General features: G+C 72.0%; 49 protein-coding genes and 3 pseudogenes (2 of these 52 only partly in view). 23 read left to right on the top strand and 29 right to left on the bottom strand.

From position 1 onward, the window contains the following. Positions 1 to 217, bottom strand: partial view of a bifunctional phosphoribosylaminoimidazolecarboxamide formyltransferase/IMP cyclohydrolase gene (gene purH, locus GA0070618_RS14775; RefSeq protein ID WP_197701789.1) — the start only. Its footprint begins 1355 nt before the window's first position; only the first 217 of its 1572 coding nucleotides appear in the window; the start codon lies at positions 215 to 217; its stop codon lies off the left edge, out of view. Next, positions 218 to 835 (bottom strand): annotated as a pseudogene (purN, locus tag GA0070618_RS34265) (phosphoribosylglycinamide formyltransferase); the annotation flags it as partial. 206 nt (positions 836 to 1041) lie between these two features. On the opposite strand from purN, the gene GA0070618_RS14770 reads away from it, so the two are divergent. Continuing rightward, positions 1042 to 1335 (top strand): CD225/dispanin family protein, encoded by a 294-nt coding sequence (locus GA0070618_RS14770; protein ID WP_088982147.1) that lies wholly within the window; start codon positions 1042 to 1044, stop codon positions 1333 to 1335. Positions 1336 to 1369: 34 nt separating this feature from the next. Continuing rightward, a complete protein-coding gene (locus GA0070618_RS14765) occupies positions 1370 to 2047 on the top strand; it encodes a DUF4190 domain-containing protein (protein WP_088982146.1) in 678 nt (225 codons plus the stop codon). A 112-nt stretch (positions 2048 to 2159) separates the two neighbouring features. Here the strand turns inward: GA0070618_RS14765 and GA0070618_RS14760 are convergent, their stop codons facing one another. Further along, positions 2160 to 3473 carry a cell division protein PerM gene (locus GA0070618_RS14760; RefSeq protein WP_088982145.1) on the bottom strand — a complete coding sequence of 438 codons (1314 nt, stop codon included), beginning with the start codon at positions 3471 to 3473 and terminating at the stop codon, positions 2160 to 2162. Positions 3474 to 3633: 160 nt separating this feature from the next. Between GA0070618_RS14760 and GA0070618_RS14755 the strand changes: the two genes are divergently transcribed. Then, positions 3634 to 3894: a hypothetical protein gene (locus GA0070618_RS14755; protein WP_088982144.1), complete on the top strand. Its 261-nt coding sequence runs from the start codon at positions 3634 to 3636 to the stop codon at positions 3892 to 3894. 121 nt (positions 3895 to 4015) lie between these two features. On the opposite strand, the gene sucD is transcribed toward GA0070618_RS14755, so the two are convergent. The 3 genes from sucD to GA0070618_RS14740 all read right to left on the bottom strand — a co-directional run bounded on the left by sucD (position 4016) and on the right by GA0070618_RS14740 (position 7003). Then, a complete protein-coding gene (gene sucD, locus GA0070618_RS14750; protein WP_088982143.1) occupies positions 4016 to 4903 on the bottom strand; it encodes a succinate--CoA ligase subunit alpha in 888 nt (295 codons plus the stop codon). Positions 4904 to 4905: 2 nt separating this feature from the next. After that, entirely contained in the window at positions 4906 to 6084 is a 1179-nt protein-coding gene (gene sucC, locus GA0070618_RS14745; protein ID WP_088982142.1) for an ADP-forming succinate--CoA ligase subunit beta, read from the bottom strand. Between the two features lie 514 nt (positions 6085 to 6598). Then, positions 6599 to 7003 (bottom strand): cobalamin B12-binding domain-containing protein, encoded by a 405-nt coding sequence (locus GA0070618_RS14740; protein WP_088982141.1) that lies wholly within the window; start codon positions 7001 to 7003, stop codon positions 6599 to 6601. A gap of 405 nt (positions 7004 to 7408) precedes the next feature. On the opposite strand from GA0070618_RS14740, the gene GA0070618_RS14735 reads away from it, so the two are divergent. Both GA0070618_RS14735 and GA0070618_RS14730 read left to right on the top strand, forming a co-directional pair. Then, positions 7409 to 8125, top strand: a complete 717-nt coding sequence (locus GA0070618_RS14735) for a M23 family metallopeptidase (RefSeq protein WP_088982140.1) — start codon at positions 7409 to 7411, stop codon at positions 8123 to 8125. Between the two features lie 358 nt (positions 8126 to 8483). After that, positions 8484 to 9197: a M23 family metallopeptidase gene (locus GA0070618_RS14730; protein WP_231931899.1), complete on the top strand. Its 714-nt coding sequence runs from the start codon at positions 8484 to 8486 to the stop codon at positions 9195 to 9197. A gap of 325 nt (positions 9198 to 9522) precedes the next feature. Here GA0070618_RS14730 and pcrA read toward each other — a convergent pair whose 3' ends face one another. Then, positions 9523 to 11940, bottom strand: a complete 2418-nt coding sequence (pcrA, locus tag GA0070618_RS14725; RefSeq protein ID WP_088982139.1) for a DNA helicase PcrA — start codon at positions 11938 to 11940, stop codon at positions 9523 to 9525. Positions 11941 to 12322: 382 nt separating this feature from the next. Between pcrA and GA0070618_RS14720 the strand changes: the two genes are divergently transcribed. Continuing rightward, positions 12323 to 12670 carry a chorismate mutase gene (locus GA0070618_RS14720; protein WP_088982138.1) on the top strand — a complete coding sequence of 116 codons (348 nt, stop codon included), beginning with the start codon at positions 12323 to 12325 and terminating at the stop codon, positions 12668 to 12670. 201 nt (positions 12671 to 12871) lie between these two features. Here the strand turns inward: GA0070618_RS14720 and GA0070618_RS14715 are convergent, their stop codons facing one another. The 7 genes from GA0070618_RS14715 to GA0070618_RS14685 all read right to left on the bottom strand — a co-directional run bounded on the left by GA0070618_RS14715 (position 12872) and on the right by GA0070618_RS14685 (position 21067). Further along, a complete protein-coding gene (locus GA0070618_RS14715; RefSeq protein ID WP_088982137.1) occupies positions 12872 to 13882 on the bottom strand; it encodes an ABC transporter ATP-binding protein in 1011 nt (336 codons plus the stop codon). Further along, the gene (locus tag GA0070618_RS14710) at positions 13875 to 14912 is read right to left on the bottom strand and encodes an ABC transporter ATP-binding protein (RefSeq protein WP_088985534.1); all 1038 of its coding nucleotides are present in this window, start codon (positions 14910 to 14912) and stop codon (positions 13875 to 13877) included. Before GA0070618_RS14710 ends, GA0070618_RS14715 begins: the two co-directional genes overlap by 8 nt. A gap of 5 nt (positions 14913 to 14917) precedes the next feature. Beyond that, positions 14918 to 15862, bottom strand: coding sequence for an ABC transporter permease (locus GA0070618_RS14705; RefSeq protein ID WP_172900296.1), 945 nt, complete (start codon positions 15860 to 15862; stop codon positions 14918 to 14920). A 71-nt stretch (positions 15863 to 15933) separates the two neighbouring features. Beyond that, complete coding sequence (locus GA0070618_RS14700) at positions 15934 to 16995, bottom strand: ABC transporter permease (RefSeq protein WP_088982136.1); 1062 nt, start codon at positions 16993 to 16995, stop codon at positions 15934 to 15936. Positions 16996 to 17097: 102 nt separating this feature from the next. Further along, positions 17098 to 18732 (bottom strand): peptide ABC transporter substrate-binding protein, encoded by a 1635-nt coding sequence (locus tag GA0070618_RS14695; protein ID WP_088982135.1) that lies wholly within the window; start codon positions 18730 to 18732, stop codon positions 17098 to 17100. 458 nt (positions 18733 to 19190) lie between these two features. After that, positions 19191 to 19865, bottom strand: a complete 675-nt coding sequence (locus tag GA0070618_RS14690; RefSeq protein WP_088982134.1) for a response regulator — start codon at positions 19863 to 19865, stop codon at positions 19191 to 19193. A gap of 2 nt (positions 19866 to 19867) precedes the next feature. Next, positions 19868 to 21067, bottom strand: coding sequence for an ATP-binding protein (locus GA0070618_RS14685; protein WP_231931741.1), 1200 nt, complete (start codon positions 21065 to 21067; stop codon positions 19868 to 19870). A gap of 238 nt (positions 21068 to 21305) precedes the next feature. On the opposite strand from GA0070618_RS14685, the pseudogene GA0070618_RS14680 reads away from it, so the two are divergent. The 3 genes and pseudogenes from GA0070618_RS14680 (at position 21306) to GA0070618_RS14670 (ending at position 24753) form a co-directional block, all read left to right on the top strand. Further along, a pseudogene (locus tag GA0070618_RS14680) lies at positions 21306 to 22837 on the top strand (PspC domain-containing protein). Beyond that, a pseudogene (locus tag GA0070618_RS35355) lies at positions 22834 to 23049 on the top strand (hypothetical protein); the annotation flags it as partial. The pseudogenes GA0070618_RS14680 and GA0070618_RS35355, both read left to right, overlap by 4 nt. Before the next feature lie 450 nt (positions 23050 to 23499). Beyond that, a complete protein-coding gene (locus GA0070618_RS14670; protein ID WP_088982132.1) occupies positions 23500 to 24753 on the top strand; it encodes a phosphatidylserine decarboxylase in 1254 nt (417 codons plus the stop codon). Positions 24754 to 24806: 53 nt separating this feature from the next. Here the strand turns inward: GA0070618_RS14670 and pssA are convergent, their stop codons facing one another. The 3 genes from pssA to GA0070618_RS14655 all read right to left on the bottom strand — a co-directional run bounded on the left by pssA (position 24807) and on the right by GA0070618_RS14655 (position 28050). Continuing rightward, positions 24807 to 25727: a CDP-diacylglycerol--serine O-phosphatidyltransferase gene (gene pssA / locus GA0070618_RS14665; RefSeq protein ID WP_088985532.1), complete on the bottom strand. Its 921-nt coding sequence runs from the start codon at positions 25725 to 25727 to the stop codon at positions 24807 to 24809. A gap of 345 nt (positions 25728 to 26072) precedes the next feature. Then, positions 26073 to 26984 carry an NUDIX hydrolase gene (locus GA0070618_RS14660; protein ID WP_088985531.1) on the bottom strand — a complete coding sequence of 304 codons (912 nt, stop codon included), beginning with the start codon at positions 26982 to 26984 and terminating at the stop codon, positions 26073 to 26075. A 118-nt stretch (positions 26985 to 27102) separates the two neighbouring features. Further along, positions 27103 to 28050 (bottom strand): NUDIX hydrolase, encoded by a 948-nt coding sequence (locus tag GA0070618_RS14655; RefSeq protein WP_088982131.1) that lies wholly within the window; start codon positions 28048 to 28050, stop codon positions 27103 to 27105. A 144-nt stretch (positions 28051 to 28194) separates the two neighbouring features. Here GA0070618_RS14655 and GA0070618_RS14650 point away from each other — a divergent pair, with 144 nt between their 5' ends. Then, on the top strand, positions 28195 to 28464 hold the full coding sequence (locus GA0070618_RS14650) for a PspC domain-containing protein (protein ID WP_088982130.1): 270 nt from the start codon (positions 28195 to 28197) through the stop codon (positions 28462 to 28464). A 66-nt stretch (positions 28465 to 28530) separates the two neighbouring features. Here the strand turns inward: GA0070618_RS14650 and guaA are convergent, their stop codons facing one another. After that, positions 28531 to 30084 (bottom strand): glutamine-hydrolyzing GMP synthase, encoded by a 1554-nt coding sequence (gene guaA / locus GA0070618_RS14645; protein ID WP_088982129.1) that lies wholly within the window; start codon positions 30082 to 30084, stop codon positions 28531 to 28533. 267 nt (positions 30085 to 30351) lie between these two features. On the opposite strand from guaA, the gene GA0070618_RS14640 reads away from it, so the two are divergent. Beyond that, positions 30352 to 31050: a bacteriorhodopsin gene (locus tag GA0070618_RS14640; RefSeq protein ID WP_088982128.1), complete on the top strand. Its 699-nt coding sequence runs from the start codon at positions 30352 to 30354 to the stop codon at positions 31048 to 31050. Positions 31051 to 31147: 97 nt separating this feature from the next. Beyond that, the gene (locus GA0070618_RS14635; RefSeq protein WP_088982127.1) at positions 31148 to 32116 is read left to right on the top strand and encodes a Brp/Blh family beta-carotene 15,15'-dioxygenase; all 969 of its coding nucleotides are present in this window, start codon (positions 31148 to 31150) and stop codon (positions 32114 to 32116) included. 27 nt (positions 32117 to 32143) lie between these two features. Here the strand turns inward: GA0070618_RS14635 and GA0070618_RS14630 are convergent, their stop codons facing one another. From GA0070618_RS14630 to guaB, 5 genes are all read right to left on the bottom strand, one after another. Further along, positions 32144 to 33841: an FAD-dependent oxidoreductase gene (locus GA0070618_RS14630; protein ID WP_088982126.1), complete on the bottom strand. Its 1698-nt coding sequence runs from the start codon at positions 33839 to 33841 to the stop codon at positions 32144 to 32146. Between the two features lie 83 nt (positions 33842 to 33924). After that, positions 33925 to 35379, bottom strand: coding sequence for a M1 family metallopeptidase (locus tag GA0070618_RS14625; RefSeq protein WP_088985530.1), 1455 nt, complete (start codon positions 35377 to 35379; stop codon positions 33925 to 33927). A 120-nt stretch (positions 35380 to 35499) separates the two neighbouring features. Then, positions 35500 to 36909, bottom strand: a complete 1410-nt coding sequence (locus GA0070618_RS14620) for a M1 family metallopeptidase (protein WP_231931739.1) — start codon at positions 36907 to 36909, stop codon at positions 35500 to 35502. A 108-nt stretch (positions 36910 to 37017) separates the two neighbouring features. Next, a complete protein-coding gene (locus GA0070618_RS14615; protein WP_088982124.1) occupies positions 37018 to 38136 on the bottom strand; it encodes a GuaB3 family IMP dehydrogenase-related protein in 1119 nt (372 codons plus the stop codon). A 28-nt stretch (positions 38137 to 38164) separates the two neighbouring features. After that, positions 38165 to 39727: an IMP dehydrogenase gene (gene guaB / locus GA0070618_RS14610; protein ID WP_088982123.1), complete on the bottom strand. Its 1563-nt coding sequence runs from the start codon at positions 39725 to 39727 to the stop codon at positions 38165 to 38167. A gap of 184 nt (positions 39728 to 39911) precedes the next feature. On the opposite strand from guaB, the gene GA0070618_RS14605 reads away from it, so the two are divergent. Then, positions 39912 to 40325: a DUF5319 domain-containing protein gene (locus GA0070618_RS14605; protein ID WP_088982122.1), complete on the top strand. Its 414-nt coding sequence runs from the start codon at positions 39912 to 39914 to the stop codon at positions 40323 to 40325. A gap of 31 nt (positions 40326 to 40356) precedes the next feature. On the opposite strand, the gene GA0070618_RS14600 is transcribed toward GA0070618_RS14605, so the two are convergent. After that, entirely contained in the window at positions 40357 to 41172 is an 816-nt protein-coding gene (locus GA0070618_RS14600) for a helix-turn-helix transcriptional regulator (RefSeq protein ID WP_088982121.1), read from the bottom strand. Positions 41173 to 41428: 256 nt separating this feature from the next. Between GA0070618_RS14600 and GA0070618_RS14595 the strand changes: the two genes are divergently transcribed. Continuing rightward, a complete protein-coding gene (locus GA0070618_RS14595) occupies positions 41429 to 41812 on the top strand; it encodes a WhiB family transcriptional regulator (protein ID WP_088985529.1) in 384 nt (127 codons plus the stop codon). Between the two features lie 323 nt (positions 41813 to 42135). On the opposite strand, the gene groL is transcribed toward GA0070618_RS14595, so the two are convergent. Both groL and groES read right to left on the bottom strand, forming a co-directional pair. Beyond that, positions 42136 to 43785 carry a chaperonin GroEL gene (gene groL / locus GA0070618_RS14590; protein WP_088982120.1) on the bottom strand — a complete coding sequence of 550 codons (1650 nt, stop codon included), beginning with the start codon at positions 43783 to 43785 and terminating at the stop codon, positions 42136 to 42138. 70 nt (positions 43786 to 43855) lie between these two features. Further along, positions 43856 to 44170 carry a co-chaperone GroES gene (gene groES, locus GA0070618_RS14585; protein WP_088976050.1) on the bottom strand — a complete coding sequence of 105 codons (315 nt, stop codon included), beginning with the start codon at positions 44168 to 44170 and terminating at the stop codon, positions 43856 to 43858. 436 nt (positions 44171 to 44606) lie between these two features. Here groES and GA0070618_RS14580 point away from each other — a divergent pair, with 436 nt between their 5' ends. From GA0070618_RS14580 to GA0070618_RS14545, 8 genes are all read left to right on the top strand, one after another. Then, the gene (locus tag GA0070618_RS14580; protein WP_088982119.1) at positions 44607 to 46118 is read left to right on the top strand and encodes a chitinase; all 1512 of its coding nucleotides are present in this window, start codon (positions 44607 to 44609) and stop codon (positions 46116 to 46118) included. A gap of 159 nt (positions 46119 to 46277) precedes the next feature. Further along, on the top strand, positions 46278 to 47462 hold the full coding sequence (locus tag GA0070618_RS14575) for a class I SAM-dependent methyltransferase (protein WP_088985528.1): 1185 nt from the start codon (positions 46278 to 46280) through the stop codon (positions 47460 to 47462). A 9-nt stretch (positions 47463 to 47471) separates the two neighbouring features. Further along, a complete protein-coding gene (gene ybaK, locus GA0070618_RS14570; RefSeq protein WP_088982118.1) occupies positions 47472 to 47951 on the top strand; it encodes a Cys-tRNA(Pro) deacylase in 480 nt (159 codons plus the stop codon). Positions 47952 to 48206: 255 nt separating this feature from the next. Further along, positions 48207 to 49304, top strand: a complete 1098-nt coding sequence (locus tag GA0070618_RS14565) for a sugar ABC transporter substrate-binding protein (RefSeq protein WP_088982117.1) — start codon at positions 48207 to 48209, stop codon at positions 49302 to 49304. Between the two features lie 104 nt (positions 49305 to 49408). After that, positions 49409 to 50230, top strand: coding sequence for an ATP-binding cassette domain-containing protein (locus tag GA0070618_RS14560; protein WP_088982116.1), 822 nt, complete (start codon positions 49409 to 49411; stop codon positions 50228 to 50230). Continuing rightward, entirely contained in the window at positions 50227 to 51486 is a 1260-nt protein-coding gene (locus GA0070618_RS14555) for a sugar ABC transporter permease (RefSeq protein ID WP_088982115.1), read from the top strand. The genes GA0070618_RS14560 and GA0070618_RS14555 overlap by 4 nt, the downstream gene beginning before the upstream one ends. Before the next feature lie 29 nt (positions 51487 to 51515). Further along, a complete protein-coding gene (locus tag GA0070618_RS14550; RefSeq protein WP_088982114.1) occupies positions 51516 to 52694 on the top strand; it encodes an ROK family protein in 1179 nt (392 codons plus the stop codon). Between the two features lie 217 nt (positions 52695 to 52911). Continuing rightward, the gene (locus tag GA0070618_RS14545) at positions 52912 to 53289 is read left to right on the top strand and encodes a hypothetical protein (RefSeq protein ID WP_143740247.1); all 378 of its coding nucleotides are present in this window, start codon (positions 52912 to 52914) and stop codon (positions 53287 to 53289) included. Positions 53290 to 53434: 145 nt separating this feature from the next. Here GA0070618_RS14545 and GA0070618_RS14540 read toward each other — a convergent pair whose 3' ends face one another. Next, positions 53435 to 54055 carry a CGNR zinc finger domain-containing protein gene (locus GA0070618_RS14540; protein WP_088982112.1) on the bottom strand — a complete coding sequence of 207 codons (621 nt, stop codon included), beginning with the start codon at positions 54053 to 54055 and terminating at the stop codon, positions 53435 to 53437. Positions 54056 to 54144: 89 nt separating this feature from the next. Between GA0070618_RS14540 and GA0070618_RS14535 the strand changes: the two genes are divergently transcribed. Next, positions 54145 to 54699, top strand: coding sequence for a hypothetical protein (locus GA0070618_RS14535; protein ID WP_143740246.1), 555 nt, complete (start codon positions 54145 to 54147; stop codon positions 54697 to 54699). 65 nt (positions 54700 to 54764) lie between these two features. Here GA0070618_RS14535 and GA0070618_RS14530 read toward each other — a convergent pair whose 3' ends face one another. Both GA0070618_RS14530 and GA0070618_RS14525 read right to left on the bottom strand, forming a co-directional pair. After that, on the bottom strand, positions 54765 to 56642 hold the full coding sequence (locus tag GA0070618_RS14530) for an ABC transporter ATP-binding protein (RefSeq protein WP_088982110.1): 1878 nt from the start codon (positions 56640 to 56642) through the stop codon (positions 54765 to 54767). Next, on the bottom strand, positions 56642 to 57329 hold the 3' end of the coding sequence (locus GA0070618_RS14525) for an ABC transporter transmembrane domain-containing protein (RefSeq protein ID WP_088982109.1). Its footprint extends 1016 nt past the window's final position; only the last 688 of its 1704 coding nucleotides appear in the window; its start codon lies off the right edge, out of view; it ends in the stop codon at positions 56642 to 56644. Before GA0070618_RS14525 ends, GA0070618_RS14530 begins: the two co-directional genes overlap by 1 nt.

The following is a 57329-nucleotide window of genomic DNA, read 5'->3' as shown; positions in this document are numbered from 1 at the left end:
TGACCCGGCCGTCGAGGATCTCCGGGAACCCGGTCACCGACTCGACGGCGGTCACCGGCACCCCGGAACCGGCGATCGTCGACGCGGTGCTGCCGGTCGAGACGATCTCGACCCCGGCGTCGTGCAGGGCCCGGGCCAGCTCGACCAGCCCGCTCTTGTCGTAGACGCTGACCAGCGCCCGCCGGATCGGCCGGCGCCCGTCGGAGGGGGTACTCACGCCAACGGTGACCTTTCTTTCGGTGATCGTCCAACCTTCGCGGACCAGGCGGCCGACCTGCTCGACGAGCTGCCGCCGCTCGGCCACCTTGATGCGCTCGGTGAGCGTCTCCTCGTCGTCGTCGTCGCGCACCGGCACCGCGACCTGGGCGACGATCGGACCGGTGTCCATGCCCGCGTCGACGAAGAAGAGGGTCGCGCCGGTGACCTTCACGCCGTAGGCGAGGGCGTCCCGGGGCCCGTGGATGCCGGGGAAGGCCGGCAGCAGGGTGTTGTGGGTGTTCAGGTAGCGGCCGGCGAAGGCGGCCAGGAAGCGCGGGCCGACGAGCTTCAGGAAACCGGCGGAGACGACCAGGTCGGGGCGGTGCGCGGCGACCTGGGCGGTGAGCGCGACGTCCCAGTCCACACGGGTCGGATGGTCCTTCAACCGCTCCACGAAGGTCGGCACCCCGGCGGCGGTGGCCCGGTCCAGCCCGGCGATGCCGTCCCGGTCGGCGCCGACCGCGACCACCCGGGCCCCGTACGCCGGGTCGGCGCAGGCATCCAGCAGGGCCTGGAGATTACTGCCGGAACCGGAGACGAGGACGACGATGCGGGCGGTGGACGCGGGCTCGGTCACCCGGTCACCCTATCGGGCCGGCGACGGCCCCGTTCCGCTGGCCAGACCCTCCGTCAGCCGGTCCTCACCGTGGGACCGCGCCCCGCCGGTCACCCCGGACGTCACCCCGAGCAGGTACTCTGCCCCCGCTCGATATTCGACACGCGAGCGGCCCGCCCCACCTGCGGGCGGCCCGGCTCGCGGTCACCGATCAAGGAGTTCACCCCATGCAGCCCGGATACCCCCAGCAGCCGCCGCAGCAGATCGACAACAACATGACCATGTCGATCGTGGCCATCTTCCTCTTCTGGCCGCTCGCCATCCCCGCGTTGATCAACGCCTCCAAGGTCAACCCGCTGGTGCAGCAGGGTAACTACGCGGCGGCCCAGGCCGCTGCGGCGGAGAGCAAGAAGTGGTCGAAGTGGGCCCTCATCGTCGGCCTCTCCTGGTACGTCATCGTCCTGATCTGCTGCCTGCTGGGTGGCCTCGGGTCGCTGATGGGCACCGACACAACCGTCTGACCCTCCCAACGCCGCACAGCAAGGAGCGCAGCCCGTGCAGCCCGACAACCCCGGCCAGGACCCGTACGGCCAGCAGCCGCCCTCGGATCCCACCTCGCCGCAGTACTCCGACCCGTACGGTCAGCCGGCGCAGCCGTCCTACGGCCAGCCGTCGCACGACCCGTACGGTCAGCAGCCGCAGGATCCGTACGGTCAGCCGCCGACCTCGGGCCAGCCGTACGGTCAGCCGGCCTCCGGGCAGCCGTACGGTCAGCCGCCGACCTCGGGCGGGCCGTACGGGCAGCCGATCTCGGGGCAGCCGTACGGGCAGCCGCCGACCTCGGGCGGGCCGTACGGCCAACCCGCCTCCGGTCAGCCGTACGGGGACCCGTACGCGCAGCAGCAGCCCTACGGCGCGGCGCCGGGCTACCCGGCCGGGCAGTACGGCCAGTACGGTGTGACGCCGCAGAACAACAACCTCGGCCTGATCGGGATGATCCTCGGCATCACCTCGATCGTCTTCGCGATCTGCTGCGCCTTCCTCGGCATCATCCTCGGCATCGCCGGTGTGGTGCTGGGCGTGATGGGCCAGAAGAAGGCGGAGCAGGGGCTGGCCGACAACAAGGGCCAGGCGACGACCGCCCTGATCACCGGCGCGGTGGGCATCGTCCTCGGTCTGGCCAACGCGATCCTCGGTGCCGCGCTGAACCTGAACTCGCTGAACCTGTCCTGACCAGCGATGTGTGGCCCACAGGCGGGGTGTCCGGAAGTCCTCCGGGCGCCCCGCCGCCGTCTGACCGCCCGATCCGGGTTCACCGCGGGGCTGGCTGGCCCTGGACCCGGGATCAGGGACGGGGGGCGGGCTGGCGGGTGAAGGCACGGGTGGCGGCGGCTCCGAGCAGCGCGCCGACCGCCACGACCGCGGTGGTCACGGCGGTCACCTGCCAGGCGACCGGACCCACCTCGGCGAGCCGGCCGCCGCCGAGCGGGCCACCGGAGACCGCCGCCGCCGCGCCCACCAGCAGACCGGCCACCGGCCCGGCGAGGGCCGCCGTGCCGAGCAGCGGCCCCCAGTGAAGCGGCGTCCGGTCGTCGGCCGCCGACCGGAGCAGGCGGCGGGCGAGCAGCCAGCCGGCCGCCATCCCGATCAGGACCGGCACCGCGAGCAGCAACGCGCCGAGCCCGTCGACCGGCCCGCGCGGCAGGCCGGCGAGCAGCGGTACGGCCGGCAGCGCGCCGACGGAGACCTCGCTGGTGCGTACCGCCGTGTCGGTGCCCACGGCGAACCCGGGGCCGAGCAGGTAGCTGGTCGCCCAGATCGCGGCGTTCGGCGCGTAGGCGAGACTGACCAGGGTGATCCCGGCCTGCCCGGCCACCCCGGTCCGGTAGGCGCCGATCATGTCGGCGGCGTCGCCACCACCGGTAGCGATGGCCAGTCCGGCGGCCCCCGCGCCCGCCCCGGCCAACAGCAGTCCGGCGACCAGGCCGGTGCGGACCCCGTCGTGCAGCGCGGTGGGCACCCGCCGGAGCAGCCGGTCGGGAGCACCGGTCGTCCGCAGCGCGCCCACCAGGGCGGCGGCCACACCGACGAGCCCCAGGTTCACCCCGGCCCGCAGCGGGGAGAGGCTCGTCCCGGCGGTGTCGGCGCCGAGTGCGGCGAGCACGCCGAGCAGCGCGTACCCGAGACCGACCGCGCCCGCCGCGACGAACGCCGGACGGACCTCCCCGACGCCCCGCGCGCCCAGCGCCCGGGTGGTGTGCACCCCGGCCCGGGTCAACCGCCAGACGACCAGCGCGGTCAGGGCCAGCGGGGCGAGGCCGAGCGGGCCGGCGCCGGTGTCGAGTGGCACCCCGTGGCCGAGCAGCCAGCCGGCCAGGCCGGCGCGGAGCGCGCCGACCACCGACGCGGCGTCCTCGCTGAGCTGCATCAACCCGAGCACCACGGCTACCGGAAGGTACGAGGTGAGGGCGGCCCAGCCGGCGGCCACCACGGCGGCGACGGCGAGCGGGGCGCGCCGACGACGGGGGGCGTCCGCCCGGTCGGCCCCTCCGGGACGCCGGGGACGCGGCCGGGGAACCGGGCCGGCACGACCACCCGGCCGGTCGTCGGAATCGACGCCAGCGGGACGGCGAGGCTGATCAGGGGTGACGGAGGACATCGGGTTCCACTCTGGCACGCCGGACGAGCGGGGGCAGTCCGATAACCCGGCCGATCACCGATGAGTTCGGTGATCCTTCCGCCCGGGACGCTACACCCGGTCTAACCTCGGCGCAGGCGCGGCCTTCCGCGGTCGCGGCCCCGACCGTCCGGAGGAAGTCGTGTCCGCTCCCTACGCACCGCCCCCGCCGTCCGCAGCCGGCAAGGACCGGACCACCCTCTGGGGCGTGCTCGGCATCGTCCTCGGCCTGCTGTGCTGCGGCATCCTGGGGGTCATCTTCGGGTACCTGTCGATCCGGGACGCCCGGCGGTACGGACAGTCACAGGTGCTGGGCTGGCTGGCCATCGCCTTCGGCGTGATCAACATCATCGGCAGCGCGGTCCTGCGGGCTACCGGGAACTACCCGATCGGCAACGACTGACGACCGGGACGCCGTCCTCGGCGCCACACCGGCCGCCGGCAGGGAGCGGTGCCGCCGGGAGGACCGCGACGCGGAGGGGGACGACCGTGCGGTCGTCCCCCTCCGTCGGTGCGCTCTCGGCTCAGCTGGCCGACATGATCTCCCGCATGAGCTTGGCGGTCTCGGTCGGCGTCTTGCCGACCTTGACGCCGACCGCCTCCAGCGCCTCCTTCTTCGCCTCGGCGGTGCCCGCCGAGCCGGAGATGATGGCGCCGGCGTGTCCCATGGTCTTGCCGGGCGGGGCGGTGAAGCCGGCGATGTAGCCGACCACCGGCTTGGTCACGTTCGCCTTGATGAACTCGGCGGCCCGCTCCTCGGCGTCACCGCCGATCTCACCGATCATCACGATGGCGTCGGTGTCCGGGTCGGCCTCGAAGGCGGCCAGCGCGTCGATGTGGGTGGTGCCGATGATCGGGTCGCCACCGATGCCGACGCAGGTCGAGAAGCCGATGTCACGCAGCTCGTACATCATCTGGTAGGTCAGCGTGCCGCTCTTGCTGACCAGGCCGATCCGGCCGGAGCCGGTGATGTCGGCCGGGATGATGCCGGCGTTGGACGCCCCCGGCGAGGCGATGCCCGGGCAGTTCGGCCCGATGATCCGGGTGCGCTCCCCTTGGGCGGTGTTGTACGCCCAGAAGGCGGCGGTGTCGTGCACCGGGACGCCCTCGGTGATGACCACGGCCAGCGGGATGCCGGCGTCGATCGCCTCGACCACCGCGCCCTTGGTGAACTGCGGCGGTACGAAGATCACCGTGACGTCCGCCCCGGTCTCCTTCATGGCGTCCGCCACGTTGGCGAAGACCGGCAGCTCGGTGCCGTCGAAGTCGACGCTCTGCCCGGCCTTGCGCGGGTTGACGCCACCGACCACGTTGGTGCCGGCGGCGAGCATCCGCCGGGTGTGCTTGGAACCCTCGGAACCGGTCATCCCCTGGACGATGACCTTCGAGTCCTTGGTCAGCCAGATAGCCATTGTCAGACCCCCGCAGCCGCCAGCTCGGCGGCCCGCTCGGCCGCACCGTCCATGGTGTCGACCCGCTCGACGAGCGGGTTCTTCGCGCCGTCGAGGATCGCCCGACCGGCCTCCGCGTTGTTGCCGTCGAGGCGGACCACGAGCGGCTTGGTGACCTTCTCGCCACGCTGCTCCAGCAGGGCGAGGGCCTGGATGATGCCGTTGGCGACCTCGTCGCAGGCGGTGATGCCGCCGAAGACGTTCACGAAGACGCTCTTGACCGACGGGTCGGACAGGACGATCTCCAGTCCGTTCGCCATCACCGCGGCACTCGCGCCGCCGCCGATGTCGAGGAAGTTCGCCGGCTTGACGTCGCCGTGCCGCTCACCGGCGTAGGCGACCACGTCGAGGGTCGACATGACCAGACCCGCGCCGTTGCCGATGATGCCGACCTCGCCGTCGAGCTTGACGTAGTTGAGGTCCTTCTCCTTGGCGCGCTGCTCCAGCGGGTCCACCGTCGCCTGGTCGACCAGGGCCTCGTGGTCCGGGTGCCGGAACGCGGCGTTCTCGTCGAGGGTGATCTTGGCGTCGAGCAGCAGCACGTTGCCGTCGGCCGTACGGGCGAGCGGGTTCACCTCGACCAGGGTGGCGTCCTCGGCGACGAACGCCTGCCAGAGCTGGACCGCGATCGCGACCACCTGGTCGGCGACGTCGGCCGGGAACCCGGCGGCCTCGACGATCTCCCGCGCCTTGGCCTCGTCCACACCGGTGTTGGCGTCGATCGGGGTCTTGACGACCTTGTCCGGGGTCTCGGCGGCGACCTGCTCAATGTCCATGCCGCCGGCCACGCTGGCGATGCACAGGAAGGTGCGGTTCGCGCGGTCGAGCAGGTACGAGAAGTAGTACTCCTCGGCGATGTCCGCGGTCACCGTGATCATGACCTTGTGGACCGTGTGACCCTTGATGTCCATGCCGAGGATGTCGGTGGCCCGGGCCACCGTCTCGTCCGTCCCCTCGGCCAACTTGACGCCGCCGGCCTTGCCTCGGCCACCGACCTTCACCTGGGCCTTGACGACCACCCGGCCGCCAAGGCGCTCGGCGATCGCGCGTGCCTCCTCCGGGGTCGTGGCGACGCCGCCGGCGAGCACGGGCAGTCCGTGCCGCTCGAACAGGTCCCGCCCCTGGTACTCGTACAGGTCCACGATTGCGCGTCCCGTCCCGTCTCCGCGGCGCGCCGTCGCGCCGCCACCAGCGTTGGAAAAAGCTTGACGCCTGCCGTCACAGAAGACAGGCCGTTTGCGGCAGCCTAACGAGAAGGCCACCGCCGGCAACCGAGCGGGTGCGTGGTGTGCGGAAACGCACAGCGATGTGCGGAACGCCGGACTCCGCCGGTGGGGGCGGGTAAGCGGCGAAAAGTTGCCGCGACGGGGCGTAACCGCTGGTGTGTGGGGTCGTTGAGAGAAGTGTCGGAGCGCTGGTCAGCGCGATGACGGGAGACGGCCGATGCCCTGTCGGTCGAGGGGTGGCGGCGGGGCATCGTGCATAGAGGGGCCGGACGTGTGAGGGGTGCGTCCGGTCCCTCCCCCCGTCTGCCGATCGTTCGCCCCGGTGCGGTTTCCGCCCGGGACGCTCACCGGTGGGGTTCTCCCACCGGTCGGGCCTTTCCGGCCTCCCGCCAGCGTTCCGCGCAGGGCCGCTTGTTCCTCGCCCGGGTTGTCAGCCGACCGGCTGGGCGACGTTGCCCCGGACCCACTCGACGATCGCCTGGGTCGTGGCTCCCGGAGTGAAGATCTTGGCCACGCCGAGCTTCTCCAGCTCGGGGATGTCGGCCTCGGGGATGATCCCCCCGCCGAAGACGACGACGTCCCGGGCGTCCCGCTCGCCGAGCAGTTCCAACACCCGGCGGAAGAGGGTCATGTGCGCGCCGGAGAGGACGGAGAGCCCGACCGCGTCGGCGTCCTCCTGGAGCGCCGTCTCCACGATCTGCTCCGGCGTCTGGTGCAGTCCGGTGTAGATGACCTCCATGCCGGCGTCGCGCAGGGCCCGTGCGACCACCTTGGCGCCCCGGTCGTGCCCGTCCAGCCCCGGCTTGGCGACGACGACCCGAATTCGAGAGCTCATCAGCGCACACCTCTCACAGGCTCAGCGGTTCCACAGGCTCGGCGGCAGATCACCTGAACGAACGGTAACCGACGGATCGCGGCCGGGAAATCCGGCCGACGATCCATCGACGGGTGGCATGCCTCACGCCAGCCGGACATGCGCAGCGTAGTGATGACGGAGAGCAACGAAAGGGCAGTAACGAGGGCGAATAGCAAAGGTAACGAATCCCCCTAATGCGTCACTCAACCGGACAAAAGAAAACTTTAAGTTGGCGCTCCGGCTTGTGGGGCGTCCGGGGGTTGGCTACCGTGTCCACGGTTGTCATCAGGTCCACGGACGGGTGACGACGCGGCCAGCCGGAGTTCATCTCAGCGTCACGAACCCGACCAGGTCGCATCGGAAACCCGACAACGGAGGGTGTGCGTGCGCCAGCAGCTGTTGGATGAGCCCGATAGATATCGCGGCCGCCGCCGCGTACCCACCCCGCCCCGCAGCCGCTACGCCGCCGTCGTCACCACTGCCTTCGTCGGCGCGGGCGTCGTCGCCCTCGGCGCCAGCGCGATGCCCGACGCCAAGGGCGTCAGCCCCTCGGTCCTCGACGAGCTGCGGCAGGCATCGGTCACCAGCCAGGAATTCGCCGACCGGGCCAGCGCCGACGACCGCGCCAGCCGCGACACCACCCGCCTGGCCGCCGACGAGGCCGCCGAGCCCGAGGTCTGGTTGCTGCCCCTCCAGGGCTACGAGTTCACCACCCCGTACGGCATGCGCGGGGGCGAGCTGCACACCGGCGTCGACCTGGTCGCCCCGGAGGGCACCCCGTACGTCTCCATCCACGACGGCACGGTCACCAAGGCCGGCTGGTACGGCGGATACGGCTACACGGTGATCGTCCGGCACGCCGACGGCAGCGAGGCGATCTACGGCCACTCCTCCCAGCTCAGCGTCAAGGAGGGGCAGCAGGTCAAGGCGGGCGACCAGCTCGGCCTGGTCGGCAACACCGGCCACTCCTACGGCTCCCACCTGCATGTCGAGGTCCACGTCAAGGGCGAGCCGCTCGACCCGGTGCCGTGGCTCCAGGACCGCGGAGTGGACATCAAGCTACAAGTCGAGGCAATCTACAGCGACGTGACTGCGTCCTGACGTACTGCAACGACCGATCACCGCCCGGATCACCAGATCCGGGCGGTTTTCTGTGCCCGCGCGACGCGGAAAGTGTGCTGCGTCACTCAGTGAGGTGTGACCGGCCCCACTCCACAGCATGATCATTTTTCGGTACGTACGGCATGGTATCGGGACATAGTCGGGCACGGACGCTGTTCGCTCCCGGGGTCACGGCCGAACCCCGGACCACCCCCGTCGGCGGGTCGGTTGAGGATTTCCGGGTCCCGTAGCCCTCTCGACTGTGAAGGTCACCGTGCAGGAGAACAGCTTCAGCCAGAACCAGAACACCCGTGACGAGGCCACGGAACCCGGTGTCGGACGCCCCTGGCGGCACCGGATCCGGACCCGTTACCTCGTGGCGGGTGCGGCGGCCCTGGTCGGTCTCGGCCTCACCGGCGCCACCGTGATCGCCACCGGCTCCGACGACTCCCCCGCCCCCGCCCCGGTCGCCCTGGACGCGCAGGACCGCGCCGAGGCCGCCGCCCGGGCCGACCGCGCCGAACGCCCACCGGTCACCCCCGCGGCCACCCCGGCCACCCCGACACCCGCCCCGACCTCGGCCAGTCCCAGCCCCAGCGCGACCCCGAAGCCCACCAGGAAGGCCACCAGCGCCCCGAAGCCCACCCGGACGGCCACCGCCAAGCCCAAGGCATCCTGGGTCAACCCGATGCCCGGCGCGGCGGTCACGTCCTGCTACGGGCCGCGTTGGGGCACCCTGCACGCCGGCATCGACCTGGCCCTCCCGGCCGGCACGCCGGTCCGGGCCGTCGCCGCCGGCACGGTGACCAAGGCCGGCGACGCCGGTGACGGATACGGCATCTCGGTCTTCGTCGACCACGGCAACGGCTACCTGACCCACTACGCCCACCTGAACTCGACGGCGGTCTCCGTCGGGACGAAGGTCAGCGCCGGCACCACCATCGGCCGGGAGGGCTCCACCGGCGATTCCACCGGTCCGCACCTGCACTTCGAGGTGCACCAGGGCGGCATGTGGAACCAGATCGACCCGGCACCGTTCATGCGGGCGCGCGGCGTCGACCTGGGCTGCTGACCCAGGGCCGAGGGCCCGGCGGCGAACTGCTGCCTTTCGACGACGTGCCGCCCGAGCGGGGACGGGTCACGCGCCGTCAGGGCGGGCCGGGCAGCACACGGTGCGGACCCGGACGACCCGTGCCGCCCGGCCCCGGCTCGGCACGACAGCGTGCGGAGCCGGGGCCGGGGCCGCGCCGGGAGATCCTGGTCGGCTGGCTGAGGCCGAATCACTCCGCCGGATCACGCAGGCTGGATCACTCAGGCTGGACCACTCAGGCTGGATCACTCAGGCCGCCGGAACGGGCTTCGCCCGGCCCGGCGCCGGCGAGCCCACCCCGCGCCGGTCAGAGCTTCTCGATCGGGGCGTGCCGGAGCACCAGCCACAGTTTCTGGTCGCCGAAGTCGATCTGCGCCCGCGCGCCCGGCCCGTGCCCCTCGACCGCGGTCACCCGACCCAGCCCGTAGCGCTGGTGGTTGATCCGGTCGCCGACCGCCACCTTCGGGGCCTGGGGCAGCTCGCTGGCGGTGGCGAGGCGACTGCCGTCCACGCCGAGCCGCTTGGCGAGCTGCGTCGCGCGCGGCGTACCGCCGGTGAAACCGCCGCCCCGGCCGGCGCCGGACCGGTCGCCGCCGCCCGCCCGGCCGCCGACACCGCCGCCCCCGCCGGCCCAGGAGGTGTACGAGCCCTCGGTCCGCTCCCAGCGGACCAGTTCGGTCGGCAGCTCCTCGACGAAGCGCGACGGCGGGTTGTAGGCCGGCTGTCCCCACGCGGTGCGGGTGACCGCCCGGGAGAGGTAGAGACGCTGCCGGGCCCGGGTGATGCCGACGTACGCGAGCCGCCGCTCCTCCTCCAGCTCCCGGGTGTCGCCGAGCGAACGCAGGTGCGGGAAGACGCCGTCCTCCAGACCGGTGAGGAAGACCGCCGGGAATTCCAGGCCCTTGGCGGTGTGCAGGGTCATCAGGGTGACCACGCCCTGGTGGTCGGGGTCGTCGGTGGGGATCTGGTCGGCGTCGGCGACCAGGGCGACCTGTTCCAGGAAACCGGCCACGGTGGCCCGTTCCCCCTCGGCGCCGAGCGCCTCGACCCGTTCGGTGTACTCCCGGGCGACACTGACCAGTTCCTGGAGGTTGTCCACCCGGCCGGCGTCCTGCGGGTCCAGACTCTCCTCCAGCTCGGCCAGGTAGCCCGAACGGGTCAGCAGGGCCTCCAGCGCCTCCTCGGGGGTGCCGGTGGCGGCCAGCTCGCGCACTCCGTCGAGGAGGGCGACGAACTCGGTGATCGCGTTCGCCGCCCGGGTGGAGATGCCGGGGGCGTCCTTCGCCCGGCGCAGGGCGGCGCCGAAGGAGATCCGGTCCCGGCCGGCCAGCGCCTCCAGGCACGCCTCGGCCCGGTCCCCGATGCCCCGGCGCGGGGTGTTCAGGATCCGGCGGACGCTGACCGTGTCGTCGGCGTTCACCACCGCGCGCAGGTAGGCCAGTGCGTCGCGGACCTCCTTGCGCTCGTAGAAGCGCACCCCGCCGACGACCTTGTACGGCAGGCCGACCCGGATGAAGACCTCCTCGAAGACCCGGGACTGGGCGTTGGTGCGGTAGAAGACCGCCACGTCGCCGGGGCGGGTCTCGCCCGCGTCGACCAGCCGGTCGATCTCACGGGCCACCCAGTCCGCCTCGGCGTGCTCGGTGTCGGCGACGTACCCGACGATCTGCTCGCCGGCCCCGGCGTCGCTCCAGAGCCGCTTCGGCTTGCGGGAGGTGTTCCGGTCGATGACCGCGTTGGCCGCGCTGAGGATGGTCTGGGTGGAGCGGTAGTTCTGCTCCAGCAGGATCGTCTGGGCGTCGGTGAAGTCCCGCTCGAACTCCAGGATGTTGCGGATCGTCGCGCCCCGGAACGCGTAGATCGACTGGTCGGCGTCACCGACCACGCAGAGCTCGGCCGGTTCGATCCCCTCGGTGCCGGAGACGAGTTCCTTGATCAGCACGTACTGGGCGTGGTTGGTGTCCTGGTACTCGTCGACCAGCACGTGCCGGAACCGGCGGCGGTAGCTCTCCGCGACGTGCGGGTGCGACTGGAGCAGGTGCACCGTCGTCATGATCAGGTCGTCGAAGTCCAGCGCGTGCGCCTCGCGCAGCCGCCGCTGGTAGAGCGTGTACGCCTCGGCGAGCGCCCGCTCGTTGGGCCCCTTGGCCCGGTCGGCGAACGCCTCCGGGTCGACCAGCTCGTTCTTGAGGTTGGAGACCTGGGCGGCCAGCCCCCGGGCCGGGTAACGCTTCGGGTCGAGGTCCAGCTCGCGGGCGACCAGCTGCATCAGCCGGCGGGAGTCGTCGGCGTCGTAGATGGAAAAGGTCGACTTGAGCCCGGCGTGCTCGTGCTCGGCCCGCAGGATCCGCACGCAGGCGGAGTGGAACGTCGACACCCACATCAGCCGGGCACGCGGGCCGACCAGGGCGGTCACCCGCTCCTTCATCTCGCCGGCGGCCTTGTTGGTGAAGGTGATCGCGATGATCTCGCCAGGATGCACGTCCCGCGCGGCGAGCAGGTAGGCGATCCGGTTGGTCAGCACCCGGGTCTTGCCCGAGCCGGCGCCGGCCACGATCAGCAGCGGTGACCCGGCGTGGGTGACCGCATCCCGCTGCGGGCCGTTCAACCCGGCGAGCAGGCTCTCCGGATCGGACCGGGCCGGTCCGGAGCCCGCGCGGGAGGGCACGGCGGACGGGGAGGCCGGCGCGGACTGGGACGGCGGGATTTCGAAGAGAGCATGCATCGCAGGGCGAGTCTATGCCGCCGGACCGACACTTCCGTCCGCGGTGCCGCTCCGCCGCGCGCCGGTGCCGCCGACGTGGTTGCAGGGGTCCCCTGCTACGCAGAAAGTGGTAGCAGGGGGCCCCTGCTACCACCCGGGCGCGGGCGCCCCGCTCCTGCTGGTGATACGGCCGAATTGCGGAACGCTTGCGCCCCGGGTCACCGGGTGGGCATACTCGACGGCGTGTTCGGTCAGTGCTTCTCCTTTTACTACGGCTCCGGGAGTCCGGCAGCCGCAGGTCGCGCCTGATCGATCAGACCTACGAATGCCCCGGGCTCCTGGAGTCCGGGGCATTGTCGTCCCGGGATCCGGGCACCGGGCACCACTGTGCGAGAGGTACCCGATGATGACAGACGTGGTGGAGCAGAACGGCGAGTCGGCCGGTACGACGCGTCCGGGCGGCCAGGAGGCCCCGGTCGAGGCGCAGACCGGCACGCAGGAGCCGGACGCGGCGGCCCGGATCGTCGCCATCCGGGAGCGGATCGACGAGATCGACCAACGGTTGATCGAGCTCTGGCAGGAGCGGGCCGGCCTGTCGCAGCAGGTCGGCAGGACCCGGATCGCCTCCGGCGGAACCCGGCTGGTGCTCTCCCGGGAGCAGGCGATCCTGGAGCGGTTCCGGACGGCGCTGGGGGCCGACGGCGTCCAGCTCGCCCTCCTGCTGCTCCGCGCCGGTCGCGGACCGCTCTGACCGTCCGGGCGGCGCGCGCCGCCGGGGGCGGGTCCCACCGCCGGACGCCGGTCGGCTCCGGCGAGGGTCCCACGCCGCTGGCGGACGCCGGTCGACACAGATCCGGGGCGCCGGTCTGACGACCGACGCCCCGGATACTGAGGAGGCACTTCCTTTCACCGCTGGCCCGGTACGGGTGGCCGGATCAGCGGCGTCTGCGTGCTACTCGACCGCGTGCACCACGTCGCGGGGTTCCGCGAAGTGGCAGGCGCTCGGGTGAGCGGAGTGTTCGCGTGCCTCCAGGGCGGGCACCTGCTCGGCGCAGATGTCCTGCGCCTTCCAGCACCGGGTGCGGAACCGGCAGCCCGACGGAGGGTTGGCCGGCGACGGCACGTCGCCGGCCAGGACGATCTGGTCCCGCAGCCCACGGAGCTTCGGGTCGGGGACCGGCACCGCCGAGAGCAGCGCCTGGGTGTACGGGTGGGTCGGGTTCTCGTAGATCTCGTCCTCGGTGCCGATCTCGACGATCTTGCCGAGGTACATCACCGCGACCCGGTCGGCGATGTGCCGGACCACCGACAGGTCGTGCGCGATGAAGATGTACGACAGCCCCAGCTCGTTCTGGAGCTTCTCCAGCAGGTTGACCACCTGGGCCTGGATCGACACGTCCAGCGCCGAGACCGGCTCGTCGCAGAGGATGATCTCCGGGTTGAGCGCCAGCGCCCGGGCGATGCCGATGCGCTGCCGCTGGCCGCCGGAGAACTGGTGCGGATACCGGTTGATGTGGTCGGGGTTGAGCCCGACCAGGTCGATCAGCTCCTGCACCCGGGCCCGCCGCTTCCCCTTCGGCACCACGTCCGGGTGCACCTCGAACGGCTCGCCGATGATGTCACCGACGGTCATCCGGGGGTTCAGCGAGGTGTACGGGTCCTGCATGACGAGCTGGATGTTGCGCCGGCCGCGCCGCCGCTCCGACGCCCCCACCTTGGACATGTTCCGACCCTGCACGAACAGGTCACCCGAGGTGGGCGTCTCCAGGCCGACCAGGAGGCGGGCCAGGGTCGACTTGCCGCAGCCGGACTCGCCGACGATGCCCAGGGTCTCGCCCCGACGCAGCTCGATGTTGATCCCGTCGACCGCGCGGACCGCCCCGATCTGCTTCTTGAAGACGATGCCCTTGGTCAGCGGGAAGTGCTTCACCAGGTCACGGGTCTCGAGCACGAGGTCACTCATCGCCCTTGACCTCCTTCCAGAAGTGGCAGGCGGCCGTCCGGTCCGACGACACCGTGTACAGCGGCGGCGACGGGTCCTTCCGGCAGACGTCCTGCGCGTACCGGCACCGCGGGTTGAACGAGCAGCCCGGCGGGATGTTCGTCAGGACCGGCGGGAGGCCCTTGATGGCGCTGAGCTCCTGGCCCTTGAGGTCGAGCCGGGGGATCGACTCCAGCAGGCCCTTGGTGTACGGGTGCGCCGGGCTGGCGTAGATCTCGTTGACGCCGGCCTCTTCGATCACCCGGCCGGCGTACATGACCGAGATCCGGTCCGCCACGTCGGCCACCACGCCCATGTCGTGCGTGATGAGCACCAGACCCATGTTCCGCTCCTGCTGGAGTTCGGCCAGCAGCGCCATGATCTGGGCCTGCACGGTCACGTCGAGCGCCGTGGTCGGCTCGTCGGCGATCAGCACCTCGGGGTCGAGGGCCAGTGCCATGGCGATCATGACGCGCTGCCGCATACCGCCGGAGAACTGGTGCGGGAAGTCGTTCACCCGCTGCTTCGCCGCCGGGATCTTGACCAGGTCGAGCAACTCCACCGCGCGCGCCTTGGCGTCCTTGCGGGACATTCCCCGGTGCTTGCGGTACAGCTCACTGAGCTGGAACCCGACGGTGAAGACCGGGTTCAGTGCGGAGAGCGCGTCCTGGAAGATCATGGCGATCTTGTTGGCGCGGACCTTGCGCCGCTGCTCCTCGGGGAGCTTGAGCAGGTCCACACCGCGGTAGAGGATCTCGCCGCCGGTGACGAAGCCGGGCGGGGTGTCCAGGATGCCCATGATCGCCTGGGCGGTCACGCTCTTGCCGCAACCGGACTCGCCGAGGATCGCCCGGGTCTCGCCCGGAGCGACGTCGAAGCTGACCCCGTTTACCGCCTTGGCGATGCCGTTGCGGGTACGGAACTCGACCTGAAGGTTCTTGACCTGAAGCGGAAGCGCGTTGGGGTCGAGGCCGGGCAGAGCGTCCATCTTGACGTTGACGTCAGTAGTCATGCTGCTCACCGGAACTTCGGGTCGAGGGCGTCACGCAGGGCGTCACCCATGAGGATGAAGGACAGCACCGTGCCGACCAACAGCCCACAGGGGAAGAGCAGCAGCCACGGGTCCTCCAGGAAGTAGACCTGGTGGGCGCTGATCATGATGCCCCAGGACTGCGCGGGCGGCTGGAGGCCGACACCGAGGAAGGTCAGGGTGGCCTCGGTGGCGACGAACGACCCGAGGATGATCGTGGCGTAGACCATCATCGGCGCGATGGCGTTCGGCAGGATGTGCCGGAACATCAGCCGACCGTGGCCGGCACCGACCGCCTTCGCCGCGTGCACGTAGTCCAGATCCTTCGAAGAGATCACGCTACCTCGAATGATCCGGGCGATAGTGGGCCAGCCGAGCGCCACCAGGACAATGGCGAGGGTTATCACGTTCTGCCGCTTGATGACGGTGAGGAACACGATCGCGCCGAGCAGGAACGGCAGCGAGAAGAAGATGTCCATCACCCGGGAGATGATCGAGTCGACCCAGCCGCCGTAGTAGCCGGCGAGCAGGCCGAAGAGACCACCGACCGCCACGATGCCCAGGGTGGCGAGCAACGCGATCGTCATCGACGGGCGGGCCCCGTAGATGGCGTGCGAGTAGTAGTCGCAGCCAAGGATGTCGAAGCCGAACGGGTGGTCGCCGCTCGGGGGAATCCGGGACCGGGCGGTGTCGCAGTCCCGCGGGTCCTGGCTGGTCCACAGCTTCGGGAAGACCGCCATGGAACCGACGACGAGAATGTAGAGCGCGGCGACCATGAAGATCGGGTCACGGACCAGCTGCCGCCGGGCGTCCGCCCAGAGACTCGCGCTACGCACCTTGCCGCCCTTGTCCGGGCTCGGCGCGCCGGCCACCGCGGTGGCGGCCGAGGAGTCACCGCTCATCGCGGTGCCGGCGCTGCTCAGGTCACTCATCTCCACACCTCGTTTCGCTTCGACCTGCCGACTGGCGGGACCCCGACGGTCCGCCGCGTGTCCGTCGCCGGTCACTCATAGCGGATCCTCGGGTCCAGCACCGCGTAGAGGATGTCGACCAGCAGGTTGGCGATCATGAAGACCAGGGCGAGCATGGTGACCACACCGACCACCACCGACGACTCGCCGGTCCGGGCGGCGAAGGCGGCCAGACGACCGATACCCGGCACGTTGAAGATCGTTTCGGTGATCACCGCCCCGCCCAGCAGGCCGCCGATGTCGACACCGATCAGGGTGACCACGGGGATGAGCGAGTTGCGCAGCGTGTGCACGCCGATGACCCGCTTGTTCTTCAGACCCTTGGCCTTGGCGGTACGGACGAAGTCGGCCCGGATGTTCTCCATGATGCTGGTCCGGGTCAGCCGGGCAGTGGTGGCCAGCGCGGTGGCACCCAGCACCAGACCCGGGATGACCAGGCTGGCCCAGGGGTAGTCGGGCTTGTAGCCGGGGCTGAAGACACCGTTGGCGAGAACATCGGGCACCCAGGTCTGGTCCCGCAGGATGTTGCCGAACTTGACCCCGATGAACTCCCGGATCAGGACGCCGAGCACGAAGATCGGCACCGAGATCATGAAGACCGTGGAGATCTTGACGAGGTAGTCGGTGAAGCTGCCACTGCGCAGACCGGCCAGCACGCCGGCGATGATGCCGACGACGGCCTCGAAGAGGATGGCGATGACGACGATCTTCACGGTGAACGGCATGGCGTCCGCCACCAGGTCGGTCACCTCGTACTGACGGAGGTTAACGCCGAAGTCGAAGTGGAGGAAGATCCCCTCCAACCGGTCGAAGAAGAGCCCCGGCTCGAGACCGGTGCCGAGCCAACCGCTGCCGTTCTCGGCTGCGCGCCAGAGGCAGGGGTCGCCCTTCCGGTCCAGACACGGGTCGTCGTAGCCGAGCCGCTCGGTCAGAGCGTTCAGCACCGACTCCGGCGGCGTCCGGTCGCCGAACAGCGCCCGGACCGGGTTCCCGCTGAACTGGACCGCCAGCGAGGTGAGGTAGTGCAGCAGGAACATGGTGCCCAGCACGGTGGGTATGAACTGGAGCAACCGTCGGATGACGTAGCGCCCCATGTCTGTTTCTCCTCTCGGCGCTGACGTGGCGGCAACGTCCTCCCTCGTAGGGAGATCGTTGCCGCCACGTCGTGTCCTACGGCTAGATCAGGGAAGTGAAGCTCAGCTCTGCTTCATCGTCATCTGGCCGTAGTCAGCGTCCGCGACGGCGTTCCAGACGAACTTGTCGACGTTCTCGCCGTAGACCGCGCCCACCTTGCCCCACCACATCGGGATGACCGGCAGGTCCTCCAGGATCAGGTCCTCCGCCTTCTGGTAGAAGGGGATCGCCTCCTGGATCGAGTTGGCGGCGTCACCCTGCTTCAGCAGGGCGTCGAACTCGGGGTTCGCGTAGGTGGAGTTGTTGCTGTCCGCACCGGTGCTGTACAGCGGGGCGAGGTAGCTCTCCAGGAACGGGTAGTCAGCACTCCAGCCGAGACGGAACGGGCCGGTGAACTTCCGGTTGTCCGCAGTCTCCAGGTACTCGGCGAACTGCAGGTTGACCTTCAGCTCGTAGTCGATGCCGAGAGCGGCCTTGACCTGGTCACCAACGGCCTGGAGCCAGGCGTCGTGGCCGGCGCCGGCGTTGGCCCAGAGCTGGAGCTTGCCGCCCTTCCAGCCACCCGCCGCTTCGAGGAGCTGCTTGGCCTTCTCGACGTCCTTCTTGCAGTACTGGCAGGCGTTCTCGCGGGCACCCTCGAAGGACGGCGCGATGTAGCCGCTGGCCGGGGTGAACCGGCCGTTGAAGACGGCGTCGATGATCGACTGGCGGTCGATGACCATCGAGATGGCCTGGCGGATCCGCTTGTCCTTGAAGTTCTCGTTGTAGATCGGCATGCCGACGTAGGTGAAGCTGTCGCTCGGCTGCTCGTAGAGGCGGTCGCCGTAGGTGGCCTTGGCCTCCTTGTACCGCGCCGGCGGCAGGGTGTACAGCACGTCCAGCTCACCGGCCTGGAAGGCGGCGTAGCCGGCGTCGACGTCGGCGAAGATCCGGTAGTTGATCTTGTCCGGCTTGCCCGGGTCGCCCTTCCAGCTGTCGCTGCGGACGACGGTGATGCCGACGTTGTGCTGCCAGCTGCCCTCGATCTTGTAAGGGCCGTTGCCGATCGGCGTCTCGTTGCACTTGTCCTTGTCCGCGATGCACGCCTCGGCCATCGGGGAGAAGCCCGGGTAGCCGATCGTGGTCGGGAAGCCGGAGAAGGGCTCGGTCAGCTCGACGGTGAAGGTCAGGTCGTCGACCTTCTTCAGGCCGGAGAGCTCCTTGGCCTTCGGCTCCGGGGCCTTCTTGGGGCCCTCGCCGTCCGGGTCCTCGGACGAGACGTCCTTGATCCCGGCGATCCGCTTCATGAAGTACGCGTTGTTCTGGGCGTTCGGCCCGTACGCCGCGAAGTTCCACGACCGGATGAAGGCGTCGGCGTTGACCTTCTCACCGTTGTCGAAGGTGTAGCCGTCCTTGATCTTGATCGTCCAGAGCTTCTGGTCCTGGGACTCGATCGACTCGGCCAGGTCGTTCTCCGGGGCACCGGTCTCGGCGTTGTACTTGACCAGACCACGGTAGATCTGACGGATCACGTACAGCGACGGCTCGTCGTCCGCAGCGGACGGCAGCAGGAACGCCGGCTCCGACGCGTAGACGCGGAGCTCACCACCGCTCTTGCCGGAGTCCGACGGGTCGTCGTCGCCACCACCGCTGCATGCGGTGGCCAACATGGCGGTGGCGGTCGCAGCGACCGCCACCTTCAGGAATTTCCCGCGCATGGGAGTGCCTCCTCAGGGCGCTCGGCTCACGAGGGGGTTGTGAGGTGGTTGCCACTGTGACACCAGATGCGCCACAGCGGAAAGCGGTGTTATCAAGCCGATACCCGGCCGGGACGGTGCCGACATCGGCCCGCGTCGAGCCGTGATCCGCACCGGCCGTCGCGCCCTGACCGGTTCCGCAGCGCTGGTCAGCGGGCATCACCACAGACGGCACCGTCAGCAGGGAGCTTCACCGCGTGAGCACCGTCACGCTCCGCAGCGCCACGGAAGCGCGCTGTTTTCCACCCGTCCAGATGAGGGCGGATTCGACTGTGCGGGCACTCTCCGCCCCTGGTCGGACGAGGGTACCGAGGTGACGTGACGTACCGCCAGGCGCCGCGAATTGTCCGGCACGCCGGACCGTTCGGCACCCGATTATCGGCGTTCGCCCCCGGCACCGCACCGGGCGGCCTGTCCGGTCACACCAGCCGGCGGTCGGCCGCCCAGCGGGACAGCTCGTACCGGTTGGACATCTGGAGCTTGCGCAGCACGTTCGACACGTGCGTCTCCACCGTCTTGATGGAGATGTACAGCTCCTTCGCGATCTCCTTGTACGCGTACCCCCGGGCCAGCAGCCGCAGCACCTCGCGTTCCCGGTTGGTCAGCTGGTCCAGCTCCGGATCGGCGACCGGGGTGTCCGGCCGGGCCGCGAAGGCGTCCAGCACGAACCCGGCCAGCCGGGGCGAGAACACCGCGTCACCGTCGGCCACCCGACGGATCGCCGCGGCCAGCTCGTCCGGGGAGATCGTCTTGGTCACGTAACCCCGGGCACCGGCCCGGATCAGGCCGATCACGTCCTCGGCGGCGTCCGACACGCTCAACGCGAGGAACCGCACCTGCGGGTGGGAACGTCGCACCGCCTCCAGCACGGCCCGGCCGCCGCCGTCGGGCATGTGCACGTCCAGCAGCACCACGTCGGGTCGGGCCGCCGCGATCCGGGCCACCGCCTCCGCGACGGTGCTCGCCTCCCCCACCACCTCGACGTGCGCGCCCAACTCGGCCCGGACGCCGGCACGGAACATCGCGTGGTCGTCGACGAGGAAGACCCGCAGCCGCCCGTCGTGAACGCCTGCCTGTTCGACCTGCTCGGACATGGTCACCTGTCCCTTTCCGCCGTAGCGCCGTTGCCGTTCCCGGAGACCGGCAGGATCAACCGGACCTCGGTCCCCTCCCCCGGCCCGGAACGGATCTCCGCCCGCCCGCCGTGCCGTTTCATCCGCCCGATGATGGAACCTCGTACCCCGTGCCGGTGATCATCCACCGTCTCCTGGTCGAACCCGACACCCCGGTCCCGGACGAAGACGCTGACCTGGTCCGGCTCCACCTCGGCGTAGAGCGAGACGGTCTGCACCCGGGCGTGCTTGGCCGCGTTCACCATCGCCTCGCGGGCCGCGGCGACCAGCGCGCCCACCCGCTCGTCGGTCTCCTGGTCGCCCACCACCACCGCCTCCACGGTGATCCCGAAGGTGTCCTCCACCTCGGCTGCCGCCTGTTCGAGCGCGGCGGCGAAGCGCTCGGTGGGTGAGGCGGTCGGCTTGTAGAGCCAACTGCGCAGCGTCCGTTCCTGCCCCCGGGCGAGTCGCTGCACCGTCTTGACGTCGGCGGCGTTGCGCTGGATCAGAGCGAGGGTGTGCAGGACCTGGTCGTGGATCATGGCGGCCAGCTCGGCGCGTTCCTGTTCCCGGATCCGCCCCTCCCGCTCCGAGCGGAGCTGGTTGAACGTCCGCCAGAGCAGGGGCGCGGCCACCACCCCGACGCCGGCCAGCCCGACCAGCGCGAAGATCACCCCGTTGATGACGGCGTCGACGTTCTGCACCGGCGAGTACACCGCCGCGACGCCGATGATGCCGACCGCGACGAGCACCCCACCGCCGATGAAACGGAGCACGAAGGCCCGCCGGTCGGTCTCCTCCACCACCGCGCTCAGCCAGGGCAGCGGCAGGGACCCGTTGGCCTGGCCACGGCGTTCCGGGGACTGGTGCCAGATCACCCCCGCGCCGACCGCGATGATGGCGACCAGCCAGCCGGCGGTCCCGGCGACACCGACCGAGTCGAAGAGCTGCATCTGCACCAGCAGCACGGCCAGACCGATCACCACGAACGGCAGCAGCTGCGCGATGTCCCGTCGGGGCGGCGTGGCGGTGTCCCCCGGCCGGACCGGGACCACCGCCCAGAACGCGGCGTAGAGGAGCAGGCCGAGCCCGCTCAGGCCGAGCAGGACCATGAAGGCGATCCGCACCCGTACGACCGAGACGCCGATGTGGTCGGCGATGCCGGCGGCCACGCCCACGGCCATCCGGTGCTCGCGGGCCCGGTAGAGACGGGGGGGCTGGGTAACGGTACTGATCGCGGGCTCCCTGGTCGCGACGGTCCGACGCCGGTCGGTTCGCTGCGGCGCCGTCACCGATCGTCACACGCGCCACGGTCGCGGGGCCACGGGGACGCCCCCGAGTTTCCGGGTTCCCGGATCTCAGGGTGCGCTCAGGGTGGGTCCCGACGACGACCCGTCCCGACACCTAGCAGGATCTACCGGTATGACCGAGGAACCCGCCCGGTCGCCCCGCCCGGAGGCGACCCAGCCGGGCGTACCACCGTCGCCACCGGCCGGGAGCGCGACCGCGACGTCGCACGCCGGGCCGCCCCCCGTAGGACCGGAAGCCGTCCCTGGCGGGGTCGGCTTCACCTCACGGTACGGCCTGGTCCGCCCCCGGGAGGGGCGTTACCTGGCCGGGGTCTGCGCGGCGGTCGGACGGGCCACCAACACCGACCCGGTGCTGTGGCGGGTGCTCCTCGCCGTGCTCGGCTTCTTCGGTGGCGTCGGAATCCTGATCTACGTCTCGGCCTGGCTGATCATCCCCGGCGAGGGGGACAGCGCATCCCCGGTGGAGTCGATGCTGGGCCGGGGCCGGTCGAGCATGTCCCCGATCACGGTGATCGTGCTGAGCATCCTGGTGGCGGTGAGTTTCGGCTACATCGTGACGGACGCCTTCCGGGCCGTGCTGCTCGGTGCGGCGATCCTGATCGGCGGGGCGCTGCTGCTGAACCGGGACCACCCCGCCCGCGACCGTTTTCGCCGCACCCCGCCGCCCGTCGAACCGCCGACGACGCCACTGCCGGGGCCGGTGCCCCCGGTGGCCCACCCCGCCCCGGGTCCGGTACCGCCCACGACGACCCGGCCGGAGGTACCGGTGTCCGCGCCGGCCCCCACCCCGCCGTGGTCGCCGGCTCCCGGACCGGTGTTCCCCGAGGCCCCCCGCTGGCCGGCCCCGGAACCGTTGGCCGCCGCGACCCCACCGGCGCCGCTGCCCCCGGCCGGGCCACTGCCACCGGTCGCCCTCGCGTCCACCCCGCCCGGATACCGCCCGCCCTTCGCCCCGCACGGCCCGTACGCCCGCTCCAACCCTCCACCGCCCGCACCGCCGCCCCCGCCCCCCGGCCGGCGCCGAAGCGTCCCCGGGAGCGCTCACCGCTCGGCCCGGCGACGTTCTCGCTGGTCTTCCTCGCCTGCGGGGTGGTCGCCGTCCTCGACCTGATCGGGGTGGTCCGGGTCAGCGCGTCGGCGTACTTCGCGGCGGCGCTGGCCACCATCGGACTCGGATTGCTCGTGGGCGCCTGGTTCGGCCGGGCCCGCTGGTTGATCGCGCTGGGGCTGGTCACCTCCGCGGCGCTCGGCTTCGTCACCGCGGTCGAGTCGTTCGAGGAGTGGCGCAGGATGAACGGGAACGTGACCTGGACCCCGGCGAGCTACGAGGATCTCGCCCCCCGGTACGAGAACACCTTCGGCGACGCGGTGCTGGACCTGCGCGCGGTGGACTTCGCACAGCGGGACACCCGGACCACCGTCATCATCTCCTTCGGGGACGCGACCGTGCTGGTGCCACCGAACGTCGACGTGATCACCCACGCCGAGGTGCACGCCGGTGACGCGGTCATCTTCGGTGTCGGCTCCAGCGGTCTCGACCGCCGGGTGCGTGAGTCCACCGACCTGGGCGCCGACGGTGCGGGCGGCGGCACGCTGCGGTTGTTCATCCAGGTCAACGCCGGCGCGTTGGAGGTGACCCGGTGAGAGCCCACCGCACCGACCTGCTGTCCCTGACCTTCGGGCTGCTCTTCCTGGCCGCCGCGGCCTGGTGGCTGCTGGCGCAACTGCTCGGCCTGGTGGTGCCGATCGGCTGGTTCCTGGCCGGCGCGCTCGTCGTGGTCGGCGTGCTGGGTCTGCTGGGCGCACTGCGCGCGGCCCGCTCGTCGGCGGACGCCGGCCCCACCGCCGGCTCCCCCGGTAGCCCGCCGCCGTCCGCCTCAAGCGTTTCACCGGCTTCGCGCACCCCACCGATGGCCTATCTCCCGCCGGCCTCGACCGGCCCGCCGATCTCGGAGATACCGCCGATCCCGGCGGTCCCGCCGCCCTCGGACATTCCGCCGATCTCGGAGATACCGCCAATCTCGGCGGTTCCGCCGGCCCCGGGCATCCCGCTGCCCGGGGGCGCCGGGGACCCGGACCGGCCGCCGGACGGCCGAGGGGAGGTCGGTGACAGTGCCCGCCGGGGAGACGGCGACGGTTGACCGTGCCCGGAGGACCGGAGCGCAGCCGCGCCGGTGGGACCGTTGCTCCGTGCCGCCTATGCTGGCTGGTGGAGACCTCGCTTCCGCCGCCGGCACGCCTCGTCCGCGCCGTCCCGGCCCCTCCGCTGCGATTTCCGTCCCGATGCTGCTAGGAGCCCGTCCGACATGACTCAGTCCCCCGCCGTGCGCAGCCTTGGCCGATTCGGTGAGGTACGCATCGGCGAGCGCGCCGCGCGTACCCTCGCCGCCGAACTCGCCCGGTGCGACGACCGCAAGGCCGCCCTGCTGGTCGGCGTGACCCCGGACGCCCCGGTCCTCGCCGTGGCGATCGAGGCGCTGCTGCCCGGGGACCGCCTCACCGTGGTGCCGGCCGGGTCGACCAGCCCCGCCGAGCTGCGCAGCCACGTGGCGACGCTGGGCAGCTGGGTCGCCGACCGGGTCCGGGTCGTCGACACCCTGGCCGAGGCCGAGGCCGCCGACGTCATGATCGTCGGCGAGGCGCTCGTCGGCACCGGCGAGGAGGCCCGGGCGACGCTGGACGGCCTGACCAAGTACCTCGCCGAGGGCGGCGTGCTGAGCGTGGCGACGCCGGCCGGTCCGGGCCGGACCGCGGGCGCGGCGGCCGAACTCGACCGGCAGGGTGCGCTGCACGGCGTCGGGGTCGACCTGGTGCTGCGCAACCAGCCGCCGGTCCGGGTGCACCGGCTCCGGTTCACGGCGGTCGACGCGGCGATGGCGGCCCGGCTCGCCCCGGCGTACCGGCCGTCGAGCGTGCCGCTGACCCGTGACATGCACATCGACTCCAACGGGGTGGCCGCCGCCGGCATCGCCCTCGGGCTGGCCGCGTTGACCAGGGCGGTCCGGCCGAAGTCGAAGCTGTGGCTGGTGCCGGCGCTCGCCGCCGCCCCGGTGGCGGCGTTCTTCCGGGACCCCGAGCGGGACGTCCCGGAGGACCCGTCGGCAGTGGTCGCCGCCGCCGACGGGCGGGTGCTCTCCGTCCAGCGGCTGCACGACGAGCGGTTCGGCGCGGGCGAATGGCTGCGGGTCGCGGTCTTCCTGTCGGTGCTCGACGTGCACGTCAACCGGTCCCCGGTGGCCGGCAAGGTGGTCGACTACTTCGTCGCCGACGGCGGTTTCGCCAACGCGATGAAGCCGGAGGCCGAGCACAACGTCGCCGCGTACACGGTGCTGGACACCGAGCACGGCACGGTGGTGGTCGCACAGCGTACCGGCCTGATCGCCCGGCGCATCGTGCAGCGCGCTCCGGTCGGTTCGCTGCTGGCCCGGGGCGAGCGTTTCGGCCTGATCCGGTTCGGCTCGCGGACCGACGTCTACCTGCCGGCCGAGGCGGCGGACCCCCTGGTGGGACCGGGCGACAAGGTGGTCGGCGGTTCCTCGGTCATCGCCCGCTGGCGCTGAGGACGAGAATGGGGTGCCGCGACGTCGCGGCACCCCATTCTCGTCGTCTCGGGTCAGGCGGTCCGGCGCTGGTGCAGCCAGAGCAGCGGTCCACTGGCCAGGTAGGCGACCACGACCAGGGCGAAGGTGAGCCGCGGGTCGACCAGGGCACCGATCACCGGGGCCAGCCACAGCCACGCCGGCATCTTGATCAGTCGGGCCAGCTTGGCGTACGGGAAGCTGGAGACCATGGCGAAGGCGAGCAGGGCGACCCCGGCGACCTGGACCACCGGAGGCACCGGAAGGTCGATGGCAACGGCGAGCGCCAGCACCATCGCGGCCATGGTGGTCGGCACCCCGCAGAAGAACCGGCCGTCCTTCGGCGAGACGTTGAACCGGGCCAGTCGGATCGCGGCACAGGCCGCGACCAGGGCGCAGGCGAGCGCGGCAGCCGCGGTGGGAACCGCGCCGGCCAGCGAGGCGTAGACCACCATCGGAGCCGCGATGCCGAACGAGCACATGTCGGCGAGCGAGTCCATCTGCGCGCCGAACGGGCTGGCCACGTTGAGCTTGCGGGCCAACGCCCCGTCGAGTCCGTCGAAGGCGACGCAGGCGATCAGGAGCACCGCCGCGAGGCGTACCTCGCCCTGCATGGCCAGGAAGATCGCGGTGACGCCGAGCATGAGGCTGGCCAGTGTGCACGCGTTGACCAGGGCGAACTTCGCCCGCCGAGCGACCGTGCGCTCACCGGGGAGCAGCGGGATCGACCGCGCCGGGGTGTCGTCCACCGGTGTCGTCGGGGCGATCGCCGGGCTGACCGGCATGACGGCCTCGATCTCGGCCCGGTTCAACCGGTCCGAGGCGTACCGCCGGCGCAGCCGGTCGGCGTAACGGCGCTCGGGCAGGGCCACGTCGGTCGTGTGGCGGGGGTCGCCGTCCCGGCGTCCCACCCGGACCAGCAGCACCTGGCGAGCGAACGTACTGCTGCGTCGCAGCGGCCCCGCCCAGCGGCGGCCTGCGGGGCGCGGACTGTCAGACGTACGACGCCGGCGCCATGGGGCTCTCGGCACGTTTCCTCCATCACCGGATCGACTCACCGCCTCGCAGGCGGGCGTCCGGCTCTCTCGTGCCGGGCCGCTTCTGGCCCGGCAGCCGTCAAAGCGGAGTACACCATTGCACAGTGGTACGGGACTTGGCGATAGCTACCGGCGGCACTTTTCTCCTATAAACCGCGTGAATCGCCCGGTTATTCCCGATCGCGGGCTGAGCGCCCTTTTCTCCGCCAATCTCAACTGCCGACTCTACCGGAGCGGGTCGATGTCGGCTCGGCGAGCAATCGGCTATCCGACCAGACGAAGGGCCCGCGCGGCAATGTCGGTCAATGGCAGCTCGGCGGCGTCACGGCGGTCGAACCAGGCGGCCCGCGCGGTGGAACCCCCGGCCAGTTCGGTCACCTCGGGCTCGGTCGGCGTCTCCACCACCACCCGGTAGAGCACCCGGACGCCGTGCCAGTCCAGCGGCCGACCCTCCGGCCCCAGCGCAGCGGGGTTGTGCAGGCTGCTCGCGTCGAGCAACGCGGTGACCCGGCCGAGCTGGCCGGACTCCTCGACGATCTCCCGTAGCAGCGCGGTCACCGGCTGTTCGCCGTGGTCGGTCCCACCACCCGGCAGGTGCCACCGGCCGGCCCCCGGGTACCCCTCGGCGATGAGGGTGAGCAGCACCCGCTCCGCCGGGTCGGTGACCAGCCCGTACGCCCCGAAACGCTGCCGCCGGTCCTGCGGCGGCGGACCATACGGAGTGCGGGGAACGGCGCGCGGCGCGCTGTCGGGAAGCGGGGTGACCGGCAGTCCGAGCAGGTCGGCGGTGAACGGCATCAGCGGCAGACCGGCCGCCTCCGCCGGTGCGATCCACGTCACCAGGTCGGTCGTTCCGTCCGGTTCGTTGCGGAGTGTGCCGGACACGCCGGTGACGCGGTAGATGATCCGATCCGTGTGCAGGACCACCCCGATGTCGGGGAGCCGGACCACGTCGGCCACCACCGCTTCGAGCCCGGCGACCCCGACCCCGAGCCCCGTCTCCTCGGCGAACTCGCGGACCACCGCGTCCGCCGGGTGCTCGGCGTGCGCCAGCCCGCCACCGGGCAACTGCCAGACGCCGGGAAAATCGGCCAGCGCGGAGGCCCGGGTCAGCAGCACCCGTCCGTCCGCCCCGGTCAACAGCCCGTACGCCCCGACCCGCCGCCGCGCCACCAGTTCCCCCACGACCCCTCCCCCGCTCACCCGCCCTGCTGATCATGAGGTTAGCCGCGCCCGCGCCCGACGCGTCGGGACCGTCGACGTCGTGCGCGGCGTACCGGGTGAGGGGGTGGGCTCAGGCGAGGTCGGCGGCCCGGACGGCTTCGGCGGTCACCTCGGTGAGCCGGTCGGCGGGCAGGGTCTCCAGTTCGTCGCGGGCGAACCAGCGGGCCTCGCAGGTGGAACCGCCGACATCGGCCACGGTGGGTGGGGCCGGCCGGTCGACCACCACCCGGTAGAAGGCACGGACGCCGTGCCAGTCGATCGGATAGCCCTCGGGGCCGAGGGAGGCGGCGTCCCGGTGGCTGGCCACCCCGAGCAGCCCGACCAGGCGACCGGTCTGGCCGGTCTCCTCGACGAGTTCCCGGATCAGCGCCGCGCCCGGTTGCTCGCCGTAGTCGGTGCCCCCGCCGGGCAGGTGCCAGCAGCCCGCGCCCGGATAGCCGTCGGCCACCCGGGTGAGCAGCACGCGTCCCTCCGGGTCGGTGGCCACCGCGTACGCGGCGAAGCGCTGCGCCCGGTGCAGCCCGTCCGGACCGGGCACCGCGTAGAAGGAGGGGAACTCGGGAGCCTCGTCCGGCACCACGTCGACGGCACCCGACGGCAGCCCCAGGGCCCGCGCGGTGAACGCGCGCAGCGGCAGCCCGCGCGCCTCGTCCAGGGTGAACCAGCGGGCCAGGTCGGTCGGCCGGTCGACCCGGTCGGTGAGCGTCCCGCCCCGGACGGAGACCCGGTAGATGAGGCGGTCGGTGTGGATGGTGATGCCCCGGTCGGGCAGGGCCCGCATGTCGGCGAGGACGTCTTCCAGGCCGGAGACCGCGACGGAGAGCCCGGTCTCGGCGGCGGTCTCCCGGACGACCGTGTGGTTCGGGTCCTCGCCGTGGTCGACCGCCCCACCGGGCAGGGACCACGTGCCGGGGGTGCCGGCGCGCTCCGATGCGCGGACCAGCAACACCCGGCCGACTGAATCGGCACAGACTGCGTACGCCGCGATTCTGCGGAGCGGCTCCAGCATGGTGGTCACGGGGCTGAATTCTCCCCCTGACCAGGTACGACATCGAAAAACAGTCAGATTCCTGACGGAAGACTTCCACCTCAGGGATCGATCAGGGTATAGATCCGGGCCCTCACCGAGGGCAACCGGGCGACGACCGGAGAGGGTGGAGCCATGACATGGACGAGCCCCTCATCCCCGCAGGCCCCGTACAAACAGCTCCGCAGGCCCACCACCGACCGGATGGTGGCCGGGGTCGCCAGCGGCCTCGGCCGCTACTTCGAGGTCGACCCCACCCTGGTCCGGGTGGTCTTCGCGGTGTCCACCCTGTTCACCGCCGGCGTGGCGCTGCTGGCGTACCCGGTCATGTGGTTCCTCATGCCCGAGGAGCCACCGGACGCGCCGGCCTGGCCGCACCCGTCGCGGGCCGCGCCACCCGGGTGAGGCGGGTGGCGCGACCTGGCCACCCGCTCCTCGGGGGCTCCTCGACGGCTCGACGGCCCGCTCGGGTCACTCCCACTCGATGGTGCCCGGGGGCTTGCTGGTCACGTCCAGCACCACCCGGTTGACCTCGGCCACCTCGTTGGTGATCCGGGTGGAGATCCGGGCGACGACGTCGTACGGCAGGCGGGACCAGTCGGCGGTCATCGCGTCCTCGCTGGAGACCGGACGGAGCACCACCGGGTGGCCGTAGCTGCGCCCGTCACCCTGCACCCCGACGCTGCGCACGTCGGCCAGGAGGACCACCGGGAACTGCCACACGTCGCGGTCCAGCCCGGCGGCGGTCAGCTCCTCGCGGGCGATCAGGTCAGCCTGACGGAGCAGGTCCAACCGCTCCTGGTCGACCGCGCCGATGATCCGGATGGCCAGGCCCGGCCCCGGGAACGGGTGCCGCCAGACCATCGCCTCGGGCAGCCCCAGCTCCAGCCCGAGCGCCCGGACCTCGTCCTTGAAGAGCGTGCGTAGCGGCTCCACCAGGGCGAACTTCAGGTCCTCCGGCAGCCCGCCGACGTTGTGGTGGCTCTTGATGTTGGCGGTGCCGGTGCCGCCGCCGGATTCCACCACGTCCGGGTAGAGGGTGCCCTGCACCAGGAACTCGACGTCGCCGTGGGCGGCGATCTCCCGGGCGGCGGCCTCGAAGACCCGGATGAACTCCCGGCCGATGATCTTGCGCTTCTGCTCCGGGTCGGTCACCCCGGCCAGCGCGCCGAGGAACCGCTCCTGCGCGTCGACCACCTTCAGCTTGATGCCGGTGGCGGCCACGTAGTCCTTCTCGACCTGCTCCGCCTCACCGGCGCGCAGCAGACCGTGGTCGACGAAGACGCAGGTGAGCTGGTCACCGACCGCCTTGTGCACCAGGGCGGCGGCGACCGCCGAGTCGACCCCGCCGCTGAGGCCGCAGATGACCTCCTTGTCGCCGACCTGGGCGCGGATCCGCTCGACCTGCTCCTCGATGATGTTGGCCGGGGTCCAGGTCGGCTCGATGCCGGCGATGTCGTAGAGGAAGCGCTGGAGCATCTCCTGCCCGTGCGCGGTGTGCCCGACCTCCGGGTGGAACTGCACGCCGGCCCGCCGGCCGACGACATCCTCGAAGGCGGCGACCGGCGCGCCGGCCGACTCGGCGGTCACCGTGAAGCCGTCCGGGGCCTCGGTCACGCAGTCGCCGTGGCTCATCCAGACCGGCAGCTCGGCCGGCAACTGCCGCAGCAGCACCCCGGCGTCCACCCGGGGACGCAACGGCGTGCCGCCGTACTCCCGGCTGCCGGTGCGGGCGACGGTGCCGCCGAGGGCCCGGGCCATCGCCTGGAAGCCGTAGCAGATCCCGAAGACCGGCACGTCGGCGGTGAACAGCCCGGCGTCGACCTGCGGCGCGCCCGGTTCGTAGACGCTCGACGGGCCACCGGACAGGATGATCGCCGCAGGGTTCTTCGCCAGCATCTCGGCGACCGGCATCGAGTGCGGCACGATTTCGGAGTAGACCCGCGCCTCACGCACCCGGCGCGCGATGAGCTGGGCGTACTGGGCTCCGAAGTCCACCACGAGGACAGGGCGAGGCGTGCTCATGGCAGCAAAGCCTACCGGCGACGCCAGCGAGGCCCCCGCCGGTCCGTCGCATGACCGCGGCCACGGACCGGCGGTGCGGCGGCGAGATGCCGTCCACGAAGCTCGGGGCGTTTCCGTACCATAATCAGGGCTATTGCCGGAACATGGTTTTCTTGCCTTGTATAGGGTGTTTCTACCATTCCGTTACCCGCTCCCCGGCTACGCCAGTTCGCGAGAAACGGACAGCCGGGCGGGCATGGTGTTCCCGGAGCCGGCCGAGGAGTGTGCATGACCGAGTGGTGGCTCTGGGTGTACGTCGCCGCCATGGCAGGTGGGGTCGTGCTCTTCACCCGATGGCGGGCGGACCCGCACGGAGTCCCGCTCAGCGAGTACCGGGTGGCGATCGCGATCCCGGTCTGGTCCGGCTCCTGGTACCTGGTCATGGCCCTGGGCGGCGGGCGGGTGGAGGTGGCCGGCCACACGCTCTACTGGGCGCGGTACGTCGACTGGGCGGTCACCTCCCCCCTGTTGCTGGTGGCCCTGATGCTGACCGCGACGCACTCCCTGCCCGGCCGCCGCTGGAGACTGACCGGCGCCATCGTCGGGACGAACCTGGTGATCTTCCTCTGCGGGCTGGCCGCCGAGATCACGGTGGACACCACGGCCCGCTACACCCTGTACGCGATCGGGGTGCTGGCCTTCCTCGCGGTCTACGGCCTGATCTGGGGACCGCTACGCACCCATGCGCACCGCCAACCGAAGGAGATCGCGGCGGTGTACCGGGAGGCCGCCCTGCTGCTCAGCGTGCTCTGGGTGGGCTACCCCGTGTTCTGGCTGATCGGCCCGACCGGTGTCGGTCTGATCAGCTCCGCCACCACCAGCCTGCTCTTCGTCGTGCTGTCCATCCTGACGAAGGTGGGCTGGAGCATCGTCGATCTCGGCCGGCTACGTTCCCTGTCCGACCGTGGTCGACTCACCGTCGTCTGACCCGGCCACGCGGGCCGGCCCTGCGCTGCCGGCAGCAGACGACGGCGCACCGACCCGACTCCGACAGCCGTCGCCCGGCGCGGCGGACGGCCCGGGAATGCCGGACCGGTTGCTGCTGCGCGTTGGGGCCGCCTCGCAACTCGCCCTCGGTGGACTGCTGGCGCTGTCGCCGCTGATCCGCGCCTTCGGACTGGGCGACTCGTCGGCCTTCCTGATCACGGGACTGCTCCTCGGACTCCCGCACGGCGCGGTCGACCACCTGGTGCCCGCCTGGATGTCGGCACGCGCCCGGCAACTGCCGGCACGCGTGACGCTGCTGGTGGTCTACGCGGCCGTCGCCGGGGCCGGACTGGCGGCCTTCCGGGCCGCGCCGAACCTGGCGCTGGTCGGATTCCTCGTCGTGTCGGTCGTCCACTTCGGCACCGCCGACGTGGCATTCCGTGCCGAGCGGGACCGCCGCCCGATCCGTCCGGGCGTGGCCGTCGTGCTCGCGTACGGGGGACCGCCTGTGGTCATCCCGCTGGCCCTGTGGCGGGAGCAGGTCGACCCGCTGCTGGCGGCAGTGGCCCCGCAGGCACCGGCGCTGCTCACCGTCGAGGTGCGGACGCTGGCGCTGGCCACCGTACTGTGCGCGGTCACGGTCACCGCGATCCGGCAGGTCCGCGCCGGATGCGTCCGCGACGCCGGCCAACCCCTTCTCCTCGCCGGGCTGTTCGGTACCGTGCCACCGGCCCTGGCCGTCGGGGCGTACTTCGCCGCCTGGCACTCCTGCCGCCACGTCGCCCGGTTGCTGCGGCACGATCCGCGGAACACGGCCGATCTGGGGGCCGGACGGCTCGGACCGCCACTGCGTCGCTTCGCCCGTCAGGCGGCGGCTCCCACGGTGGTCGCCGTTGTCGCCCTGGTAGCCCTGGTCACCTGGCCCAGCCACCGGGCGGACCCGCTGCCCGCGACGGTCGCCGTGCTGGCCGCGCTGACCCTCCCGCACGCGGTGCTGGTCGCCTGGACGGACCGACGCGAACCTGGGCCACCACGCCCGACGGGTCGACCCGGGCAGCGGACCTGAGCACAGTCACCCGGGCGGCGGGCCCGATCACATCCGCAGGGCGCCGGGGGCGTCGGCCGGAACCGCCGGGAGCCGGGGCTGCACCGGCTCCAGCCGGCGGTACGGCTCGCCGAGCGGCGGCCTCGGGTCCGGGTCGCCCCGGTTCGGCCAGAACGCCATCGCCCGTTCCGCCTGGGCGGCGATCGTCAGTGACGGGTTGACGCCCAGGTTCGCCGAGACCGCCGCGCCGTCCAGCACGTGCAGACCCGGGTGACCGAAGACACGGTGGTACGGATCGATCACTCCGCTGGCCGGGTCGGCGCCGATGACCGCGCCGCCCAGGAGGTGCGCGGTCATCGGGATGTCGAACGGCTCGGTCAGCGACCCGCCCGGCACCCCGCCGATCTCCTCGGCGAGCAGTCGGGCCGCCTGGTTGCCGGCCGGGATCCAGGTCGGGTTCGGTTCGCCGTGCCCCGGGCCGGAGACCAGCCGACGGCCGAGCGGGCCACGCCGCAGCCGGGTGGTCAGCGAGTTGTCCGCCGACTGCATCACCAGGGCGATCACCGTCCGCTCCGACCAGCCGCGTACGGACAACATCCGCGCCGCGAGACCCGGCTGCCGGAGCAGGATGCCCAGCCAGCGGCGGAGCCGGTGCGGGCCACCGTCGACCAGCAGCGACTGGAACAACCCCATCGCGTTGGAGCCGCGTCCGTAGCGGACCGGCTCGATGTGGGTCTGCGCGTCCGGGTGGAACGAGCTGGTGATCGCCACCCCCTCGGTGAAGTCCAGCCCCTCGGCCCGGGCCCGGCGGCGGGGCACCGCCGCGCCGAGGATCGCCTCGGAGTTGGTCCGGGTCAGCTCGCCGAGGCGGGGTGAGATCCCGGGCAGCGCCCCGGTGGCCCGCATCTCGTGCAGCAGCCGCTGGGTGCCGAGCGCACCGGCCGCGAGGACCACCTGGTCGGCCTCGACCACCTGTCGTCGCTTCCGCAGCCAGGACCCGGTGCGGACGGTCTCCACCCGGTACCCGCCGCCGGGGGCGGGCCGGATCGCGGTCACCGTGGTCAGCGGATGCACCCGTGCGCCGAGCCGCTCGGCGAGCCAGAGATAGTTCTTGACCAGGGTGTTCTTGGCCCCGTGCCGGCAGCCGGTCATGCAGGAGCCACAGTGGATGCAGCCGGTGCGCTCCGGGCCGGCCCCGCCGAAGTACGGGTCGGCCACCCGCTCGCCGGGGCGGCCGATGTGCACGGCGACCGGGGTCGGGTGCACGGTGTGCTCGACCCCCATCCGCGCGGCCACCGCCCGCATCACCCGGTCCGCGCCGGTCTGGATCGGGTACGTGGTGACGCCGAGCATCCGCTTCGCCTGGTCGTAGTGACCTGCCAACTCGGACCGCCAGTCGGCGATGTCCCGCCACTGCGGGTCGTCGTAGAAGGCGTCCAGGGGTTCGTAGAGGGTGTTCGCGTAGACCAGGGAACCGCCACCCACCCCGGCCCCGGAGAGCACCAGCACTCCCCCACCGGCCTTCCGGTCGGCCGGCCGGAGCAGGCTGATCCGCTGGATGCCGTAGCAGCCCAGCCGGGGGGCCCAGAGGAAACGCCGCAGCCGCCAGGAGGTCTCCGGGAACTCGTGGTCGGCGAACCGCCGCCCGGCCTCCAGCACACCGACGGACCAGCCCTTCTCGGCCAGTCGCAGGGCCGCGACACTGCCCCCGAAACCGGATCCGACGACCAGTACGTCGTACCGCATGGAGGCATCATCTACCGATCGGTAACCCGGCGCCAGGGGCACTTTTCGCACCCTCCAGCAGAGGCACTCGCCGGACGGAGAACCTAGCGGGGGCGGTCGGGACGCTGCGTGCCGAACAGCCACGCGTCGAAGAGCGCGTCGAGCTGCCGGCCGGAGACCTGCTCGGCCAGGGCCACGAAGTCCTCGGTGGTGGCGTTGCCGTCGCGCTTGTCGGCGGCCCAGTTCTTCAGAAGCCGGAAGAACGCGTCGTCGCCGACGGTCACCCGCAGGGCGTGCACGGTCATCGCGCCGCGCTGGTAGACCGACTCGCTGAACAGCTCGGCCGCGCCCGGGTCGCCCGGCGGGGTACGCCAGAGCGCCGACGAGGAACCGGTGTACGCGGCGTCGAACGCCTGCTGGGCGGTCCGGTCGCCCTGGTGCTCCGCCCAGAGCCACTCGGCGTAGGTGGCGAGGCCCTCGTTGAGCCAGATGTCCTGCCAGCGCTGGAGCGACACGCTGTTGCCGAACCACTGGTGCGCGATCTCGTGCACGACGATCCCGGCGTTCTCGCCGGAGTCGAAGAACCCGGCGGAGTAGACCGGACGGCTCTGCGTCTCCAGCGCGTAGCGGATCCGGCTGTCCGAGATCACCACCCCGCCGTACGCCCCGACCGGGTACGGCCCGAAGACGGTCTCCAGGTAGTCGGCGACCTGGAGGGTGCGCGCCATCGACGTGTCGGCCGCGCCCCGGGGGATCCGGGTGCTCACCGCCGTGACCACCGGCCGTCCCTTGTGCTCGCCGGTCTCCATCCGGTACTCCCCGATCACCAGCGTGCTCAGGTAGCTCGCCATCGGGGTCCGCTCGGCCCACTTCCAGGTGGTCCAGCCGCCCGCGCTGGCCCGGCCGGACGGCACGCCGTTGCTCACCGCGACCAGCCCGTCCGGCACGGTGACCTCGATGTCGTACGTCGCCTTGTCCGAGGGGTGGTCGTTGACCGGGAACCAGGTGCTCGCCGACTCCGGCTGACCGAGGGCGATCGCCCCGTCGGAGGTGTGCATGAAGCCGCCCTCGCCGAGCGCCTCGTTCTCCAGCGGTTGGGGCTTGCCGTCGTAGCGGACCTCGACCTCGAAGCCGTTGCCGGCGGGGAGGCCGGCGGCGGGCACGACGGTCAGCTCCGCCCCCTCGTGCGTGTGCGCGGCGGGTGCCCCGTCCACGCTGACCGCCCGGACGGTGAGCCCGGCCAGGTCCAGGTTGAGGCGGGACAGGTCGACGGTGGCCGTCGCCCGGACGGTGACGACACCGGCGAGCCGGTCCTGCGCCGGGTCGTAGCGGACCTTCACCGCGTACTCGCGGACGTCGTAGCCGCCGTTGCCGTAGTTGGGGAAGTAGGCGTCCCCCGCCCCGGGCGCGCCGGGGACGAACTTGCGGACACTCGGCGACGAGGCGGACGGCTCCGGGACGCCCTCCGGCTCGCGCGGGGACGACTCGCAACCGGCCGCCAGCAGTCCCGCCGCCAGCAGCAGTGCGGCGCGGCGTGTCGTACGCCGTACCTGTGTCATCGCAACCTCCAGGAGACGGCGCGGCTCGCCCGCGCGGCGGGCCGGAGCGCCCACGACCGGTACCGCCGGCTCGTCCACCGTGGCCGGGCCGACCGGGCGTTCCGATGATCACACACCGGGTCAGGGCATGGCCGGGGCGGTGTCGCCGACCAGCCAGGAATCGAGAAGCGGACGCAACGACCGGCCGGCAAGGCGTTCGGCCAGCAGCACGAGGTCGCCGGTGGTCGCGTTGCCGTTGCGCCGTTCCAGGGTCCAGGTCCGCAGGATCCGGAAGAAGGCGTCGTCGCCGACCGTCCGGCGCAGGGCGTGCACGGTGAGCGCCCCCCGTTGGTAGACCGCGGTGGAGAACAACCGGGCCGGGCCCGGGTCCAGGGTGGGCATCGACCAGTCGGTCACGGCGTACTGCCGCTCGAAGCTCTGCTGGGCCGTCCGGCCGCCGGTGTGTTCCGTCCAGAGCCACTCCGCGTAGGTGGCGAAGCCCTCGTTGAGCCAGATGTCGCTCCACCGGGCGACCGAGACGCTGTTGCCGAACCACTGGTGGGCCAGCTCGTGCGCGACCACGCCGGGGTTCGGCTGTCCGTCCCGGAAGAATCCCGGCCCGTACACCGGGCGGGACTGGGTCTCCAGGGCGTACCCGACACGCGGGTCGGCGACCGCGATCCCGCCGTACGACTCGAACGGGTACGGCCCGAAGAGGATCTCCAGGTAGTCGGCGATCTCGGTGGTGCGGTCGAGGGACCGGGCGGCGGGACCGTCGGCGGGCAGCCCGGCGGCGACCGCGGTGACCACCGGACGTCCCCGGTGCACACCGGTCTCCACCCGGTACTCCCCGATCACCAGGGTGCTCAGGTAGCTCGCCATCGGGGTCCGCTCGGCCCACCTCCAGGTGGTCCAGCCGCCGGCGCTGGTCCGTTGCTCCGGCACCCCGTTGCTCACCGCGGCCAGGCCGTCCGGCACGGTCACCTCGATGTCGTACGTCGCCTTGTCGAACGGATGGTCGTTGACCGGGAACCAGGTGCTCGCCGACTCCGGCTGACCGAGCGCGACCGCGCCGTCGGAGGTGTGCAGGAAGCCGCCCTCGCCCAGGCCGGAGTTGGTGACCGTGCCGGGTACCCCGGCGTACTCGACCACCACGGCGAAGCGGCGGCCCGGCGCGATCCGCTCGGCCGGGGTGACCACCAGTTCGGCGTCGTCCCGCCGGTGCGTGGCCGGCCGGCCGTCCACGGTGACCGAGGAGACGGTCAACCCGACCAGATCGAGGTTGAACCGGGTCAGCGCCTGTCGGCTGGTGGCGGTGACCGTGGTGGTGCCGTCGAGCCGGTCGGTGGCCGGGTCGTAGCGCACCCGCAGGTCGTACCCGGCGACGTCGTAGCCGCCGTTGCCGTACTGCGGGAAGTAACGGTCGCCGATGCCGGCGGCGCCCTCGTCACCGGCGGGGTCGTCCTTGGGGGTGCAACCGGCCAGGGCCGGTACGGCGACGAGGGCCAGCACCGCGGCGACGAGCCGGAACCGGCCCGGACGGTGGGTCACGGGCCGGTTCCGGCAACGGTCGACGCGTGCCGAGGGTGCCCGCGCCGGACGTGGTGGCAGGGGACCCCTCCTCATCGAAAAGCGGTATCAGGGGACCCCTGCTACCAGCTACCGGTCCAGGACCAGGCCGACCTTCTGGAACTCCTTCAGGTCGCGGTAGCCGCACTTGGCCATCGCCCGGCGCAGGCCGCCGAAGAGGTTGAGCTGGCCGTCCGGTTCGTCGGCCGGGCCGAAGAGCAGCCGCTCCATCTCCCCGAGCGGCTCGCCGGCGGCCTCGAACGCGCCCCGGGGCAGCGACGGGTGGCTCGCCGCCGAGTGCCACCAGGCGCCGCCGGCCGGAGCCTCCGCGCAGAGCGAGAGCGGCTCGCCGAGCATCACCGCGTCCGCGCCGCAGCCGAGCGCCTTGGCGATGTCGCCGGAGGTCTGCACGTCGCCGTCGGCGATCAGGTGGACGTACCGGCCGCCGGTCTCGTCGAGGTAGTCCCGGCGGGCCGCCGCCGCGTCCGCGATGGCGGTCGCCATGGGCACCCGGATGCCGAGCACCGACTCGGTGGTCGACCAGCCGTCGCCGCCGATGCCGACGATCACGCCCGCCGCGCCGGTACGCATCAGGTGCAGCGCCGTCTTGTAGTCGGTGCAGCCGCCGACGATCACCGGCAGGTCGAGGTCGGCGATGAACTCCTTGAGGTTCAGCGGCTCGTCGGTGGTGGAGACGTGCTCGGCGGAGACGATGGTGCCCTGGATGACCAGGATGTCGACCCCGGCGTCCAGGATCACCGGGGCCAGCGCCAGGGTGTGCTGCGGCGACACCCGCACGGCCACCGTGCCGCCCCCGGCCCGCAGCTCCCGGACCCGCTCGGCGATCAGGTCCGGGCGGATCGGCTCGGCGTACACCTCCTGGAGCCGCTTGGTGGCGCGGGCGTCCTCGCCGAGCCCGGCCAGTTCCTCCAGCACCTTGGTCGGGTTCTCGTACCGGGTCCAGAGCCCCTCGACGTTCAGCACGCCCAGGCCGCCGAGCTGGCCGAGCCGGACCGCCGAGGCCGGGCTCATCGTCGCGTCGGACGGGTGCGCGACGCAGGGGATGCCGAACTGGTACGCGTCGAGCTGCCAGGCGGTGGAGACGTCGTCGACGTCCCGGGTCCGCCGGCTCGGCACGATGGCGATGTCGTCCAGGTGGTAGCCGCGCTGCGCGGTCTTGCCCAGCCCGATCTCGACCACGTCACGCATGGGGGTCTCCAGTTGTCGCAGGGGATGGTCAGCGGGTGTGGTAGTTCGGCGCCTCGACGGTCATCTGGATGTCGTGCGGGTGGCTCTCCTTGAGGCCGGCCGCGGTGATCCGGATGAGCTGCCCACGGCGGTGCAGCTCGGGGATGCTCTCCGCGCCCGCGTACCCCATCGCCAGCCGCAGGCCGCCGACGAGCTGGTGGGCGACCCGGGAGAGGGGCCCGCGGTAGGGCACCTGCCCCTCGACGCCCTCGGGGACCAGCTTCTCGTCGCTGGACACGTCCTGCTGGAAGTAGCGGTCCTTGGAGTAGGACTTGGCCTGGCCCCGGGACTGCATCGCGCCCAGCGAGCCCATGCCCCGGTACGCCTTGAACTGCTTGCCGTTGATGAAGATCAGCTCACCCGGGCTCTCCTCGCAGCCGGCCAGCAGGCTGCCGAGCATCACCGTGTCGGCCCCGGCGACCAGTGCCTTGGCGATGTCGCCGGAGTACTGGATGCCGCCGTCGCCGATCACCGGGACGCCGGCCGGGCGGGCGGCGCGGGCCGCCTCCATGATCGCGGTGATCTGCGGCACGCCCACTCCGGCGACGATCCGGGTGGTGCAGATCGCCCCCGGCCCGACGCCGACCTTGACGCCGTCGGCACCAGCGTCGACCAGTGCCTTCGCCCCGGCGTACGTGGCCACGTTGCCACCGACGATGTCGGCGGTGGTGTCCTTCTTGAGCTGGCGGACCATGTCCAGCACGGCCCGCTGGTGCCCGTGCGCGGTGTCCACGATCAGCACGTCCACGCCCGCGTCGACCAGCGCCCGGGCCCGCTTGTACGCGTCCTCGCCGACCCCGACGGCGGCGGCGACCCGGAGCCGGCCGGCGTCGTCCTTGGTGGCGTTCGGGTACTGCTCGCTCTTGGTGAAGTCCTTGACGGTGATCAGCCCACGCAGCCGACCCGAGTCGTCGACGATCGGCAGCTTCTCGACCTTGTGCCGGCGCAGCAGGGTCAGCGCCTCGTCCTTGCTGACTCCGACCGGGGCGGTGACCAGCGGGGTCCGGGTCATGATCTCGCGGACCGGGGTGCTCGGCTCGGTGACGAAGCGCATGTCCCGGTTGGTGACGATGCCGACGAGCTGACCGTCGGCGTCCACCACCGGCACGCCGGAGATGCGGTACCGCCCGCAGAGCGCGTCCACGTCACGGAGGGTGTCGTCCGGGCTGGCCGTCACCGGGTTGGTGATCATGCCGGACTCGGAGCGCTTGACCAGGTCGACCTGGAGCGCCTGGTCCTCGACGGAGAGGTTGCGGTGCAGCACGCCGATGCCGCCCTGCCGGGCCATGGCGATGGCCATCCGCGCCTCGGTCACCGTGTCCATCGCGCTGGAGAGCAGCGGCACGGCGAGGGTGACGTTGCGGGTCAGCCGGGTCACCGTGTTGACCCGGCTCGGCACCACGTCCGACTCGCCCGGCTGGAGCAGCACGTCGTCGAAGGTCAGGCCAAGGGGCACCACCCGCGCCGAGCCGGCGGGCAGTTCCGGCAGGTGGCCACCCAGCTCGCCGGGCTCGACACCCGTCGGACGATCGGTGCTGGGCGAAATATCCACGATTGCTCTCCTGAGCTGCTCGTTACGGGCTTCGTGAGGTGGTGCGCGGCACCGGAACACGCCGCCGAACGCGGGCGCGTCACCCCATCGTACCCATTGAGCTGGGCGGCCCCGGGCGGCGGCGCGGTGGGTGCCGGGCGGCCTGGGGCAGGCGGGCGGACGACGTTGGGTCTACGGTGAGGGGGTGCACGACGAGCCCATCGACCCGTTCAACGGCGACCCGGCCGACCCGGCCGCCGGCCTGCACGACCCCGGTGACGACGACTCACTCGAACCGCTGACCGACGTCGAGCGGCAGGACGTCCTGGAGGACCTGGCGGATCTTGAAATCTACCAGGCGCTGCTGGCGCCGATCGGGGTCCGCGGCTTGGTGATCGAGTGCGAGGACTGCCACGAACCGCACTACTTCGACTGGGACCTGCTCCGGGGCAACCTGCGCCACCTGCTCAGCTCGGGGCGGCCCCGGGTGCACGAGCCGGCCTACGACCCGGACCCCGACCACTACGTCACCTGGGACTACGCCCGGGGCTACGCCGACGGGGTGCACGACACCCTGACCGAGTCCGGCGACGACGACACCGACTCCTCCGGCGACTGACCCGCCCACCGGCCGGGCGTCCGGGATCGACTCAGGCGACCAGGCCGGCGCGGAAGCCGGCGGCGACGGCGTGCGCCCGGTCCCGGGCACCGAGCTTGCGGAAGAGCCGACGGGCGTGGGTCTTGACGGTGTCCTCCGAGACGAACAGCTCCCGGCCGATCTCGGCGTTGCTCTTTCCCTCGGCCATGCCGAGCAGCACCTGGAGCTCCCGTTCGGTCAGCCCGATCCCGCCCCGCCCGCGCCCGGCCGGTTCGGGTCGGCGAGGCTCCTGCGCCGTCCGGCCCGTCTCCGGCTCCGCAGCGTCGTCCGGCTCGTCGTCGCCGCGCTGGACCGGAACCATCGCTGGGCCGCCCGGCGCCTCCTGCCCCGGCCACTCGGGTGGCGTGGCGGCCGGGGCACGGCCGCCCGGACGTCCGGTCGCGCCGACGACGGCGGCGGTGTCCAGGGCCGGGTCGGTGATCCGGCGGCGGGACGACCGTCCCGGGGCGGTGAGCAGCAGGAGGGCCTTGGCGACCGCGCTGGTCAGATCCTGGTCGACGCCCTGGATCAGCCCACGCGCACCGGCGCTGATGGTCGCCGCCGCCGCGCCGGACTCCTCCGCGCCGAGCAGCAGCACCGCCGCCTGGGGGGCCCGGGCCAGGACGCGCCGGACGAAACCGGCGCTGTCCGGGCGGGTCAGCGCGGTGTCGGCGAGCACCACGTCGGGCGGTTGCTCGGCGAGGCGCAGCATCACCTCGGGATCAGAGACGGCGGTACGGACGACGGCGGACAGGCCCAGCCTGGCCGCTGCGGAAGACAGGTGCTGCGCCGCCAACGGGGTTCGGACGCAGACGAGAACCGTACGCACAGTGGGGTCTCCTCTCCGTCAGGAAGCAGACCACGGGCGACGCTGATCATGAGGGCGTTCCGGGCAATTCTCCGAACTTTTCCGACATATGGGGTCTTTGCCGCGAGTTGCCGGAGGTTTTCGATCACACACGTGTGAGCGGGCGAACGGCAGGGTATCGGAGGGTCCAGGCCGGACCCGGCGTGCTCGCGCGAACCGTCGCCCGGGACGGCCTGACGGACCATCGCGGCGGTGCCGCGCGGGAGGAGGGGTGCTGATGTCGAACGTACGTAGACTGCCCGGACCCATCGTCGACCTCTGGGACTGGCAGCGGCTCGGTGCCTGCCGGGGCCGCGACAGCGCCCAGTTCTTCCACCCGGACGGCGAACGCGGTTCCTCCCGACTGCGCCGGGAATCGGGGGCCAAGGCGGTCTGCCGGGCCTGCCCGGTGCGCGCCGAGTGCGCGGCGCACGCCCTCACCGTCCGCGAGCCGTACGGGGTGTGGGGCGGCTTCAGCGAGTCCGAGCGCCTCCGCCTGCTCGCCATCGGCTGGGAGGACCTGGCCGACCGGCGGCGCAGCCGGGTGGACGTCGCCCGCCTGGAGGCCCGCCTCGGCCGCCCGCACAAGTCGACGGTGCCCGCCCAGCGCAACGTCGCCTGAGGCACCGACCAGGACCACCGCTGCCGCGCCCCCGGCGGGGGCGCGGCAGCGTGCTGTCCGGCAGGCATGACCACCATGCCACGCGGGAGAGCCGAGGCATGGCACCGCCCGACGCACGGTCACCCGCAGTAAGGATGTGCCAATCACCAATCACGGACACGAAGCGTGACCACGGGTTCCTGGCCTCCATCCGGTCCGTCCCAGCCCACCGGCCCGAGTACGGCACAGGGCACGCCGTCACGGGAACGGCGTGCCCTGTGGTGCGACGTGCCGGCGGGCGCCCCGGGGGAGCGGCGCACCCGCCGTACCGTGTCGCGGACGGCTCAGAAGCCGGGGCCGTGCTGGTGGCTGTGGCCGTGGCCGTGGGAGTGCCCGTGGCCACCGGCGGCCGCCTCGGCCTTCTCCGGCTTCTCCACCACCAGGCTCTCGGTGGTGAGCAGCAGACCGGCGATGGACGCGGCGTTGGTGACCGCGTTGCGGGTCACCTTCACCGGGTCGATGATGCCGTTGCCGACCAGGTCGACGTACTGCCCGGCGGCGGCGTCGAGGCCGTGGCCCCACTCGCTGCCGGCGACTTTCTGCACGACGACGTAGCCGTCCTGGCCGGCGTTCTGGGCGATCCAGCGCAGCGGCTCGACCAGCGCCTTGCGCACGATCGAGACGCCGACCTTCTCGTCGCCGGTGAAACCGAGGTCGTCGTCGAGCGTCGGGAGGATCTGCGCGAGGGCGGCGCCACCGCCGGGCACCGTACCCTCCTCGACCGCGGCCTTGGTCGCCGCGATGGCGTCCTCGATGCGGTGCTTGCGCTCCTTCATCTCGACCTCGGTCGCCGCGCCCACCTTGATGACCGCCACGCCGCCGGAGAGCTTCGCCAGCCGCTCGGCCAGCTTCTCCCGGTCCCACTCGGAGTCCGAGGCCTCGATCTCCTTGCGGATCTGCGCGACCCGGTCGGCGACCTCGGTGTCCTGACCGCCACCGTCGACGATGGTGGTGTTCTCCTTGTCGACGACCACACGGCGGGCGGTGCCGAGCGCCTCCAGCCCGATCTGGTCGAGCTTGTAGCCCAGCTCCGGCGCGACCAGCTCGGCGCCGGTCTGGATCGCCATGTCCTGGAGCATCGCCTTGCGGCGGTCACCGAAGCCCGGGGCCTTGACCGCGCAGACCTTGATGGTCTTGCGCAGCGCGTTGACCACCAGCGTGGAGAGCGCCTGGCCCTCGACGTCCTCGGCGACGATCAGCAGCGGCCGGCTGTCCGCGAGGACCTTCTCCAGCAGCGGCAGCAGTTCCTCGATCGCCGAGATCTTCTGCGTGGTGATCAGGATGTACGGGTTCTCCAGGACCGCTTCCTGCGACTCCAGGTCGGTCACGAAGTTCGGCGAGATGAAGCCCTTGTCGAACTGGAGACCCTCGGTCACGTCCAGCTCGGTGTGCAGGGCGGAGCCCTCCTCGACGGTGATGACACCGTCCCGGCCGACCCTCTCCATCGCCTCGGCGATCAGCTCGCCGATGGTGGCGTCCTGCGCCGAGATCGTCGCCACGTGGGCGATCGAGGTCTTGTCGGCCACCTCGACGGCCCGGTCGAGCAGGGCCTCGGAGACCTTGGCCGCCGCCGCGTCGATGCCGCGCTTGAGGCCGGCCGGGTTGGTCCCGGCGGTCACGTTGCGCAGGCCCTCGCGGACCATGGCCTGGGCGAGCACGGTGGCGGTGGTGGTCCCGTCGCCGGCGACGTCGTTGGTCTTGGTCGCCACCTCCTTGACCAGCTGCGCGCCGAGGTTTTCGTACGGGTTGGTGAGCTCGATCTCCTTGGCGATGGTGACCCCATCGTTGGTGATCGTCGGCGCACCGAATTTCTTGTCCAGGACGACGTTGCGCCCGCGCGGGCCGAGAGTGACCTTGACCGCGTCCGCGAGGGCGTTGACACCGTGCTCGAGCAGGTGTCGGGCGTCATCCGAGAAGCTCAGGATCTTCGCCATGGATATCCCTTCGAAGCGTTGCTGCCCCGGCCCGGCGAGCCGGACCGGGGCAGCGACACTGATCGGTTGGTTACTTCTCGATGACCGCGAGGACGTCGCGGGCGGAGAGCACCAGGTACTCCTCGCCGGCGTACTTGACCTCGGTGCCGCCGTACTTCGAGTAGATGACGGTGTCGCCGACCTGCACGTCAACCGGGATCCGGTTGCCCTTGTCGTCGACGCGGCCCGGGCCGACAGCGAGGACGGTGCCCTCCTGCGGCTTCTCCTTGGCGGTGTCGGGGATCACGATGCCCGACGCCGTGGTGGTCTCAGCCTCGTTCGCCTGGACCAGGATCCGGTCCTCGAGCGGCTTGATCGCAACCTTGGTCGCGGTAGTCACGGGCATACCCTCCTGGGGTACTTGGTTTCGTAACCGGTCGGCGGGGCCGACCAGCGTCAATCTGCCACATGCCACCGGGCGGGGCCGTCGTCGCGGGTGCCGGTCCGCCTGGCGTTCAACCCCCGGGCGAGGCCCGGAAGCTGGCACCCTCGATGGGAGAGTGCTAATCGCAGATTAGGCCGCCGCTAGCACTCCGTCAAGGAGAGTGCCAACGACGGCGGGGCGCGTCGCGCCGTCCGGGCCGTCCGAGTTCACCGGCCGCCCGCCGGCCGGACCCCGTCCCGCCCCGGAGGGCCACCGCCCCGCGCCATGACCGCCACCGGGGCCCGAGCCGATCGCCGCCACACCTGGACAACTACAGTTAACAATCCTAATAATTAGGCATCCGTCGATCCGACGGCTCTCCTACCGGGAGGTCCGGATGCGTCGCCCTGTCCCGAGATTGTTGCTGGCCGCCGTCGCGGCCCTCGCCGCCATCACCGCCACCACCCTCGTCGTCGCCGCGCCGGCCCAGGCCGCCGGTCCGACCGCCACCCTCGTCCGCACCGCCGATTGGGGCACCGGATGGGAGGGGCGTTACACCATCACCAACGGTGGTCCGACCACCATCACCAGCTGGCAGGTCGCCTTCGCCCTGCCGTCGGGCACCACCCTCGGCTCCTACTGGGACGCCACCCTGACCAGTGCCGGCGGACGGCACACCTTCACCAACCGGTCGTGGAACGGCACCGTCGCGCCGGGCGCCTCGGTGTCGTTCGGCTTCCTGGTCACCGGCTCCGGCTCCCCCACCAACTGCACGGTCAACGGCGCACCCTGCACCGGCGGCCCGCCGACCACGCCGCCGCCGACCACGCCGCCTCCCACCACCCCGCCGCCGACCACGCCGCCTCCCACCACGCCGCCCCCGACGACGCCGCCGCCTGGTGGGCTGCCCCGGCACGCGCTGATCGGCTACCTGCACGCCAGCTTCGCCAACGGCTCGGGCTACCTGCGGATGGCCGACGTGCCGGCCGACTGGGACATCATCAACCTGGCCTTCGGTGAGCCGACCACCGTGACCTCAGGCGACATCCGCTTCCAGCTCTGCCCGGCGGCCGAGTGCCCCGGGGTGGAGACCGAGGCCGAGTTCATCGCCGCGATCCGCGCCAAGCAGGCACAGGGCAAGAAGGTGCTGCTCTCCATCGGCGGACAGAACGGCCAGGTCCAGCTCACCACCACCGCCGCCCGGGACACCTTCGTCCGGTCGGTGTCGGCCATCATCGACCGGTACGGCCTGAACGGGCTCGACATCGACTTCGAGGGGCACTCGCTCTACCTGAACGCCGGGGACACCGACTTCCGCAACCCGACCACGCCGGTGATCGTCAACCTGATCTCCGCGATCCGCACGATCAAGCAGCGGTACGGGGCCAACTTCGTGCTCACCATGGCGCCGGAGACGTTCTTCGTCCAACTCGGCTACCAGTACTACGGGCAGGGACCGTGGGGTGGGCAGGACCCGCGCTCCGGGTCGTACCTGCCGGTGATCCACGCGCTGCGGAACGACCTCACCGTGCTGCACGTCCAGAACTACAACTCGGGACCGATCATGGGGCTGGACAACCAGTACCACACGATGGGCAGCGCCGACTTCCACATCGCGATGACGGACATGCTGCTGGCCGGCTTCCCGGTCGCCGGCAACCCGGACCGGTTCTTCCCGGCGCTGCGCGAGGACCAGGTGGCCTTCGGGGCGCCCTCCTCCCCCAGCGCCGGCAACGGCTACCTCGCCCCCGCCGGGGTGCAGGCCGCGGTGAACTGCCTGGTGAAGGGGCAGAGCTGCGGGTCGTACGCCCCGCGCAGCGGAACCAACCCGGCCTTCCGGGGGCTGATGACCTGGTCGATCAACTGGGACCGGTTCTACGCCTGGGAGTTCCGCCTGCACCACGGCCCGTTCCTGCGCGCGCTGCCCTGACCGGGCCGGGTCGGGTGCCTGCAGGGGTCCCCTGTTCGACAAAAAGCGGTAACAAGGGGCCCCTGCTACCTCCCGGACCCGGCCCCGTCACACGTCCAGGACCGGCGGGCTCCCGAGGTGGTCGACGGGCGGCGGTGCCGGCGGTCCAGAATGGGCCGGGTGGATCTCGACCAGTTCGCCGTCCTGCGTACCCCCGAGGGGTCGGCCGCGCTCGACGCGGCGGCGCGGGTGGCCGGCGGCGACCCGCTGACCTCGGCGGCGGCGCTCCGCTCGGCCGGCGTGCCGGCCGACCTGGCCGCCGCCGCGCTCACCCAGGCCGAGCTGCGGCGACGGGCGACCGGCAAGTTCGGCCCGGAGGCGGCCGGCATGTTCCTCACCCGCGCCGGGCTGGAGCAGGCGACCCGGCGGGTGGTGGCCGACCGGCGCGCCGCGCGGTTGCGGGACGCCGGGGTACGCGCCCTCGCCGACCTCGGCTGCGGTCTCGGCGCGGACGCGCTCGCCGCCGCCCGGGCCGGCATCCGGGTGTACGGGGTGGAGGCCGATCCGCTCACCGCCGCGATGGCCGCCGCGAACGCCGGGGCGGCCGGGCTGGCCGACGCGTTCACCGTCGAGTGCGGCGACGCGACCGCGTTCGACGTGTCCCGGGTGGACGGGGTCTTCTGCGACCCGGCCCGCCGCAGCACCGGCACCGGCCGGCGGATCTTCGACCCGAAGGCGTACTCACCTCCGTGGGACTTCGTGACCGACCTCGCCGCGCGGGTGCCGCACACGGTGGTGAAGGTGGCCCCCGGGCTGGACCACGCGCTGATCCCGGCCGGCGCGGAGGCCGAGTGGGTCAGCGTCGACGGCGACCTGGTGGAGGCGGCGCTCTGGTGCGGCCGGCTGGCCGAGCTGCCCCGCCGGGCCACCGTGCTGCGGGCCGGAGCCGTGCACCAGCTCACCGGCTCGGGCACGGAGGAGGCGGCGGTCGGCCCGGTCCGGCGCTACCTGTACGACCCGGACCCGGCGGTGGTCCGCGCGCACCTGGTCGCCGAGCTCGCCACCGCGCTGGGCGCGACGATCGCCGACCCGAGCATCGCCTACCTGTACGCGGACACCCCCGACGTGACCCCCTTCGCCCGCTGCCTGGAGGTCACCGACGTGCTGCCGTTCTCGCTGAAGCGGCTGCGTGCCCTGCTGCGCGACCGGCGGGTGGGGCGGGTGGAGATCCTCAAGCGCGGCTCGGCGCTGGAGCCCGAGCGGCTCCGGCGCGACCTGCGGCTCGCCGGCGACCAGGCGGCGAGTGTGGTGCTCACCCGGGTCGCCGGGGCGCCGACCGCGCTGGTCTGCCGGCCGACCGGTTAGATTGAGCCCGTGGCGGGACGGGGAACACCGGCGACGGCGCTGCTGGTCAAGCGCGGGGTCGGGCACAGCGTCCACCCGTACGACGTCGCGCCGGACACCCCGAACTACGGCGCCGAGGTCGCCGCGGCGCTCGGCGTACCGGCCGACCGGGTGTTCAAGACCCTGGTGACCGAGGTGGACGGCGCTCTGACCGTGGCGGTCGTCCCGGTCACCGGTGAGCTGGACCTCAAGGCGCTCGCGGGGGCGGCCGGCGGGAAGCGGGCCGTCCTCGCCGACCGGGTCCTCGCCGAACGCGCCACGGGTTACGTGCGTGGCGGCATCAGCCCACTGGGTCAGCGCCGACGGCTGCCGACGGTGCTGGACGTCTCGGCCCTGGACTTCCCGAGCGTCTACGTCTCGGCCGGGCGGCGCGGGCTCCAGGTTCAGCTCGCCCCGGCGGACCTGGTCGCGCTGACCGGGGCGACCACCGCGCCGATCGCCACCCGCTGAACGGCCGGCTGCCACCGACGGCGGCCCCCTTCTCTTCTCCCGCGCCGCCCGACGCGCAGGCGAGGCGTTGATCATCTTCGTTCGACCCGGTGCCCGTGACAGCCGTCCGACCTGCGCGTTTCGTCGGCGTTGCTGAATTGTTACCGCCGCCAACAAATCCATGACCTCGACAGTCTTGCGCTCGCAGTGTGACGGGGAATACGTTGCCGGACACAACAAAACAACCACACCCCCACCCCGAAAGGAACCCCGCACATGCGCAGAGGGATCCTCACCATCGCGACCGTGGGCCTGCTCGTCACCGGCGGCGTGGCCGCCTGCGGCGACGACTCGGGCAGCGACAGCGACGCCGGTTCCGACAAGAAGCCCAAGATCGGCGTGATCCTGCCGGACAGCAAGTCCTCCGGCCGGTGGGAGAACGCGGACCGCAAGTTCCTCGAGGCGGCCTTCAAGGCGGCGGGCGTCGACTACGACATCCAGAACGCCCAGGACGACAAGTCCAACTTCCAGACCATCGCCGACCAGATGATCACCAGCGGGGTGACCGCCCTGATGATCGTCAACCTGGACTCCGGCACCGGCAAGGCCGTGCTGGACAAGGCGAAGTCGCAGGGTGTGGCGACCATCGACTACGACCGGCTCACCCTGGGTGGCAGCGCCGAGTACTACGTCAGCTTCGACAACGAGGTGGTCGGCAAGCTCCAGGGCGAGGGCCTGACGAAGTGCCTCACCGACAAGGGCGTGCAGAAGCCGGTGGTGGCGTACCTGAACGGCTCCCCCACCGACAACAACGCCACCCTGTTCAAGAACGGCTACGACTCGGTGCTCAAGCCGAAGTTCGACTCCGGCGAGTACGTCAAGGGCCCGGAGCAGTCCGTCCCGGCCTGGGACAACGCCCAGGGTGCCACGCTGTTCGAGCAGATGCTGACCCAGACCGGCGGCAAGATCGACGGTGTGCTCGCGGCGAACGACGGCCTCGGCAACGCGGCCATCTCGGTGCTCAAGAAGAACAAGCTCAACGGCAAGGTCCCGGTGACCGGGCAGGACGCCGACCTCCAGGGGTTGCAGAACATCCTCGCCGGTGACCAGTGCATGACCGTCTACAAGGCGATCAAGCAGGAGGCCGACGCCGCCGCCGAGCTGGCCATCGGGCTGGCCAAGGGCGAGCGCAAGGAGACCGGGCAGACGGTGAAGGACCCGGAGAGCGGCCGGGACGTGCCCTCGGTCCTGCTCACCCCGAAGCTGATCTTCAAGGAGAACGTCAAGGACGTCGTGGCGGACGGCTTCGTCACCAAGGAGGCGCTCTGCACCGCCGAGTACGCCAAGCTCTGCGCCGACGCCGGGATCAGCTGAGCCGTACCGGTTTCCGGTGCCCCCACCGGAGCGCGGGCGTCACCTGAGGACCGCAACCCTCGGTGACGCCCGCCCCGGCGGCTCGACAGACGTGAAGGAGACCCGTGTCCACCACCCCCCTGCTGGAACTACGTGGGATCGACAAGAGCTTCGGCCCGGTCCAGGTCCTGCGTGACGTGGCCCTCTCCGCCCACGCGGGGGAGGTGACCGCCCTGGTCGGCGACAACGGCGCCGGTAAGTCGACCCTGGTCAAGTGCATCAGCGGCATCTACCCCACCGACGCCGGCGCGTTCCTCTTCGAGGGCCGGCCGGTGACCATCAACAGCCCCCGGGACGCCGCCGCCCTCGGCATCGAGGTCGTCTACCAGGACCTCGCGCTCTGCGACAACCTCGACATCGTGCAGAACATGTTCCTCGGTCGGGAGAAGCGCACCGGCATCGTGCTCGACGAACCGACCATGGAGCAGATGGCCGCCGAGACCCTGGCCGGGCTGAACGTCCGGACGGTCAAGTCGCTACGCCAGCACGTCTCCAGCCTCTCCGGCGGCCAGCGCCAGACCGTGGCGATCGCCAAGGCGGTGCTCTGGAACAGCAAGCTGGTGATCCTGGACGAGCCGACCGCCGCCCTCGGTGTCGCGCAGACCGCCCAGGTGCTCGAACTGGTCCGGCGGCTCGCCGACAACGGCCTGGCCGTCGTGCTCATCTCGCACAACATGAACGACGTGTTCGCGGTCTCCGACCGGATCGCCGCGCTCTACCTCGGGCAGATGGTCGCCCAGGTGAAGACCACCGACATCACCCACGCCCAGGTGGTCGAACTGATCACCGCCGGCCGGTCCGGCGCGCTCGGCCTGACGGCCGGCAACGGCGCGCAGCCCCCCGACACCGGCGCATCCGCCGACAGCACCCCAGGAGCCCTCCGATGACCAGCACCGCCGTGCGCAAGGTCGGTCCGGTGGCGGTCACCGACACGCCGACCGTGGGCGGCCACGTCCGCAACTACATCAGCCGGGTACGCGGCGGCGACATCGGGGCGCTGCCGGCCGTCCTGGGACTGGTCGTGCTCTGCACGGTCTTCTCGATCATGCGACCGTCGTTCCTGTCGGCGCAGAACTTCGCCAACCTCTTCACCCAGGGCGCGGCGGTCACGCTGATCGCGATGGGGCTGGTCTTCGTCCTGCTGCTCGGCGAGATCGACCTCTCCGCCGGCTTCGCCAGCGGGGTCTGCGCCGCCGTGCTGGCCAACATCGTCACCAAGGCGGGCCTGCCGTGGTACGTGGCGGTGCTCGCGGCCGTCGTCACCGGCCTGGTCATCGGGCTCGTCCTCGGCTTCCTGGTCGCGAAGATCGGCATCCCGTCCTTCGTGGTCACGCTCGCCGCCTTCCTCGCCTTCCAGGGCATCGTGCTGCTGTTGATCAGCGGCGGCAGCAACATCTCCGTCCGGGACGAGGTGCTGGTGGCGATCGCCAACCGCAACCTGACGCCGACGCTCGGCTGGCTCTTCTTCGCCGTCGTGGTGGGCGGGTACGCGGCGGTGCAGCTCCTGCGCCACCGGAAGCGGACCGCCCGGGGCCTGCTCGCCGACCCGTTCCCGGTGGTGCTGGCCCGGATCGGCGGGCTGGCGGTCGTCCTCGGCGTGGCGGTCTACATCCTCAACCTGGAGCGCAGCCGCAACGTGCTGATCAACTCGCTCAAGGGCGTGCCGATCGTGGTGCCGATCATCGCGGTACTGCTGATCTTCTGGACCTTCGTGCTCCAGCGCACCAGCTACGGCCGGCACGTCTACGCGGTCGGCGGCAACCGGGAGGCAGCCCGCCGGGCCGGCATCAACGTCGACCGGATCCGGATCTCGGTCTTCGTGATCTGCTCGACCATGGCCGCGATCGGGGGCATCGTGGCCGCCAGCCGGGCCAACTCGGTCGACCCGAACACCGGGGGCAGTAACGTACTGCTCTACGCCGTCGGCGCGGCGGTGATCGGCGGGACCAGCCTCTTCGGCGGCAAGGGGAGGGTGCTCGACGCGGTGCTCGGCGGTGCGGTGGTCGCGGTGATCGACAACGGCATGGGCCTGATGGGCTACGAGGCCGGGGTCAAGTACGTGGTCACCGGAGTCGTGCTGCTGCTCGCCGCGAGCGTCGACGCGTTCTCCCGACGACGGGCTGCCGCCACCGGCAACCGCTGACCACGTTCGCCTACCGGAGTACCAGGAGCATGCGCACAGGACCCAGCCAGGACGAGATCCGCCGGCAGAACCTCGGCGCGCTGCTCCGTTACGTCCACGTGCACGGGGCCACCTCGCGGGCGGAGCTCACCACCGCCCTGGGACTGAACCGCAGCACGATCGGCGCGCTCACCGCCGACCTGGCCGGCGCGGGCCTGGTCAGCGAGGGAGCCCCGAAGGAGACCGGCCGGGCCGGGCGACCCTCGCTGGTCGTCCGGCCCGAGTCGGAGCGGGTCTTCGCGTACGCGTTCAGCGTCGAGGTGGACCGGCTGCGGGCCGCGCGGGTCGGGCTCGGCGGCGAGCTGCTCGACCGCCGGGAACTGCCCCGGCCGCACGGCCCGACGGCGGCGGAGGCCGCCCCGCTGCTCACCGCCATGGTCAAGGAGATGGAGCAGGGCACCCCGTCCGGCGCGGTCTGCGTCGGTGCGGGCGTGGCGGTGGTCGGCATGGTCCGCCGGGACGACGGCCTGGTCCGGTCCAGCCCCACCACCGGGTGGGTCGACGAGCCGCTCGGCGAGCTGCTCCGCGCCGGGCTCGGCACCGGACACCCGGTCGTGGTCGGCAACGTCGCCGACCTGGCGGTCCTCGCCGAACACGTCCGTGGCGTGGCGGTCGGCTGCGACAACGTCGTCTACCTGCACGGCGACGCGGGTGTCGGGGCGGGCATCATCGCCGGTGGGCGACGGGTCACCGGGCACGCCGGCTACGGCGGCGAGGTCGGCCACATGGTGGTCAACCCCGGCGGACAGCCGTGCGGCTGCGGCTCCCGGGGCTGCTGGGAGACCGAGATCGGCGGCCGCGCGCTGCTCCGGGCATCCGGCCGGGACGACGTGGAGGGGCAGGACGCCATCCTGGCCGTGGTGGACCCGGCGGCACGCGGGGACGCCAGCGCCCAGGCGGCGGTCCGTCAGGCCGGCGACTGGCTCGGCTTCGGCGTCGCCAACCTGGTGAACATCCTCAACCCGGAGATGGTCGTCTTCGGCGGCACCATGCGGGACCTCTACCTCGCCGCAGCCGCCCAGGTGCGCAGCCGGCTCAACTCGATGGCGCTGGCCGCCTGCCGGGAGCACGTCCGGCTGCGTACCCCGAAGCTGGGCGACGACGCGCCCCTGATCGGCGCGGCCGAACTGGCCTTCGAGCGGCTCCTCGCCGACCCGCTCGACGTCTGACCGGCGAACCGGCCCCGCCCACTCCCACCGAATCGGGTCACCCCGTTGCCGAGCAGGTCGTGCCGGCCAGCAGAGTTGCCGCGCAGGCGTGGGGCCGAGTGCGGAAGTTCCGTGAACCAATCCACCCGAGGCATCCGTGCCTTTCGTAGACACACGCGTTATGCGGTGTCTGGAGTGGTCCAACGGCAACATCCCACTACAAGGCTTAGGAGCCCAAATGGCAGCTTCGACTCGTATGCGCAAGACGTGGCGACCGGTCGTGGTCGGCGCCCTCGTCCTGGCCGGGCTGGCCACCGCCGCGACGCCGGCAGCGGCAGCGACCAACCGGACCGGACTCTGCAACAAGGGAACCGGCTTCTCGTCGACCCTGGAGTTCCCCTGGCGGGGCGGGTTCACCAGCCATGTGGTGGCGCCGGGCAAGTGCTGGAGCATCGCGCTCACCGCCGGCAGCACCGAGCCGGTCTACGTGTATGCCCACGGCAACGGCGCGAAGGTCTTCCTCGGCTCGAAGACGATCAAGACGGGCGAACACAACGTGTTCCGGACCAAGGGCACCTCGGTCTGGTCGGCCCAGTACTGGTTCTCGCACAGCTGACGGCTGTGACGGCCCCCGCGCACCTCGGGCGGGCGCGGGGGCCGCGCAGGCCCCGGACGTCCCCGACATGCTCGCCGCCTTGGTGGCTCTTCGACGTCGAGCGGGGTTCGGGGCTGGGTTCGGCCCGAGAGTGAAGGCTCCCTGTTCACCGGTGATCGGGCCGGCGGTGGCGGGTGGCGTAGGCACGGACCTTCGCGCGGTTGCCGCAGACCGCCATGCTGCACCAGCGACGCCGGCCACGCGGGTCGAGGAAGAGCCAGCCGCAGTCGTCGCCGGGGCAGGCCCGCACCCGGTGCCGGTCCGCCGTGGTGAGCAGGTCGGCGGCGGCCCGGCCGCAGGCGAGCAGGGGCAGGGCCAGCCCCGCCTCCTCGTCGAGGGTCCACCGCGCGGTCCCGTCCGCGTCGGCGCGGAGCCGGGAACCGGCGGCGGCGCGCTCGGCGACGGCCGCGACGACGTCGAACGCGGCGGTGTCGCCGGGCGTCAGCAGGACGGTGCGCAGGGCGGCCCGCAGCGTCCTCGTCTCGGCCAGCACCCGGTCGGCCGCGTCCGGCTGCTCGTGGGCCGCCGCCCGGAGCCGACGTGCCGTGGCGGCGTCGAGCAGGTGCGCGTGCCCAGCCCAGACGGCGAGCCGGTCGTAGTCGCGCAGCCATTCCCGGTGCGGCGCGGGCGTCTCGTCCCACCCACCCCAGGTGTTGCAGAGCTCCAGTCCACGGTGGCCGGCGAGCAGCACCGGCATGGGGTGACCGTCGACGTCGATCCAGTGCACCCGGCCAGTATGCCTTGACGGGACGCCAACTAACCAGTCAATCTCTGCACACCGGTTATTCAGCCTTTCGCGGTTAGGCGGTGGTGGTGATGCGCAGGCTCGTCTGGACGGCGCTGGTGGGCACGGTCGCGCTCGGTTCCCTCCTGGCGGGGGCACCCGCGTCCGCAGTCGACGGACCGGTCGACGGGGCACGGCCCGGCGGCTACCGGCCGGAGCCCTGGCGCACCTGGGCGCAGGAGGAGTGGACCGCCCCGGCCGGCCGGTACTGCTCCTTCCCGCTCCAGGTGCGGGTGGTCGACCAGGACGTCCGGGTCCGGGTGGTGGCCCGGTACCCCGACGGCGCGGTCCGCCGGGAGGAGTTCGCCGGCCCGCTGGTCGTCGACTTCGTCAACGTCGACACCGGACGGACCGCACGGCGGGACGCAGGCGGCTCCGGTGCCGCCGACCACCGGCCGGACGGCACCTGGTCCCGCTACGCCATCGTCGGCCCCGCCGGCTTCGGCTTCCGGCCCGGGGACCACCACCCCCGGGGCTACTACCTCCTCGACGGGCTGCACGTGATCACGTTCGACGCCGACGGTACCCGTCGACTGACCGTCGCCGTCGGCGAGCAGGAGAACGTCTGCCTGGCCCTGGGCGACTGACCGACGCGGTCCCGACGGCTACCTGGCCGCCCAACCGCCGCCCGCGACACTGCCGGCCGGACCGGTCAGGGGCGGGATCCGTGCCAGGAACGCCAGAGGTCCGCGTACGAGCCGCCCCGGGCGAGCAGGTCGGCGTGCGAGCCGAGTTCGGTGATCCGGCCGTCCTCCACCACCGCCACCCGGTCGGCGTCGTGCGCGGAGAAGAGCCGGTGTGCGATCGCGATCACCGTACGGCCCTCCAGCACGGCCGCGAGCGACCGTTCCAGGTGCCGCGCCGCGCGTGGGTCGATCAGCGAGGTCGCCTCGTCCAGCACCAGGGTGTGCGGGTCGGCCAGCACCAGTCGGGCCAGGGCGAGCTGCTGCGCCTGCGCGGCGGTGAGCGGGTGCCCGCCCGCGCCGACCGGGGTCGCCAGCCCTTCGGGCAGGGCGTCGGCCCAGTCCAGCGCGTCCACGGCGGCCAGCGCCGCACGGACGTCCGCGTCGGTGGCGGTCGGACGGACCATCGCCACGTTCTCCCGCAGCGTGCCGATGAACACGTGGTGTTCCTGCGTGACCAGGGCGACGTGTCGGCGCAGCTCGGCCAGGGGCATCCCGGTCAGGGGCCGCCCGTCCACGGTGACCGAGCCGGTGCCCGGGGCGTGCACGCCGGCCAGGAGCCGACCCAGCGTCGACTTGCCCGCCCCGGACGGACCGACCATGGCCAGCTTCTCCCCCGGTTCCGGGACCAGGGTGACGCCGTGCAGCACGTCCCGCCCCTGGCGGTAGGCGAACGTGACGTCCCGGACGGCGAGTCGACCGTCCCCCGGACGACCGACCGCCCCGCCGGCCGAGGAAGCACCGACCGGGGACGGCTCAGCCGCGGACCCACCCGACAGGGACGGGCCGACCGGATACGCGCCGGCCGGGCTCGTGCCGGTTCCGCCCGACGTGGCCCGGCTCGCGGCCGGTTCGTCGCCGGTGGGCCCGTCCGGGGCGGCCACGCCGAGCAGCCGGGCCAGCGACGCCCCGCCGACCTGGAGTTCGTCCAGCCAGGCGAGCAGCCGGTCGACCGGATCGATGAGCTGCTGCGTGTAGAGGATGGCCGCAGTGACCTGTCCGAGGGTCACCCAGCCCTCCAGGTAGAACCAGCCGCCGACGACCAGGGTCGCCACCACCGGCACCAGGTACCCGATCTCGGTGACCGGGAAGAAGATCGTCCGCAGCCAGAGGGTGTACCGCTCGGCCACGTACGACCGGCGGATGTCGGTGTCGGTGCGGGCCCGGCGGCGTGCCTGCTGCCGCAGCGCCTCGGTGGTCCGCGAACCCTCGACGGCCTCGCTGATCCCGTCGGTGATGTCCGAGTAGGCGGCGTTCTCCCGCAGGTAGCCGGCGGTGGCCCGGCGCAGGTACCAGCGGGTGCCGACGACCAGCACCGGCACCGCGACCAGGCAGGGCAGCACCAGCAACGGGCCGACCAGCAGCAGCGCCCCGAGGACGAACCCGGCGGTGACCACCGCGATCAGGGTCTCGGGCACCGCCAGCCGGACCGTCCGGGACAGCGCGGCCACGTCCCGCGAGGTCCGGGTGAGCAGGTCACCGGTGCCGGCCCGCTCCACGGTGGCCAGCGGCAGGGACAGGATCCGGTCGACGAACTCCTCCCGCAGCGCGGCGAGCACCCGTTCCCCCAGCCGCGCGGAGGCGACGTGCGCGAGGCGCAGCAGCACCGACTGGGCCACCACGAACCCGGCGATGGCCAGCACGATCATGTCGACCGGGGTGCTGCGGTCGCCCTGGGAGACCCCCTCGACCAGGTCGCCGAGCAGGCGTGGCCCGGCCAGCCCGGCCGCCGCGGCCGACGCGTGCAGGGCGAGGGCGCCGGCCAACGCGCCCGGATGGCGTCGGGCCAGGGTGCGGGCGTACCGGCGGACCTGCGCCGCGTCCGCGACCGGCAGGGCGGTGGCCATCAGCTCTCCCCCCGGCTGACCGTCGCGGCGTACCGGGGCTCGGTGCCGAGCAGATCCTCGTGCCGGCCCTCGGCGACCACCTTGCCGTCCTCCACGACGACCACGTGGTCGGCCTGCCGGAGCACCAGCGGGCTGGTGGTGCAGACCAGCGTGGTCCGGCCGGCCCGGACCGGCCCGAGGCGGGACGCGATCCGTGCCTCGGTGTGCGCGTCCACCGCGCTGGTCGGCTCCACCAGCAGCAGGATCTCCGGGTCGGCGACCAGCGCCCGGGCCAGTCGCAGGCGCTGCTGCTGGCCACCGGAGAACTCCCGGCCCCGCTCGGCCACCGGGCTGTCCAGCCCCTCCGGCAGCGCCGCCACGATGTCGGTCGCGCTCGCCGCCGCCAGCGCCGCCGTGATCGTGGCGTCGTCGGCGACGTCGTGCGGGTCCAGCTCGGCGCGGAGCACGCCGGTGAAGAGATGCGCGTCGTTGTCGGCCACCAGGATCCGCTCCCGCACCGTCGCCAGCGCCACGTCCCGCAGCGGTACGCCGTCCAGCGTCGCGTCCGAGTCCACGTACCGGCCGAGCCGGTCGGTGATCGCGACGGCGTCGGCCGGATCGGCGGCGACCAGCGCGGTGAGCCGGCCGGGGCGGACCACCACCCCGGACTCGGGGTCGACCAGCTCCCCCGGTCCGCCGGGCAGCGGC

The sequence above is a fragment of the Micromonospora echinospora genome (assembly GCF_900091495.1).
Lineage (GTDB): Bacteria > Actinomycetota > Actinomycetes > Mycobacteriales > Micromonosporaceae > Micromonospora > Micromonospora echinospora.
Note: the sequence above shows the minus strand (reverse complement) of the source record. Positions and strands in the feature narration are given on the sequence as shown.

What these genes read in the sequence shown, in the direction of transcription:
- GA0070618_RS14555 (WP_088982115.1), top strand. Translation starts at nt 50,227, where the DNA reads ATGACCAGCACCGCCGTGCGCAAGGTCGGTCCGGTGGCGGTCACCGAC.
- guaA (WP_088982129.1), bottom strand. Translation starts at nt 30,084, where the DNA reads ATGAGCACGCCTCGCCCTGTCCTCGTGGTGGACTTCGGAGCCCAGTAC.
- GA0070618_RS14530 (WP_088982110.1), bottom strand. Translation starts at nt 56,642, where the DNA reads ATGGCCACCGCCCTGCCGGTCGCGGACGCGGCGCAGGTCCGCCGGTAC.
- GA0070618_RS14690 (WP_088982134.1), bottom strand. Translation starts at nt 19,865, where the DNA reads ATGTCCGAGCAGGTCGAACAGGCAGGCGTTCACGACGGGCGGCTGCGG.
- GA0070618_RS14545 (WP_143740247.1), top strand. Translation starts at nt 52,912, where the DNA reads ATGGCAGCTTCGACTCGTATGCGCAAGACGTGGCGACCGGTCGTGGTC.
- GA0070618_RS14695 (WP_088982135.1), bottom strand. Translation starts at nt 18,732, where the DNA reads ATGCGCGGGAAATTCCTGAAGGTGGCGGTCGCTGCGACCGCCACCGCC.
- GA0070618_RS14710 (WP_088985534.1), bottom strand. Translation starts at nt 14,912, where the DNA reads ATGACTACTGACGTCAACGTCAAGATGGACGCTCTGCCCGGCCTCGAC.
- GA0070618_RS14740 (WP_088982141.1), bottom strand. Translation starts at nt 7,003, where the DNA reads ATGAGCTCTCGAATTCGGGTCGTCGTCGCCAAGCCGGGGCTGGACGGG.
- pcrA (WP_088982139.1), bottom strand. Translation starts at nt 11,940, where the DNA reads ATGCATGCTCTCTTCGAAATCCCGCCGTCCCAGTCCGCGCCGGCCTCC.
- GA0070618_RS14625 (WP_088985530.1), bottom strand. Translation starts at nt 35,379, where the DNA reads ATGACACAGGTACGGCGTACGACACGCCGCGCCGCACTGCTGCTGGCG.
- GA0070618_RS14685 (WP_231931741.1), bottom strand. Translation starts at nt 21,067, where the DNA reads ATGGCCGTGGGCGTGGCCGCCGGCATCGCCGACCACATCGGCGTCTCG.
- GA0070618_RS14760 (WP_088982145.1), bottom strand. Translation starts at nt 3,473, where the DNA reads ATGTCCTCCGTCACCCCTGATCAGCCTCGCCGTCCCGCTGGCGTCGAT.
- groES (WP_088976050.1), bottom strand. Translation starts at nt 44,170, where the DNA reads ATGCCCGTGACTACCGCGACCAAGGTTGCGATCAAGCCGCTCGAGGAC.
- GA0070618_RS14650 (WP_088982130.1), top strand. Translation starts at nt 28,195, where the DNA reads ATGACATGGACGAGCCCCTCATCCCCGCAGGCCCCGTACAAACAGCTC.
- GA0070618_RS14550 (WP_088982114.1), top strand. Translation starts at nt 51,516, where the DNA reads ATGCGCACAGGACCCAGCCAGGACGAGATCCGCCGGCAGAACCTCGGC.
- GA0070618_RS14720 (WP_088982138.1), top strand. Translation starts at nt 12,323, where the DNA reads ATGATGACAGACGTGGTGGAGCAGAACGGCGAGTCGGCCGGTACGACG.
- GA0070618_RS14640 (WP_088982128.1), top strand. Translation starts at nt 30,352, where the DNA reads ATGACCGAGTGGTGGCTCTGGGTGTACGTCGCCGCCATGGCAGGTGGG.
- GA0070618_RS14715 (WP_088982137.1), bottom strand. Translation starts at nt 13,882, where the DNA reads ATGAGTGACCTCGTGCTCGAGACCCGTGACCTGGTGAAGCACTTCCCG.
- groL (WP_088982120.1), bottom strand. Translation starts at nt 43,785, where the DNA reads ATGGCGAAGATCCTGAGCTTCTCGGATGACGCCCGACACCTGCTCGAG.
- GA0070618_RS14615 (WP_088982124.1), bottom strand. Translation starts at nt 38,136, where the DNA reads ATGCGTGACGTGGTCGAGATCGGGCTGGGCAAGACCGCGCAGCGCGGC.
- sucD (WP_088982143.1), bottom strand. Translation starts at nt 4,903, where the DNA reads ATGGCTATCTGGCTGACCAAGGACTCGAAGGTCATCGTCCAGGGGATG.
- GA0070618_RS14700 (WP_088982136.1), bottom strand. Translation starts at nt 16,995, where the DNA reads ATGGGGCGCTACGTCATCCGACGGTTGCTCCAGTTCATACCCACCGTG.
- GA0070618_RS14770 (WP_088982147.1), top strand. Translation starts at nt 1,042, where the DNA reads ATGCAGCCCGGATACCCCCAGCAGCCGCCGCAGCAGATCGACAACAAC.
- GA0070618_RS14595 (WP_088985529.1), top strand. Translation starts at nt 41,429, where the DNA reads ATGTCGAACGTACGTAGACTGCCCGGACCCATCGTCGACCTCTGGGAC.
- GA0070618_RS14635 (WP_088982127.1), top strand. Translation starts at nt 31,148, where the DNA reads ATGCCGGACCGGTTGCTGCTGCGCGTTGGGGCCGCCTCGCAACTCGCC.
- GA0070618_RS14630 (WP_088982126.1), bottom strand. Translation starts at nt 33,841, where the DNA reads ATGCGGTACGACGTACTGGTCGTCGGATCCGGTTTCGGGGGCAGTGTC.
- GA0070618_RS14670 (WP_088982132.1), top strand. Translation starts at nt 23,500, where the DNA reads ATGACTCAGTCCCCCGCCGTGCGCAGCCTTGGCCGATTCGGTGAGGTA.
- GA0070618_RS14535 (WP_143740246.1), top strand. Translation starts at nt 54,145, where the DNA reads ATGCGCAGGCTCGTCTGGACGGCGCTGGTGGGCACGGTCGCGCTCGGT.
- GA0070618_RS14705 (WP_172900296.1), bottom strand. Translation starts at nt 15,862, where the DNA reads ATGAGTGACCTGAGCAGCGCCGGCACCGCGATGAGCGGTGACTCCTCG.
- GA0070618_RS14565 (WP_088982117.1), top strand. Translation starts at nt 48,207, where the DNA reads ATGCGCAGAGGGATCCTCACCATCGCGACCGTGGGCCTGCTCGTCACC.